Genomic DNA, 54334 nt, shown 5'->3' on the forward strand with positions numbered 1-54334 from the left:
CCGCCCGACCTGTCGAGCGGCCTTCGGCCCTGGATGCAACCGGCCGTGGACGCCGGGGACTACCACGGCGCCACCTGGGTCGGCTGGGCGGAGATCGCCCGCCTCGACCCCGCCGCCACCCCCGTCCACCACACCGGCCGCCTGACCTGGTCGTCGGCGTCCTCACCGCCGTCCCCGCACCGGCAGCGGCTCGTACCCGACCAGTGGCCTCCGGACGTCCTCGACGCCGTCGGCCCGCCGCCCGTCGACCTCGACCGTTCCGCCCACCCCACGGAGTGGACCAGCGGAGACCTCCGTTGCCGCTACGAACCCCTGACCGCCGCCCACCTCCTCGGCAGCACCTCCCACTGGCCGCACGTCTTCGCCGTGATGCAGGCCCTGGCCGGCCGCTTCGGCGAGGACGGGGTCCGGCTCGTCGCCGCCTTCGACTGACGCGCGCACAACTGCTCGTCGACACCGATCGGACGGCGCCGGGCGGCGCACCGCCGCAGCGGCGACGAGCTGTGTCACCGTCCGGTCCTGATCTTGCAACAGCGCTCGTACGGGCACGCACCGCTCTCGTACGCTCCTCCGCATGAGCCTGACAGTTGCTGACGTCGCCGCCGCCGGTGCGGCCTGGGTGTGGATGCCGGACGACGCCGAGGTCGTCGCGGACGCGGAGTACACGATCCTCCGGCTGCCCGACTACGTCGCCTTCGATCTCTCGGTGGTCTCCTTCACCCCGACTCGCCCCCTGTCCCAGGCTGTTGACGCGGTGGTGGCACGGGCCCGCGCCTTCGGGCCGCCCACGCTCGACTGGCAGGTCCTGCTCGGCGCCCCGGAGGGCCTGCCCGCCGAACTGGCCGCCCGCGGTGGGCAGGTGAAGCTCGTACTGGAGATCCTGGCCGCGGATCTCCGCGCCGGCGCGCCCGCTCTCCGACCGCCGGCGGTCGACGTCTCGCTGCGCTGGGCCACGGACACGGCGACCGCCCGGAACGGCCTGGCGATCGAAGCGGCGGGCTTCCGCGGCGAACTCCCGGCCGGGCACGGCGGCCTGCTCGTCGCCTACGTGGACGGCGAGCCCGTCGGCACCGGCGGCGTCGCGGTCGTCGACGGCGTGGCCCGGCTGTCGGGGGGCGTGGTGGCCCCGGCCTGGCGGCGGCGCGGGATCTACCGCTCGATACTGGCCGCCCGGTTGGCCTACGGCGTGACCCACGGCGCGACGATGGCCCTGGTCAAGGCGAACCCGACCACCTCCGGCCCGATCCTGCGCAGGTCCGGCTTCACCGGCTTCGGCCCGGAACCGGTCTACGCCGTCCCGCTCCACCAGAACCGACCCCGGTAGCGGCATCAGGGGCACGCCGGACCGGCTCCACCACCTGCGTCCACGAAGCCGGCCCGCGCCCGCCCCTCGCCCCGCACCCGGGGCCTGTCCGGCAGATCACCGATCAGGCCCCCGCAGTCCACCGTCATCTGACAGACCGTCGCAGGGCCCGCAGCACCCCCGTCCGCATCGGCAGGACGAACTCGCCCTCCGCCGTCTCCGACCGGCCCGCCAGGAAGGCCCGGACCGCGGCCAGCCGCGCCTGCCGTTCGGGCTCCGGCATGACCAGCATGCCCGCCTTGGTGCCCAGCGTCGCCACCAGCGACTCGGCGGTTCGGCGCTGCCCGTGCGGGAATTCGGCCTGTTCGGCCGCGCCGAACGGCGCGGGGCCGCCGGACGGGGGCAGGTGCAGGGCGGCCGTCACGGCGCGCCAGCCCGCGGGGACGTCGCGTGGGCCGACCGCCTCGCTCCCGCCGGCCGCGGCGAGCCCGGCCACCCATGGGACGCCGTCGTCGAACAGGTTCCACAGGCCGGCCAGCACGCCGGCCGGTGCGAGCACCCGGGCGATCTCGGGGGCGGCCGCGTCCATGTCGAACCAGTGCATCGCGTTGCCGGAGACCACCGCGTCGACGGACCCGTCCGGCAACGGAATCGACTCCGCACTGCCCGTCAGCGCCCGGACCTCCGGCAGCTCCCGGCGCAGTTCGGCCAGCATCGCCCGGTCGGGTTCCACCGCGACGACCTCGACGCCCGCCGCGAGCAGGCACCCGGTGAGCTTGCCCGTACCGGCGCCCAGATCGAGCACCCGCCGACCGGGCGCCGGGCCGAGTGCCCAGCGGACGGCGGCCGGCGCGTAGTCCGGGCGGTGCGCGGCGTACGCCCCGGCGGCGGCGCCGAACGACTGCCGGTGCCGCAGGTGTTGCTCGCTCTCCGCCATCCGCTTCCTCCCTGCCGGGACCGGGACGATCACCGAGGGCCGGCCCCGCCCCTCGGCGTCCGGCCCGACGCGCTGCGGCGATCGTCGCAGCCCCGCTCGGCCCCGTCCACGCCTTTTCGGGCCGCCGAACCCGGGCCGGACCCGAAGCTGAGTACGGATACTCTGGCGAACGGTGTATCGCATACGAAAGGATGCCTGTCGGGGGGTCGGACCGTCCGGGTCCGCCACTGTTCGCCTGGAGTTCTCGCCATGAAGCGCCCTGCCCTGCTCCTCGTCGCCGTCGCGCTCGCCACCGCCGGGGCGCTCACCGGCTGCGGCAGCACACACGTGACCGACTCCGGATCGGCCACCGGGACGCCGGACCCGCAGGTGTCGGCGAGCATCAGCACGGTGCAGCAGGAGGCGGAGGAGAACCGGAAGCGCGAACTCGCCGAGGCGGACCGGAGGTTCCCCGACATCGCGAAGCTCTGCCAGGGGAAGTCCACCGCCGCGCCCACCGCCGCGCCCCCGACGGCCGCAGCGGGCGGAACGGACCCGGAGAACTCCAAGTACGCCGAGAACCACGCCTACTTGCAGACCGTGAACCTGACGGACAGTCAGCGCTGCCGGGGCGAGGCCCACACGGCCCGGATCACGGCCGCCGCCGCGAAGCACACCCCCGCCGACGAGGCCCAGGCCCGCACCCTGCTGACCGGTCTCGACTACCCCGGAGCCACCCTCTCCGCCTCCGGCGACGGCGTCCACTTCGACCTGTCCGTCCCCGGCTCCGGCGGCTGCCTCAGCGGCGTCCTCTCCGGCGCAGGCCGGATCGAGGTCCACGGCGTCTACCTCGAAGGCGGCTGCGCCCGCCCGCACGGCGGCCACTGACCCGGCGTCGGCTCCTCCCCTTCACCACACGGCTCCTCGGAGCGCGCGGCGATCCACGCCAGCGCGGCAGCCGAGAGCCGAACGCCCTCGCCCCGTTCCTCCCGCACGGCCAGCCGACGCAGCAACTCCGGTTGCTGCGCCGGGAAGTGCCACAGCCGCCACCGCGCGCCGAGCCCGACGACCAGCCGCTTGTACGCGTCGCGCTCGGCGCGCGTTCCCAGCCCGTGGTCCAGCACCACCGACCGCCCGGCCCGAACGAGTTCCGCCAGCTCCGCCCGCACCTGCGCCACCACTTCCCCGAGCAGTGCCAGGTGCTCCGCCTCCGGGTAGTCCGTCCCGAGCCGTCCGTGCCGTGCCGTCATCCGCTCGTCGACGGACAGGCGGACCACCCCGTGCCGCTCCAACTCCTTGGCGTACGTGGTCTTTCCCGCTCCCGGCAGCCCGGACAGCAGGTGGACCACCGGCTTCGATCTCCGCATGGGTGCACAGGCTACGGCCCGATCGCCGCTCGCCCACCCGGGAATTCGAGGTGCGGAACGCCGGGGCGTCCGGGCAGGATGCGGGGGATGACGAACTCCACCTTGCTGCAAGCGGTTTGGCGTCGATGGGAGGGGCTTGCCGGGGTGCCCGCGCCCTTCCCGCCGGTCGGCGAAGCCACCGTCGTGGTCTCCCCGCACTCCGGCCTGTGCCCGCCCGGCTGGGTCGGCCTGATCACGCTGGGCGGCGCGGTGCTGGCGACCGCGCCGGACGAGCGGCGGGCGGCGCTGCTGCGGACGGCCCTGCGGGAACGCCCGGCGGCGGTCGCCGGGGACGCCGACCGGCTGGGGGAACTCCTGCCGCTGGGCCGGCTGTTGGGCCCGGCATCGCTCGCCAACCTCGACCCGGACGGCCTCCGGCCGCCGGTCACTCCTCTGCCGGTTCACCGACTCCCGGCACACGACGCCCGCTTGCGCGACCTGGAGCACCGTGCGGGCGCCGCGGACGCCGAGGAGGCCGGGCTCGACACCCTCACCTCCCCCGCCTTCGCGGTGCTCGCCGACGGCCGGGCGATCGCCGCCTGCGGCTACCGCGCCTGGCCGTTCGCCCTCGCCCACCTCGGCGTCCTCACCGACCCGGCCCACCGCAACCGGGGTCTCGCCCGCCGCACCGCCGCCGCGGCCACCCGGCACGCCCTCGCCGCCGGCCTCCTCCCGCAGTGGCGCGCCCGTGTCCCGGCCTCCCGCCGGGTCGCCGCCAGTCTCGGCTTCCGCGAACTCGGCACCCAGATCTCCGCCGAGGTGCGCTGAGCGGTGTCGGCCGTCACGCCCCGGCGACGCCGAGGTGCGTGCGGTGGTGGCGCGGGCTGTCGATCTCGTCGAGCAGGACGAGGGCGAGGTCGGCGGGGGTGACGCGGGCGGCGAAGTCGCCGGTCGCGGCGGTCCAGCGGCCGCCGGGTGTGCCGGTGTGATCGAAGTCGCCGGCGGGGCTGACCACCAGCCAGTCCACGGTGGTCGTGTCGGCGGCCCGGAGCACGGCGGTGCCGGCGGCGTGGGCGAGGGAGAACGCGCGGAACTCCGGCGGGAAGCCGGGGGCGTCCATCAGCGGCACGCCGGGCGCGAGTTCCAGGTTCGCGGCCAGGCCGACGGTGACCAGCCGCCGGACGCCTGCCCGCTCCAGCCCGTCGAGCAGGGCGCGTGCGGCGGCGGTGAAGAACGCCTCCGCCTGCGCACCCGGATCGTGGACGGCCGCGATCGCGGCGTCGTGCCCGGCGGCCCGCTCCGCGACCGCATCGGCGTCGGTGACGTCGCCGGCCACCACCCGGACGCCCTCACCGGCCAACTCCCGGTACGCGTCCGGGTTCCGCACCACCGCGGTGACGCGGTGCCCCCGGCGGACGGCCTCCGCCACGGCTGCCCGTCCCGTACGTCCGCCCGCGCCGAAGATGACGATCTCGCCCATGAGTACGGTGCCCTGCCTTCTCTCGAACTGTCCGTCGCGCACTCTGCGCTACGTGTCCGAAAGGTAGTCACCCCCGTGGTTACCGCCTGGATACCGCACTACGGTGGCACCGTGCGCAAACCCCTGGACCCCGACATGTTCGACCCGGTCTGCCCGTCCGAGCTGGTTCCGATCCGGGTCGGCGACAAGTGGGCCGGCCTGATCATTCAGTGTCTGGAGGGCGGCCCCCGCCGCTTCTCCGAGCTCCGCATCCCGCTGCGAACCGTCACCCCGAAGGTCCTCACCGCCTCGCTCCGCTCCCTGGAGCGCGACGGTTTCGTCCTTCGCACCGCCCTGCCCGGGCCCGTCCGCCACGTCGAGTACCGGCTGACCCCGCTCGGCCGCAGCCTCCTCCCCCTGCTGGCCACCGCCCGCGCCTGGGCGGAGACCCACCTCGACGAACTCCTGACCGCCCGGGAAGCAGCCGACCGCGCCCGCTGACCTCAGCGGCGGGCCGACACCAGCAGCGCGGCATGAGGAAGATCCAACTCTCCGTCACTGGACCGGAGTTCGGCGGCCAGCCGGTCGAACTCCCGCCGCACCCGCGCCCGGACGTCCGGCGGCTGGTGGCGCAGCAGCTCACCCAGGAACGCGACTCCGCTCGCCGGGCCGCTCCACCACGCCTCCGCACCAGTCCGGTGGTTCCAGCGCAGCCGGCGGCCGGAGACCTCGTTCAGGCCGGCGGCGGCGAGCAGGGCGCGGAAGTCGTCGAGGTCGGTGACGGCCGCGAGTGCGGTGGGCGGCGGGGGCAGGTCGGCGGGCCGGGTCGCTCCGGCGGCTTCGAAGGCGCGGGCGAGCAGGGACTGCCCGGGCGGGGCGGGCGCGGCCCAGGTGGTGAGGGCGAGTCGGCCGCCGGGGCGCAGGACGCGGCGCAGCTCGGCGAGTGCCGCGGCGGGTCGGCCGGTGTGGTTGAGGACGAAGTTGCCCACGACGGCATCGAACGAGCCGTCGGGGAAGGGCAGTTCGGGGAGGACCGCGACGCACACCTTCGCTTCGGGCGCGGCGCGCCGGGCCTCGGCGAGCATGCCGGGCTCCGCGGGCGCAGGCCGCCACGGCGGCGGTGCCCGTTCCGGTGCCGACGTCGAGCACCGTACTGCCGGACCGGACGTGGGCGGCGTCGAGCAGAGCGGGGACGGGGTGGGCGCAGAGTCGGGCGACGCTCGCGGCGTAGCCGGTGGCGCTCCGGGCCCAGATCCGGCGCTCCAGCGCCTCGAACGCGTCGACGTCCCCCTCGACCCGGCTCATTCCGCTCATCCCCGATCCCTTCAATTCCCCTCCGCACCTCGCACCTTGGCGAGGAAGCCTGCCAGATTGCCGCGCAGCCGGTCGATCCGCTGCTCCGGTGTCAGCGATTCGTGGATCCGGGTGCCGGTTTCGCGCAGGCCGCGGACGTACAGCGAACAGGCGAGGTCGCTGCACATGTAGGCGCCGACGGAGTTGCCCTGGCGGCCGGCGGGGCCGGCGAGCGGGGCGACCAGGAGGGAGACGCCGCCGGTGTGGGCGGTGACGCAGAGGGAGCAGATGCTGCGGCGGAGCTGCCAGCCGGCGGCGGACGAGCTGCGCAGGACGACGGCCTGCGGGCGGTCGTCCTGGACGGTGACCAGGTAGGCGCGGTCGGGGGCCTGCGGATCTCGCCAGCCGAGGAAGTCGAGGTCGACCCAGGGCAGCTCGGACAGCTCGCGGGGCAGGTTCAGCCGTTTCGCCTCGCCCTTGGAACAGTTCAGGAACGCGGCACGGATCTCGGAGTCGGTCAGCTCTCTCACAAAACACCACGCTAATTTGCCTAAATCGTTTAGGCAAATGGATAATCGTGGACGTACGGCACGATCGAACAGCAGGAGGCGGGTCCGGTGGCGCGTGCAGGTCTGTCGGCGGAGATCCTCACCAAGGCGGGCGCGGAGCTGGCCGACCAGGTGGGCTTCGACCAGGTCACGGTGACGGAGGTGGCCCGGCGCTTCGACGTGAAGGTGGCCAGCCTGTACTCGCACGTGAAGAGCTCGCAGGACCTGAAGGTGCGGATCGCCCTGCTGGCGCTGACCGAGCTCGCCGACCGGGCCTCCGACGCGATCGCCGGACGGGCGGGCCGCGACGCACTCGCCGCGTTCGCCGAGGCGTACCGCGGCTACGCCCGCGAGCACCCCGGGCGCTACCAGGCCACCCGGCTCCGGCTGGACCCGGAGACCGCCGCGGCCAGCGCGGCGCCCCGACACGCCCAGCTGACCAGGGCGATCCTGCGCGGCTACCACCTTCCGGAGCCGGACCAGACGCACGCGGTGCGCCTGCTCGGCGGGGCGTTCCACGGCTACATCGAACTGGAGGCCGCCGGGGGCTTCGCCCACACGCCGGTCGACCCCCAGGCGTCCTGGGACTGGATCGTCGACTCCCTGGACGCCCTGCTGCGCGCCCGCGCCGACCACTGACACGCACCCCGCAGAACCCGGCCACCCGCAGGGGCAACCGAGCACCCGACCCCGAGCCCCCGAGCCCCCGAGCCCCCGAGCCCCCGACCAGCGTGCAGCGGCCGCCGACCGGGTATCTCCGATCGGCGGCCGTCGTCGCTCGAACCCTGCCGGGCCGTCAGGAAGCGTCGCGCGCCGGCAGCTTCCACCCGGGCCGCGGGTAGTGGCAGGTGTAGCCGTTGGGGTAGTGCTGCAGGTAGTCCTGATGCTCGGGCTCGGCCTCCCAGAACTCGACCGCGGGCGTCACCTCGGTGACGACCTTTCCGGGCCACAGGCCGCTCGCGTCGACATCGGCGATGGTGTCGAGCGCGGTGGCGCGCTGCTGCTCGTCGGTGTAGAAGATCGCGGAGCGGTAGCTGCTGCCGATGTCGTTGCCCTGCCGGTCCACGGTGCTCGGGTCGTGGATCTGGAAGAAGTACTCCAGCAGCGTGCGGTAGCTGATCCGCTCCGGGTCGTAGACGATCTCCAGCGCCTCGGCGTGGCCCGGGTGGTTGCGGTAGGTGGCGTGCGCGTTCTCGCCACCGGTGTAGCCGGTGCGGGTCGACTGGACGCCGGGGAGTTTGCGGATCAGCTCCTGCATACCCCAGAAGCAGCCGCCGGCCAGGACAGCCCGGTCCGTGGTCATTTCGTTCTCACTCCTCGCGTGGGACGTCCGCACCCCTGGTGCGGTGCGTGGCCCGCCCGCCCGGGCGCCGCCCGGCGGGGACCATCCGGTCCAACCGCCGCCGCCCGCCCGGTGTTCCCACCGGGCGGGGGCCCGTCGTGCCGGACGTCGCGGGGGCAGGTGGAGGGGTTCGAGGACCGGCCCCGGGTCAGCCGGCCAGCCCGTCCAGCACCTGCGCGCCGGGCAGCGCGGCCAGTGCCGCGCCCGGCAGGATCAGCTTGCCGCGCCGCCGGCCGCTGCCGATCAGCACCCACGGAGTGGCGGCGACGGCGGCGTCGATCAGCAGCGGCCAGTGCGCGGGCAGGCCGACGGGGGTGATGCCGCCGTACTCCATGCCGCTCTCGCCGACGGCGGTGTCCATCGGCGCGAACGAGGCCTTGCGCGCGCCGAGGTGGCCGCGCACCGCCTTGTTGACGTCGAGCCGGGTGGTGGCCAGCACGATTCCGGCGGCCAGGGTGGTCTCCCCGCCGCGCTTGGCGGCGACCACCACGCAGTTCGCGGACGCTTCGGCGGGGACGTCGTACGCGGCGCAGAACACGGCGGTGTCGGCGAGTTCCGGGTCGGTGTCCACGTACCGCACGGAACGCGCGAGTTCGGCGTCCCACTGCTTCAACGCCTCGGCCACCGGCCCGGCCAGGTCGGCGTCCACCGCTCGCCGCACCTCGGGAAAGTTCCCGAACGGCACCGTCACCTGCTCGTCCAGCAAAGGCTGCTCGTCCACCGAAGGCTGCTCGTCCATGGCGTCCACCCTAGCGAACCCGCCCGGCTGGCCCGTTGGGGTGAGCGCCGCCGGTGTCGCGGCCGCCCCCGCCCGCCCGGCGGCCTAGCCTCGTCGGAGGCCCCGGCCCGGGGTGGTCGGGCCAGGCGTCAAGTGGGCGGAGTGGCATGGCAACCGGAATTCCCCCGCAGGTGCACGCCCCGCAGGCGCGTGCGGGGCAGGTGCTGCGCCGGTGGCGGCTGTGGCTGATCCCGGGGGTGCTGAGCGCGCTGGTGGCGCTGGTGCTGTCGCTGCTGTACATGGGCGGCATCCTGACCCCGTCGGACCACCTGCACCGGATGCCGATCGCGCTGGTGGACGCGGACGCCGGCCCACCGCTGCCGGGGCAGTCCGCGCCGCTGGGCGTACAGGTGACGGACGCGGTGGCGGCGGGGACGCCGCCGGGCCAGGTGCAGTGGCGGCGGGTGACCCGCGCGCAGGCCCAGGAGCAGCTGTCCTCGGGCCGGGTGTACGGGGCGCTGGTGGTCCCGGAGGACTTCTCCCGGACGGTCGCCGCGCTGACGACCGATCAGGCCTCGGCCCGTCCGGTGCTGTTGACGCTGACCAATCCGGGCACCGGTTCGCTGGCGTCCTCGCTGGCAAGTCAGATCACCCAGCAGGCGGCGCACCAGTCGTCGCTGGCGGTCGGCCGGCAGTTGACGGCGGCGGTGCCGAACGCCCCGGCGACGGCGCGGCTGCTGCTGGCCGACCCGGTGGACGTGCAGGTGCAGCCGGGGCATCCGATCGCCCGGCACACCGGGCTCGGCCTGAGCGCGTTCTACTACACGCTGCTGCTGGTGCTGGCCGGCTTCCTGAGCGCCAACCTGGTGCACAACGGGGTGGACACGGCGCTGGGTTACGCGGACAGCGAGATCGGGCCGTGGCATTCGCGACGGCCGACGGTGCCGATCAACCGGACACAGACGCTGGTGGTGAAGATGGGGATGACGGCGGGGCTGTCCGTCGTCACCACCACGATGATCATGCTGGCGACGATCGGGATCCTCGGCATGGACGCCCCGCACCTGCCGCTGCTGTGGGTGTTCTCGTTCGCCGCCTGTGTCACCGTGGGCCTGGGCGTGCAGGCGATCAACGCGGCGTTCGGCACCCTCGGCCAGCTGATCGCGATGTTCGTCTTCATCGCGCTCGCCCTGCCGTCCTCCGGCGCGACCATCCCGCTCCAGGCCACCCCGTCCTTCTACCGCTTCCTCGGCGCGTTCGAGCCGATGCGGCAGGTCGCGGGCGGGGTGCGGGCGATCCTGTACTTCGACGCGCAGGCCGACGCCGGGCTGACCAGGGCCTGGGTGATGATCGCGGTGGGCTTCGTGGCGGCGCTGGTCTTCGGCTTCGCGATGACCACCTACTACGACCGCAAGGGCCTGCACCGCATGGTCCCGACACCGTCCTGACGACCCGCCGGCCCCACACCCAGGCCGGCCATGCCCTGTCCCGGCCCTGCCCCTACCCTGTCTCGGCTCTCCGCCCCGGCAGTCAGTCGGAGACGGCCGCCTTCCACCCCCAGGACTCGCGCCGTGCCAGGCCCGGCAGTTCGCCGCGCCCGGTGCACCACAGCAGCACCCGCACCGGGTCGCCGGTCGGCGCGTCGGGGAACAGCCGGGCCAGTACGGCGGCGTACAGCTCGGGCGGCGGGGTCCGGTCGAGGCCGAGGCCGGTGGCGATGTCGTGGGTGTGCAGCAGGATTTCGGCGACGCCCATCGCGGCGAAGCCGCTGGGGTCCGCCGGGCCCCAGTGCCAGGCCCGCACGGCGGGGTCGGCGGCGGCCAGCGCCAGTGCGAGCAACTCGCCGCAGGCCAGCGCGATCTGCAGCGTGGTGGCGGGGTCGGCGCCCGGACGGACCGTCAGGTCGAACGGCAGGTAGCGGTCCGCAGGGCGGGCCGCCAACTGGCCGGCATAGGCGAGCAGGTCGTGGCCGATGTGCGCCAGGGTCTCCTGGCACGACCACTCCAGCCCGCCAGCCGGAACGCTCCAGTCGGCGTCCAGGTGCGGGACGAGGGTGAGGCGCAGCTCCGCGAGGGCCGCGCGCAGATCCTGATGGTCCATCGGCTCATCCTCGCACCCGCACCGCCGACCGCCTACCGGATTTCTACAGGTAGGGGCGGGTGATCAGTTCCAGGCCGTGGCCGGCCGGGTCGAGCAGGTAGACGCCGCGCCCGCCGTGCTCGGTGTTGGTCTCGTCGGGGCGCTTCATCTGCGGGTCGGCCCAGTGCGGGATCCCGCGCTCGCACAGCAGCGCGTAGGCACGGTCGAAGTGCTCGTCGTCGACCAGGAACGCGTAGTGGTGGCTCTGGATCTCCACCGGCGGCTCGGCGAACTGGAGCAGCACGCCGTCGGCCAGCGTCAGATTGGTGAACGGCCCCCAGGACGGGGCCTGTTCGGCCTCCAGCAGCTCGCGGTAGAAGTCTGCGGACGCGACGCGGTCGGTGGCGGGAATGATGGTGTGGTTGAAAGCAGCAGGCATGGCTCGGGTGGACCTCGTTCCGGTTTCGGGGGGGGTGGCGCAGGCCTGTCGGCCTGCTCGGTCTGGGGCTAACTGCTCCCAGGACCGGGCGGTCCCCGAACCCGCGGGCGCCCCGAGGGCACCCGGGGCGGCCTCAGCCGCCCACCGGGTCACCGATCCGTGCGTGGCCCATGGCCGTTCCGGTGTTCACCCGCACACCGTAGGCAACGTCCCGTCCCGACGGCAACGGGTTTTCCACCGAACCGCCGGCCGCCGGCCACCGTCCGACCGCGCCACCGAGCTGCCGAGCCACCAGACCACCGACCCACCGACCCACCGACCCACCGGGCAGAAAACCACGGGCGTCTGACGGCCCGTCGGCCGTACCCTGACCGCCATGGCTGACGAGTGCTTCACCGACCCCCGGCTGGCCGCGCTCTACGACCCGCTGGATCCGGACCGCTCCGATCTGCTCCCCTATCTCGCCCTGGTCGACGAACTCGGCGCGCGCAGCGTCCTCGATCTCGGCTGCGGCACCGGCGTGTTCGCCCTGCTCCTCGCCGAACGGGGCATCGAGGTGACGGGGGCCGACCCGGCGGCGGCGTCCGTCGCCGTGGCCCGGGCCAAGCCGGGCGGCGACCGCGTCCGCTGGATCTCCGGCGACGCGACCGCGCTGCCGCCGCTCCAGGTCGACCTGGTCACCATGACGGCCAACGTCGCCCAGGCGATCACCGACCCCACCGGTTGGCTCGACACCCTGCGCGCCGCCCACGCGGCACTCCGCCCCGGCGGCCACCTGGTGTTCGAAACCCGAGACCCGTCCCGCCGTGCCTGGGAGGAGTGGACCCGGGACGCCACCCACCAGGTCGCCGACCTGCCGGAGGTCGGCCGGGTGGAGGCCTGGCTCGACCTGGTGGACGTCACCGGCCCGCTGGTGACGTTCCGTTCGCACTACGTCTTCGCCTCGGACGGCCGACACCTCACCTCCGACTCCACGCTGCGCTTCCGCGAACGCGCCGAGCTGGCCGCCGACCTGCACGCGGCGGGCTTCGACGTCCGTGAGGTCCGCGACGCCCCCGACCGCCCGGGCCGCGAGTTCGTCTTCCTGGCCCGCCGCCCCTGACGGTCCGTCAACCGGTCCAGGGGTCCTCCAGCACCGGCACGCACGGCGACAGGTGGGCATCCGCGTGGACGCTCACCTGCCCCCGCACCATCCGGTGCACCACGAACCCGTCGGCGTGCGCCCGGTCCTCGTCGTCGTGGACGTACAGCAGACCGTAGGAGCCGGGCGCCCGGACGCCGACCTCGCGGAACAGCGCCGGCACCTGCGGATCACGGTGGTTCCGAAACCCGCCGAGGTGCAGGAACGCTTCGCCGTTGACGAATCGCACATCCACCAGCCCGGACGGCCCGCCGACCTCCCGGGCCCGCTCCTCGATGCCCTGCACCAGTCGCCGCAGCCGGGCCTGCTGCACCGCGAAGTCCGCGCCCTCGTCCTCCGCGTCGGCCCGCTCCCGGACGGTCACCCAGCCGTGGTACTCGAACATGTGCGGCAGGCTACCCGTCGCCCCAGGGCCGCAGCGGTGCGCCGAGCACCACCGGACCGATGTCGGGCGGGAGTTCGCGGACGGCGCACGCCACAGCCTCGCTCGCGGTGGCGAACCGGCCGAGGTTCGCGACGACGATGCCGGTGCCCACCCCGAACCCGCCGTCCCCCTCCGCCGACAGAACCGGCCCGACGGTGCACATCGCGGGGCCGGTGGTGGTGGAGAAGCGCAGCGCCCAGTGGCTGGTGAACGGGTACAGGGCGCGCAGCGCCGGCTCGGCATGCGCGGCCTCGATCAGCTGCCGGTGGGCCTCCGCCCAGGGCACCTCCAGCGCGGCCGCCTCCGCGCGCAGGCGCTGCCAGGCGTCATCCGTCAGCCGGGCGGCGCGGTTCTCGGCGGGGATCGGTGAGTCGGTCACGGCACGGATTGTTCCCGATCCGCGACGACCGCGAACGACGGGGCACCCCAACACCACCGCCGGGCCCGGCGCGCAGGTCACAGGCCCGGCGGCACGACAGCTCGACCGCACGGCAGCAGGGAAACAGGGCAGCAGGGCAGCCCGACCGCACGGCGGCTCGGTCAGCAGGCGGTGAACGCGGCGGCGTTCTCGGTCACCCACTGGCGGAAGCTGCGCTCGGGGGTGCCGAGCAGCGTTCGGGTGGTGTCGGCGATCGCCGCCGGGCCCGCGCACGCGTCGGCGTAGACGGCGAGCAGGGAGGCGGCCACCGGGGCGGGCATGAAGCGGGTCATCTGGCGCTCGGCCTCGGCGGCGTCGATCGCCTCGACGGTGATGTCGCGCTCCAGGACGTCGGACAGCACGTCGAGCTGCTCGCGGAAGGTGAGGGACTGGCCGCCGGTGAGGGTCACCGTGCGGCCCTTGAGAGCGGTGCCGCTCAGGGCCTCGACGGCGATGTCGGCGATGTCCTCGGGGTGGATCGGGGCGAGGTGCGCGTCGGGGTACGCGAGTTGGACGGGCAGCCCCTGACTGATCGGGTGGACCCAGCCGAACGCGTTGCTGTCGAAGGCGCCCGGGCGCAGGACGGTCGCGGTCAGGTCGGAGGCGGCCAGCGCGCGCTCGACGCGGAGGTGCTGCGCGGCGAGCGGGTTGGTCTCCGGGTCGGGCACCAGGACCGAGGACGAGGAGAGCAGGACGACGTGTTCGACACCGGCCGCCCGGGCGGCCTCGACGAAGTCGTCGATGCCCTCCGGGTTGGAGTAGAGGAAGACCTGGCGCGCCTCGGCGAGCGCCGGGGCGAAGGTCTCCGGCCGGTCGAGGGCGAGTTCGACGGTGGCGACCCCGGCCGGGACGGTCAGTTCGGTCGGCCTGGTGCTGGCGGCGCGGACCGGCAGGCCTGCGGCGTGCAGGCGGTCGATCACGGTCTTGCCGATCCGGCCGCGGGCGCCGGTGATGAGAACGGTCATGGGAAACCCCCCGGGTGTCGTGACGTTGACTGCCGACGGCCTCGAACATTGCCCGACCATCGGCATATGCATGCTTACATGCATGTAATTGAACGTCAACACATGCCTTCGTATGGTCACCGACCCTAGGATGGGCGCATGAGGACGAACGACACCCCCCAGGAGCCCCAGCAGCCCCCGGAGCTGCCGGAGCTGCCGGAACCGACGGCCGAGGACCTGCTGGACGCGGTCGGCCCGGCGTTCGGCAAGCTGCGCCGCACCGCCCTGCTGGACGTCGAGAACCCGATCTCGGCCAAGGACCTGAACCGCACCCTGGTGCTCAATCACGTCCTGGAGCACACCCGCGACTCCGACAAGGAGATCACCGTCGGCGCCCTCGCCGAGATCCTCGGCGTCGACCCCTCGGTGGCCAGCCGGATGGTCACCGACAACATCAAGGCCGGCTACCTGGTCCGCGCCGCCTCCCAGCACGACGGCCGGCGCACCGTCCTCCACCTCAGCCCCGCCGGGCTCGAATTGATGGCGCACTTCCGCCGCCACCAGCGCGCCGCGTTCGAGTACATCACCGCCGACTGGACCGAGGACGACCGTCTGGAGCTCGCCCGGCTGATGCTCAAGTACGTGGACTCACTGGGCCGGCTGAACGGACGCCGGCAGGCGAAGGGCTGAACCCGCACGGGCCGAACCCGCAGAGGCGGAACCCGCCGGGGCCGAGCCCGCGAGCCGGACCGGCTGGCGGGCGTCAGGGCAGCTCGGTGCCCGCCGCGCGCAGTTTCTGCTGGATCAGCGCGGTGAGCCTGGTCCAGCCGGGCCGCTCGTCCTCGCCGTGGTGGGTGAGCAGTTCGCGTCGGGCGGCGGCGTCGTCCTGCTCCTGAAGGCCCGTCAGGGTGGGCAGCAGGGACGGGTCGGCGAGGAAGTGCCGGGCCATCTCCTCGGCGAGTTCCTCGATCCGCGGATCGTCGGCGGCCCAGTTCCCGGCGCTCCAGGTGAGTTTCATCAGCGCGACGTGCCGGGGGTCGTCGAGGCCGTGCTCGATCTGGGCGAGGTAGTCGTCGAAGCCGTCCGGCATCAGCGCGCGGACCAGGATCAGCCCTTCCCGGGCGGTGGTCACGTCCTCGGCGGAGAAGCCCAGGTCGGGCATCCGGTCGAGGACCGCGCAGGCCCGGTCGGGCAGCAGCACCCGGTCTCCGGTGGCGAGGCGGCGCAGCGTGGCGCGGCGGGCGGTCAGTTCCTGGATCCGCCGGGTGAGGTTCTCCTCGACCCGGTCGAGCGCGGTCGAGAAGTCCTCGCCCTCGGCGTCCAGGATCGGGGCGATCTCCGCCAGCGGGACGCCCGCGCCGGCCAACGTGCGGACCTGGACCAGGCGCAGCAGTTCGGCGGTGCCGTAGCGCCGGTAGCCGGAGCTGTCGCGACGGGGTTCCTCGACCAGGCCGGTGCGGTGGTAGACCCGGACGGTCTTCACCGTGATCCCGGCGAACGCGGCGGCCCGGCCGATCGTGATGCCGTCTGTCATTCCGTCAGAAAAGCTCACTGTGCGGCGGGTTCGCAAGTCTCGCGGACGGCGGTGGCGACGGCCCGGAAGTCCTTGCGCACGATGGTGGTGTGCTTGCTCGGGACAGTGGCGCTGACCTGGACGTGCGGGTTGCGGGCGAGAATCGGGTCGAGGGTGGCGCGCATCGCGGTCAGGCCTTCCGCGGTGCCGCCGAGGCTGGCGCCGGTGGCGACCAGGAACCGCATCGGGAAGGTCACCAGGTCGAACACCGGGTCGCTGTCGGCGACGATCTCGTTCAGCTCGATGTTGACCTCGGCGTGCTGCCCGGCGGACATCCGGGCGGCCATGCCCAGCGGCCGGACCAGCGGCATGATCCACCCGAACCTCCGGAAGATGGTGCGGATCTGCTCCCGGCCGGCCTCCCGGCCGCCTTCGACGGTGGCCAGGTAGTCCCAGGGGTAGCCGCCGTCGACCATCACCGCGCCGGCCGTCCGATCCGGGTTGCGGGTGCCCCAGTGCAGGGCCAGCGCCGCGCCGTAGGACCAGCCGACCAGCAGCGGACGCCGGACCCCGGTGGCGTCCAGCACGGCGTCGATGTCACGCAGGCACGCCTCGAACGAGTAGTCGGCCGACTGCCTCGAGCGGCCGCGGGCCCGCTCGTCGAAGGTGATGTGCCGGTAGCCGTCGCCGAGTTCGGCGATGACGTGCCGCCAGTTCCGCTGCGTGGCGTAGGAGCCGTTGAGGTAGAGCACGGGCTGTCCGGGGCCGCCGGTGTCGGTGACGGCCAGCGCCGTGTCCTCCACCGGAACCAGTCCGGACCAGGCAGCCTTGCGGGACGTGGTGTTCGTGTTCTGCGTCATGCCTTCAGCCTGGGGCTTGACCTCGGGTCAAGGTCAAGCCCCGCTTCCGGTCACCATGCGGCGGCCGGCGGCGGCACGACGTCGAGCTGCTGCCAGGCCGCGTCGAGCCGGGCCAGCCGTCCCACCGCGGCGACACCGCACAGCCCGGCGATCCGGCCGTCGCGCAGTTCCAGCACCACGACGCCCCGCACCCGGCCGTCGACCACGGCGACCACCGCCGGCCCGCCGTTGACCTGCGCGATGTGCAGCGCGGGGGCGCCGCCGGCCAGCCGGATCTTGGCGGGGGTGGGCCGGAACCCGGCCCGCACGTTGGCGGCGATCTGTTCGCGACTGGTGAGCCGCAGCAGCCGCCTGGCCAGGCCCGCGCCGTCGGTGACCGCGGTGGCGTCGGCGGTGAGCATCGCCACCAGCTGGTCGACCCGCCCGGAGGTCGCGGCGCTCAGGAACTCCTCGACCACCCGCCGCGCGGCCGCCGGGTCGGTCTCCGCGCCGCCGCCGCGGTGCTCGGCGGCGACCCGGCGACGGGCCCGGTGGACGTGCTGCTGGCTCGCGGCCTCGCTGATGTCGAGCATCCCGGCGATCTCGGCGTGCGGGTAGGAGAACGCCTCGCGCAGCACGTACGCGGCCCGCTCGACCGGCGCGAGGCGCTGCATCACGGTCAGCACGGCCAGCGACACCGACTCGCGCTGCTCGAAGGTGTCGGCCGGGCCGAGCATCGGGTCGCCCTGCAGCAGCGGTTCGGGGAGCAGCTCGCCGACCGCCCGCTCGTGCCGGGCGCGGGCCGAACGCAGCTGGTCCAGGCAGAGGTTGGTGACCACCTTGGTCAGCCACGCCTCGGGCACCTCGATGCGGGCGCGATCGGCGGCCTGCCAGCGCAGGAACGCGTCCTGCACGGCGTCCTCGGCATCGGCGGCCGAGCCGAGCAGACGGTACGCGAGCGAGGCCAGCCGGCCCCGGCTGGCCTCGAATCGGTCGACGGCGACGCTGTCCATGCACAGCAACTTAGGCGGCGCTCCGCACCGGGCCCCGCGCGGGGGTCTGCACCGCGGTCTGCGCGGGGGGCTGTGCAGCGGTCTGCGCGGGGGTCTGTGCAGCGGCCTGCCCCTGGGCCTGTCCAAGGGTCTGCGCGGGGGCGGTCGTCAGGTGGCGCCGGCGATTGGGCAGACCGTTGGTCGGGTGCGCGACGGCCCACGCGGAGAACTTGAGGACGCTCGCCTTGAACCCGACGGCGGTCCGGCCGCCCAGGTACCAGGACTTGGAGCGGACGTCGGCGTCCACCATCTGCACGATCGCGTCGCGCTGCCCGAGGCTGATGTGGTTGCCGACGTACTTCATTGCGGCGAGCGGGACTTCACGGCCCGTCAGGCGCGCGACGATCGACGAGACGGCCTGGCCCGCGGTGAGGCCGGCCGAGGCGCAGGACATCGGCAGCGGGCGGCCGTTGGTGCCGATCGCGTGGGCGCAGTCGCCGACGACGTAGACGTCCGGGTGCGAGACGGAGCGCATGGTGCGGTCGACCAGGATCCGGCCGTCCGCGGCGACCTCCAGGCCGCTCGCCGCCGCCATCGGGTGGACGGCGAAACCGGCCGTCCAGACGGTGACGTCGGCGGGCAGGATGCTGCCGTCGGCGGCGATCGCCCGGCCGGGTTCGACGGCTTCGACCGCGGTGTGCTCGCAGACGGTGATGCCGAGCCGGGCGTAGGACCGGCGCAGGTGGCGGCGGGCCTTCGGGGAGAGCCAGGCGCCGAGCTCGCCGCGGGCGGCGAGGGCCACCTTCAGGTCGGGGCGGGCCTCGGCGATCTCGGCGGCGGTCTCGATGCCGGTCAGCCCCTCCCCCACCACCAGCACGGCGGCGCCCGCGCCCAGGCCGGCCAACCGTTCGCGCAGCCGCACCGCGGAGGGCAGCCCGGTGACGTCGTGTCCGAACTCCGCCACACCGGGGACGTCACGCCGGTCCACGGTGCTGCCCAGCGCGTACAGCAGGGTGTCGTAGCCGAGTTCGGCGTCGCCGTCCTCGTCGGTGACGGCGACGGTCCGGCGCTCGGGGTCGAGGCCGGTGACCCGGGCCACCCGCACCCGCACGCCGGTGTCCTCGAACAGATCGGCGAGCGACCGGAACCCGACCGGGTGGCCGCTGGCGAGCTGGTGCATCCGCATCCGCTCGACGAAGTCGGGGGAGGCGTTGACCACGGTGATCTCGATGTCGTCGGCGGACAGCCGACGGGCCAGGCGGCCGGCGGCGAGGACTCCGGCGTAGCCGGCGCCGAGGACGACGATGCGGTGCCTCATGAGGTGCTCCTGTCTGGTTCGCGTGCCCTCTGAACGGGACGGCGCACCGATTGCTGACAGTAGCCCGCTGTGACACCCGTCACCCTGACGGCGCGTCAACCTGCCGGCCCCGCCCGGCCGTCGCCGACCAGCTGGCGAGCAGGGTGAGCGCGTCGGCGGCGGCGCTGCCCGGCGCGGCGCTGTAGACGACCACGCTGAGCCCGTCCCCGCCCGTCCCGCCCGCTTCCCCCATCCCGCCCGTGCCGCCCGTGCCGCCCGTGCCGCTCGGGAGTCGCATGCTCTCGTGGTCGAGTTCCAGCTCGCCGACCACCGGATGCCGGAACCGCTTGACGCCCTGCCGGAAGACGTGCACGTCGCGGGCGCCCCACAGGCTGCGGAACTCCTCGCTGCGGGTGGACAGTTCGCCGATCAGCCGGACCAGCTCCGGATCGTACGGGTTCTTGCCGGCCGCGACCCGGAGCACGCCGACCGCGTTGCGCGTGACGCGGTCCCAGTCGGCGTAGAACCGGCGGGCGGCGGGGTCGAGGAAGGCGAACCGGGCGGTGTTCGGCGAAGCGGTGGGGTCGGCGAACATCGGGGCGAACAGGGCCCGGCCGAGCGGGTTGGCGGCCAGTGTGTCGAGCCGGTCGTTGGTCACGAAGGCCGGCAGGTCCGGCATGCCCTCGATGATCCGCCGTACGCTCGGCCGCACCACCGACGTACCGCCACCTCGCCCGGCCCGCACCCGGGTTGCCGGGCCACCGGCCGCGCGGGCCAGGTCGTACAGGTGCATGCGTTCGGTGTCGTCCAGGCGCAGCGCCCGGGCGACGGCGTCCAGGACGCTGTCGGAGACGCCCTTGAGGTTTCCGCGCTCCAGCCGGGTGTAGTACTCGACGCTGACCCCGGCGAGCATCGCGACCTCGCCGCGGCGCAGCCCCGCCACCCGCCGCAGGCCGTACACCGGCAGCCCCGCCTGCTCGGGGGTGATCCGGTCGCGGCGGGTGCGCAGGAACGCGGCGGCTTCTTCCCGGTTGTCCATGCCCACCAGCCTAGGCAGGCCCCGTCGCTGGTGGGGGTCCCTGCCAGTACCCCTCACGGCGCGGCCTCCCACCCCGCGGCCGCCCGGTGTTGTCTGGGCCCTACCACCGACCGAGGAGACCCGATGGAATTCACCACCCTGAACAACGGCGTGCAGCTGCCCAGCATCGGCCTGGGCGTCTTCCGGATGACGGACGAGGAGGTCGCCCGGACCGTCCCCGCCGCCCTCGACGCGGGCTACCGGATGATCGACACCGCGTCCCGCTACTACAACGAGAAGGCGGTGGGCGCGGCGCTACGGTCGCACGGCATCCCGCGCGAGGAGGTGTTCGTGACCACCAAGCTGTGGTTCAAGGACTACGGCTACCAGAAGACGAAGCGGGCGTTCCAGGTCTCGCTCGACAACCTGGGCCTGGACTACCTCGACCTGTACCTGATGCACCAGCCGTTCAACGACTACTACGGCGCCTGGCGGGCGATGGAGGAACTCCTCGACGAGGGCCGCGTACGGGCCATCGGCGTCTCCAACCTCTACTCCGACCGCTACCTCGACCTGATCACCCATCACCGCGTGGTGCCCGCCGTCAACCAGCGCGAGGCCCACCCGTTCCACCAGCAGGTCGAGGCCAAGGCGCTCCAGGACCGCCACGGCACCGTCCTGCAGGCCTGGGGCCCGCTCGCCCAGGGCAACCCCGACCTGTACTCCCACCCCGTCCTCCGGCACATCGCCGCCGCCCACGGCCGGTCGATCCCACAGATCGTGCTGCGCTGGCTGCTCCAGCGCGGCATCCCGCTGGTGGCCAAGAGCACCGACCCCGCACGGCTGCGCCAGAACCTCGCCGTGTTCGACTTCCACCTCACCGCCGACGACATGGCCGCCATCGCCCAACTCGACCGCCGCCAGCCCGGGTTGGGCTTCACCCACCAGGACCCGCAGATGCTGGAGCTCCTCCTGAAGTACGCGTAGCCGCCCTTTTGACACGGTGGCCGGTTTCCCTGCACTCCCCGCCGGGACCGAAGAGCGGAGCCCGACCGACGGACGGAGCCCTACCGAGGAACGGAGCCCGACCGATGGACGACCCGGACCGCGAGCACTGCGGCGGGCGCTGGGCGGACCGCACCTGGCGCAACGCCCCGGGCCCGTTCTACGGCGCGTGCTCGGCCCGGCGCATGCTCGGCCCGGCGCACGATCAGCGCGGCCAGTCCGGGGCGGGGTCCTCGTCGAGCAGCGGACGGATCGCGCCCAGGACCGCGCCGATGCAGACGTCGCGCAGCTCGGCGCGGGTGCAGTTCGGCTTGATCAGCCAGTCCACGCACAGGACTTGAACGAACACCAGCCAGCTCTTCAGCGCGCCCGACACGGCCTCCCTGGTCCGGCCGCCGGTGGGCGGCAGCGCACCGAGCAGCCGCTCCCGCAGGGCGTCGAGCTCCTCGTCCATGATCGTCCGGACCACCCGGTCGCCGGCCAGCACCCGGTTCGCCGCCAGCACCGTGTTGCGGTTCTCGGCGAAGTACTCGATGTGCGCGTCCAGCCCCTCGGCGAGCTGCTTGACCAGGGAATCGGCGGGATCGAACCGGGCCTTGGCGAGCAGCTGGTCGGCGACCTGCTGGTACAGGGCCGCGAACAGGTCGCGCTTGCTCGGGAAGTGCCGGTAGAGCAGCGCCCGGGAGACGCCCGCACGCTCGGCGACGTCCTCCATGAGCACCTCGTCGTACGCCTGCGCGGCAAAGAACTGGGCCGCGACGGCGAGAAGTTGGGCGCGGCGGTCGGCGGGGCTGAGACGTTGACGGGGAGGCACCCCGCCATGCTACTTGACACGCGTCTACTAGCGGCGCGTAGCCTGACTCCGCCGGTTGACACACGTCTACTTAGGCCCGCCGGCAGCTGCTTGACGCCTACTCATGCCCACTCATGCCTACTCATGCCTACTGACAGGGGGTGGCACCGTCATGACCAAGACCAAGGCACTGCGCTGGCTCATGCTGGCCATGGGCTGCGCCTGCGTGGCGATCGGACTGTTCCACGTATTGCTCGGCAACGCCGCGATCCCGGGCGAGAGTTCGGCCGACGCCACGATGGACAGCCTCGGCCGGTTCTTCGGCGCGATCTTCGCCGGCTACGGCTTCGCCTGGCTCCACGCGGCCCGACAGACGCCGATCCGCCCAACTGCCGTACGCGGACTGGCCGGCATCCTGCTGCTGGGCGCCCTCGGACGGCTCCTCTCGCTCGCCGTGCACGGCTGGCCGCACTGGTTCCAGGTGGCGCTGACCGTCAGCGAACTGGCCCTGCCGCCGCTCTTCCTCTGGCTGGCCCGCGGCGCCGAACAGCCGCCCCGGCCGGCGGAACGCGAGCCGAGTCCGCGGTGACTCCACCGCGTCCCGACCCGGCGAGACCCGCGCTCCACGGCGAGAGCCGCAGAAGGCGGGCCGCCGGCCGCTGACGCCGGACCGAACGTCCCGACGCCCCGACTGTCCGGCCCACTGAGCACCGAGGGCCGGACAGTCGGGGCGTCGGAGCAGGTCAGACCGGGTTGGACGGCTCTGCCGCGCGGGGCCGGCGGACGAGGTGAACCGTTCCCGCCACGGCAGCCGCACCGACGAGCGGGGCGAGGCACAGTCCTGCGAACCAGACCACCAGGTACTGCTTCTCGGAGCTGTCAGCCGCCGCGAACGCGACGTGCAGCAACCAGGGCAGGGTGGCGCACACGACTCCGACCGCCCGAAGCCCGTCCGGCCGTCGGCCGGACAGACGCAGCATCAGCACCACGGCCGTCACCGCGCACAGCCAGATCGGCAGCAGGCCGGCGGCCGACGTCTTCACCCCGACGACGGACAGCAGGTCGAACTGGCTCACCACGATCACCGGCAGCCCGACGCCCAGCGCGAGGCCCGCGATCTCCCACCGCCCCTTCCGCGTGACGTCCACCAGGCCGGACGGCGCGAGCAGGACCAGCACGCCGACCACCGCCAGGCCCACCAACTGGCCGACCTGCCACAGCGCGTACAGCGGGTCCCAGCACTGGACGCCGATGCCGATCAGCGCGGCGAGCGCGCCGGTGGCCCGGGCGAGCCGCCACCGGCCCGCGACGGCGAACGCGAGGGCGAGGATCCACGGCAGGTTCCCGGCCAGCAGCAGGGCCGCGGCCAGCAGGGCGGAGCCGAGGCCGAGGTTGGGGAACGGGTACCGGATCCGGTGGACCGTCTCGTGCAGCTGCGGCAGCAGGAAGTACAGGCAGCAGCCGGCGGCAATGGCGAGGGCGACCGGCGCCGCGCCCGCGAGTACCCGCCCGGCCGGGTCGGTGGGGCCGATGCGGAACCTCAGCCGCAGCGCGTGCGTGGCGAGGTCGAAACGCTCGCGGAGCATCGCGCGACGGCTCAGCCCCTCGATGGTCTCGCTGAACACGGTGGCTATGTCCTCGCCGTGAGCGGCCCGGTAGCGGGCCGGGTAGAGGCTCATCAGCAGGCGGCCGGTGCGCGGCACTTCGTGGGCGGTCATGCGGTGGCTCCGTTCGGACGCAGGCGCGCGATGGCGAGTCGACGGTCGGCCTCGGCGACGGCCAGGCGGAGCCGGTCGGTCTCCTCGGCCAGCAACTGCTGACCCTGCCCCGTGAGCGAGTAGGTGCGGCGCAGCCGTCCGCCGACCACCTCCTCGCTCTCGATCCCGACCAGACCTTGCTGGAGCAGCCGGTCGAGCGCCGTGTAGAGGGTCCCGGTGCTGAGCCGGGTGCGGCCGCCGGAGATGGCCAGCACTTCCTGGATGATCGCGTACCCGTGCTTGGGGGCATCGGCCAGCGCGGTGAGCACGAGCCTTGTCGGTTCGCGAAGTTGACGGTCAGTCATGCGCCGATGATAGGTCCACTGTCGCCATATGTCGACTACTTACCCATCGGCTCCACCAGGGCCTGGACGCCCGGCCGGCCTGCCGCCGCCCCTGCCGGCAGGGACCGCCCCCGCCTCCCGAGCGGAGCGTCGCGAACACTCGACCCGGACCCGGACCCGGACCCGGACCCGGCTCGGCATCTCGGCCGGCCCGACCCCGACCCCGAGGGCTGTGCGGCGGGCATGAAACAGGAGCACCGCCGCCCACTCCCGCAATCGGCGCGGCACCGGCCACCCGGAACCACGATGGACGAGACCGCCGACCTCGACCGTCGACCTCGACCGCCGCCCGCACCGCCCTCGCGTGCAATCCGGGCGCCTCCCGGTCGCACTCGGCAACGCCCCGACCGAACGAGAACCGGCCGCCGACCGGCACTCCCGCTTCCACGACTGCCACCCCAGCGCGCACGGGGACGACATCGAACACGCCCTGAACGCCCTTCAGAGCTCAGCGACCGTCGCCGCCCGCCAGGACGTCCGGACCGAGGCACACGCCTCGGCCTCGCCATCCACACCGGCGCGGCTCCACAGCAACGCGGCCGCCGGGAACCTGTTCACGACCGCCCGAACCGTTCCACCACCGGCCCGTCGCGGCACCCCTCACCGATCCCGTCACGCGATGACTTCCCGCTCCCCGGGACCTGCCGGACCGCGTCCCAGCCCGGCAGGCGGGCCAGGTGACGCCACTCCCCGACGAAGCTCCCGAGACACGCGAAATCATCACTCACAGTAGCGTTACAACCGCCCTTCGTGACCATAGTGTGCAGGTATGAGACGCCCACACCCCGCGGTTCGCGCAGCGTGCGCCGTCGCCCTGAGCTCCGGTCTGACCCTGGCCGTTCCGGCCGCCTCCACCGCCCGGCCCCTGCCGCTGACGGCGAATGCCGCCGGCGAAACGCTGGACCTCGTCTTCACGGGCAACCCCCAGTCCGTCACGGTGCCCGACGACGTGTGCCAGGTGGACGTGACCGCTTTCGGCGGGGCCGGCGGCGCAGCGGTCTACGGGTCACCCGGCGGCCTGGGCGCCGAGGTCCACGCGACGCTGGACGTCCACGGCGGCCAGCTGCTGACCGCGAACGTGGCCGGAGCCGGGAGCGGCGGCAGTCTCACCGACGGCAGCCCGCCGCACGGCGGGTACGGTGGCGGCGGCCAGGGCGGCGCCTACAACAACGACCCGATGCCCGGCAACGGCGCCACCGCGGCCGGCGGGGGCGGGGCAACAACCGTCGCCCTCGACGGCACCACGGTCATCGTCGCGGGCGGCGGAGGCGGCGGAGCCGGCAGCTTCTCCGACAACGGCACCGGCCGGGGCGGCGACGGCGGCCAGAGCGGCGAGCCCGGCCAGACACCCGCCACCCCGGGGGCCGGTCACGGTGGCGCAGCGGGCGGCGACGGCGGCAGCGGCGGTGACGGTGGGACCCCGACGATCCCCGGTGACCAGCCGGGCGTGGCAGGCGGCGCCGCGAACGGCATGATCGGCGGCGACGGCGCGCTCGACGTCGGCGATCCCCACATGGGCACCGGCGGCGGCGGTGGCGGCGGCGCCCACGGCGGCGGCGCGGGCGGATCCTCCACCGGCAGCACCCTCGACGGCGGGGGCGGCGGAGGCGGCTCCAGCCTCGGCCCCGCCGGATCCCGGTTCACCACGGGCGCACGCAGCGGCAACGGCGAAGTCCAGCTCCAGTGGCTGCCCTGCGGCCCCGGCCCGAGCCCGTCACCGAGCCCGAGTCCCACCGCCCCCGAGCCCGGCCCCACCGGCGAGACCCCCACCGCCACGGAACCGTCGGACCACCCGACAGCTCCCGCCCTCCCCGACACCGGCACCTCCACGACCGGCCCCCTGATCACCGTCGCCGCACTGGCCACCACCACCGGCACCGCACTGCTCCACCTCGCCCGGACCCGCCGCCGGCACTGACCCCCGGCGTGCGGCACCGCCGTCCGGCAACAGCGGCGGCCGTCGAAGTGTTGACCGTCCCCACCCCGACCAGGGTGGGTCCGGTCCGGCGGACGCGACGGTGGAACGCTGGTGCGATGTCGCCGGTCCCCGCCGAGCCGAACACGCCGCTCACCCAGTCCTGGCTGGACCCTGCCGTTCCTTCACCGGGCCGCAGTCCCTGCGGATGTGACGCCGCCGCTGCCGCCCGGGACCGCGCTGGACACGTACAACGGGCTCACCTACATCAGCCTCGTCGCGTTCCGGATGCACCGGACGGGCTTGTCCCGGACGCCGGGCCTCCCGCACCTCGGAACGTCCCCGGACACCACCGTGCGGCCCCACCCGGTGGACCGGCACGGCCGGTGCGGCGTGGCATCCCGCTCGCCGGAAGCCTCCCGACTGCTGCCGGCGGCCGCCGGCCTGCCCTCACCCACCGGCCCACCGGCCCACCGGCCCACCGGCCCACCGGCCCACCGGCCCACCGGCGAGTGTGCTGCACTCCCCCGCCGCCCTGGTCCAGTTCGACCGCCCATCCATCCCGAACGGGCCTGACCTGGTTCGGAGTTGCTGCACCCACCGCAGATCACGGCCCCCGCCACCGCCCTACTGACCGACCATCAGACCGCGTGCCCGAGGATCCAGAGATAGTTGTCGATGCATCCCGCCGCCGTAAGTCTCGGTGCCGGTGAGCACCTGAGCGATCCGGCAGGCCTCTTCGATCCGGGCGACCTCTCACAACGCCGCCCGGCCGATCGTCAACAATGATGCGATGCGCAGAGCAGCACAACGCAGGCCTTGTCGCTCGACTTCACATCGACCCTGTCCTGACCCACCCTGTCCTGCCCTACCCTGCTCTTCTCCCCTCCGCCCTTCCCCTCCCTCCCCTCTCCCTGCCGACCTCAGTGCCCGGCGTGGTGCACGAACACGTAGGTCTCCCGGTCCAACTCGCTCACCTCGACGCAGAACGCGGCCGGCACCCGAATGTGCGAGCGCAGCAGATCGGTGACCCGCACGGACAGCTCGGTGCGGGCCTCGACGCTGCGCCCCGCCAAGATCTTGATCTCGACGAGAACGACCGCCTCGCCCGACGAACCGTCACCGACCAGGTGCGCCACCGCCGGCCGCACCAGTGTCTTGCAGTCGGCGGTGGCCGTGTCGATCACCTCGGGGATCAGCTGGTGGACCTCCTTGGCGAACGCCGTCGCGTCGAAGTCGATGTCCGGCGAGTGGTCGATCAAAATCTGCGGCATGGCGGGATTCCTCCTGGACGTGCGGCGGCCCGGGGCTCTCCCGGGGACAGCAGCGACCGTGATCGAAAACATAGCCCCGCAATGTCGTCTGCGGCAGGCATACTGGCGCAATGTCCGACCATCGCCCGCCCGATGCCATCGAGCCGCCGGACCCCTTCGAAGGTCTGGTCCTGGACGAGGATTTCGTCCGCTCTGCCACCGTGAGCGAACCGTCCGCGCGGGCCCGGATGCTGGCCGAACGCTGGCGCCACGATCCGCCCGTCGACCCGGGCGGCCGCCGCTGGTCACCCGGATCGGTCCCGCCCCGCCGCAGCGGCCGGGCCCGCCGCCGGCTCCACCTCCCCCTCCGCCACCGCGTCCGGAGCACCGATCGGGACCAACTCCCTTACCGCACCGGCCGCTTGGGACACCTGCGCCGGTTTGGCGCGCTCAGCCGGGGCGAACAGTGGACGGCCGTCCTCGGCCTGCTGATCGTCCTGCTGGTGGTCGGCGGGATCCTGTTCGAACCGCAGCGCGCCCACACTCCGCAACTGACCCGCCCCGCAGGCGACCCCGGCAGCCCCTCACCTTCCACGGACCGTGCGCTGCCCGGCGGCGGCGTGTTCCCCGGCAGCCGATGCGGAACGCACGGCTACCACCGTTTCCCGACCGCACCCGCCTCGCTCAGCGTCGACGGCTCGTCAGGACCGGCACTGCTACTGGCCACTTACGGCTACCAGCGCCTCGGCACCGACCAGCCCGGCGAATTTGCCTTCGACCTCCGCCTCAGCTCGGGCTCCGAAACGCCGATGACACTGTCCGCACCACTCGGCACCGACGGCGTGGCCGTGGAAATCGAAGGCCCGGACGGCCTGGTGGCCGGCGCATACGGACTCCCCGCAACAGTCGAGGACGCATCGCGCGCCGCCGACGGCCAGAACTGGCTGATCTCCTCCTACGGCACAGTCGCCCATGTCGTACTCCCGATGGCAGCACTCTGCCCCGGCATCGACGCACAGACCCTCGCCGCCGGACTGATGCTCCGCACCGACGGCCGCAACACCATCACCGGCCCCGCGCCCTACACCCTCACCGTCTCGGTCTCCGACCCGAAGGTCGCCGAACTGCGACGCACCACCGGAACACAGCCACAGGGCGAGGTGCTGTCGGCCACCAACCAGATCCCAGTACACGCATCCAAGCCCGTCTGACCCGCCGCCCACGCCCAGGCCCAGGCCGCATGACCTGGGCCTGGACTCGACACTCGGCACTCGGTGCTCGCGCTGCAAAACCTGGCCCACGAGCCCTCGGGACAGCGGTTCACCAGTCGATGTCCGGTTCGGGGTGAGGTTGGAGCGGGACGCCGGTGGCGGGCATGCGGTTGGCTACTGCTCCGTGGTGAAGGTGCCGGTGTCGATCTCGGTGAGGATGTCGAGCTTGGGGAGGCGTTTCAGTTTGGCTCGGGTGCCTTCGATGTTCTTCGGCGGGGGTTCGTGGTCGAGGGCTTCGCGGACGTCGCGGGCCCGAAGGGGGTTGGTGGCGTCGTTGAGAACGGCGAGGATGCGCGGGTGGTCCGGGTGGTCCGGCAGGTTGGGCGGGGAGGGGTGGGTCGGGAGGCGGTCGGCGAGAGCGATGACGGTCTTGCGGGTGATCGCGAGGTGTTCGAGCAGAGTCTGCGTCTCCCGGAGTCGGCCGTGCAGTTCCTCGATCTGCACGCGGAGGTCGTCGGCCACGTAGTGGGCGGCCTTCTCCTGGAGGTCGAGTGCGTCGAGGAGTGGCTGGATGTTCACGCCGTCACCACTTTCGGGTCGCGCCGGGCGGATGTGTTCGCGCCGGTGAGACGGCGGGCCATGACCTGGGTCGTCGCCCGGTGGGCGCGGGAGGCGGCGGAGGCCGGGCGGTGCTCGCAGTCGCGGACCGGACGCCGGTGCGGTAGCAGGATCCCGCAGGTCTGGTCGGCCCTCCGGCGTTTCGGCTGCGGGACGAACCCCGCCCGGTGCGGGTTGCGTTCGACGTTCTCGACGTCGATGCCCACAAGGCCGCCGTGCGCGGCGACCTGCTCCTTGAAGCCTTGGCCGACCGGGGCCTTACGGACGCTGCCGCCGGTGTCCTCCACGACGTGGTCCAGCAGGGCGGCGTCCGCGGCACTGCCGTGCGTGTTCGCGGCCCGGACAATGACGGCGACGACCGGTCCGAGGACGTCCACGGCCAGGGCCCGCCTGCGGCCCGGCACTCGTTTCACCGGGCCCCGGCCGGCCGTGGAGGCGGGCACCCCGGCGGCCGCGTGGACACCCAGCGTGTCCGGCACCACCAGGGCCGGATCCTCTGATCGGCGGACCCGCTCACGGACCTGGCAGCACAGGAGTTCATGGACGACCCGGCCGGTCCCGTCGTCCCGCCGCACTGCGAACCAGTAGTACGTCGCACTCCTCGGCGACAGGCCGTGCGGGAGGCAGGCCCACCGGCAGCCGGTCCGGCCCCGGTGGAGGATCGCGTTCACGATCTCCCGCATCGAATAGACGCCCTGATGGCCGCTCACCGACCGGCGCCGGCCCCTCCACGCAGTCAGCACCGACTCGACAAACGACCACTGCACGTCCGTCAAGTCGCTCGGGCAGGGCTTGGATTCACTCACGCCACCACCTCAACAGAGCACCACCCCCGGACGGGCGGACTCCGCCCCTCCCCCACACCATCAGGTGACGGCAGAATCGGTCAAACTATCACGAATCACCCTCTCAAGCCTCTCCGCTCCACAAGGGGTTGACCACCGGCCGGCGGTAGGGATAACCCCACCCCGAACCCTCCAGTCCACTGTATGGCTGGTGACCTGCAGTTTTCCTAGCGTTGGCGATGCTCCGGAAGCGAGGACCACCGGGGCGTCACCTCCGAGGAAGGCTTCGCCATGTCGCCCCGCCTGCGCCGTTCCCAGTCCGGCAGGCCTGCCCAGTCCGCCTCCTCCGCCGCTGTCGCCGCGCCCGGGCCGTCCTGGCCGAGCTCCGCCGCGCCGGCCACTGGGACGATCGCTGGGCCGATCGTCGGGCTGCCCGCGTCCGGGATGTCCGCCTCCGGGGTGCCGCCGGACGGCCGGCCCGCCCTCGAAACACCGGCGGTCGAACTGCGTGGGGTGCGCCGGAGCTACGGTCGCGGGACGGGTGCGGTGCACGCCCTCGGCGGGGTCGACCTGGCACTCGCCGCGGGCACTTTCACTGCCGTGATGGGCCCGTCCGGATCCGGCAAGAGCACCTTCCTGCAGTGCGCCGCCGGCCTCGACCGGCCCGACGCGGGGCAGGTACTGCTGGCCGGGCAAGTGATCAGCTCGCTCGGGGAGGACGCGTTGACCAAGCTCCGGCGCAGCCGAATCGGCTTCGTCTTCCAGGCGTTCAACCTGCTTCCGTCGTTGACGGTCCTTCAGAACGTTCTGCTCCCGCAGCGTTTGGCCGGCGGCCGGCCGGACAAGGCCCGCGCCCACGAATTGCTCGCCCGAGTGGGCCTGGCCGAGCACGCCTCCCGTCGGCCCGGCCAGCTCTCCGGCGGACAGCAACAGCGGGTCGCGCTGGCCCGGGCGCTGATCACCCGGCCCGACGTGGTCTTCGCCGACGAGCCGACCGGCGCTCTCGACACTGGCAGTGCGCACGAAGTCCTCGGGATGCTGCGCGGTGCGGTGGACAACCTGGGCGCAACGGTGGTGATGGTCACGCACGACCCGGTGGCAGCGTCCTTCGCCGACCGGGCGGTCTTCCTGGCCGGCGGCCTCCTCGCGGGCGAACTCCACCACCCCGACCCGCACGCGGTCTCCGATCGGATGCTCGCGCTCGCCACCCTGCCCGCCCGCTCTCCCGTAGCTGCCTCCACCGCCCCTTCCCACGCTCGGAGTTGACCGCATGGCCGACGTCTCGACCCGCGCCTCCGCACCTTCCCGGCAGACTGCCACCCGCAGCCGTTCCCGCTCCCACCCCCGTTCCCCGAGGTCGACCGCATGACCAACGGACTGGCCCGCGCCGCCGTGCGCTTCCGGCCCGCATCGTTCGCAGGCACCTTCCTGGCGTTGCTGTTCGCCTCGGCGATCGTGACCGCGTGCGGCGTGCTGCTGCAGACCGGGCTGACCGCGACCGTCAAGCCCGACCGGTACGCGGATGCGCTGATCGTGATCTCCGCCGACCAGCAGGTGAAAGTGACGGTCGTTCACGGCAAGGAGCCGGACACGATCTCCCAGAATCTCCCCGAACGGGCCCGGCTGGACGCTTCGTTGACGGCTGTCGTGGCTGCCGTCCCGGGTGTCGGGCAGGTGCGACCCGACTCGGCGTTCCCGGTGTCGGCCGGCCGCTCCGGCCTGCCGACGCTCACCGGGCGTGGCTGGTCCGCGCTCGGTATCGCCCCGGGCGAGCGGCTCGTCGAAGGCCGTGCCCCGGCCGACAACGAGCTGGTGCTCGACACCACCAGCGCAGGCGCCGCCCACCTCGCCCCCGGCGCGGACCTCACCGTCGACACTCCCACCGGTACCGCCTCCTACCGGATCTCCGGCCTGGCCGAGGCCCAGCCGGGCCGGGCTACCGTCTGGTTCTCGGACGGCACCGCCGACCGGATCTCCGGCCGCCCGGGCCGGATCGATGCCCTCGCCGTCCAACCCTCGCCCGGCACCGAACCGAGCACACTGGCCGGCGCCCTGCGCCGGGCGCTGAATGAGAAGGAACCGGACCAGCAGGCGCAGGTGGCGACCGGCCAGCAGCGCGGCGCGGTGGAGCAGCCGGCGCTCCTCGGGGCAAAGGATGTCCTGGCCGGGATCGGCGGGTCGTTCGGCGGGACGGCCACGATGGTCGCGGTGTTCGTGCTGGCGAGCACCATCGCGCTGGCCACCGGTCAGCGGGCCCGCGAGTTCGCACTGCTGCGGACCATCGGGGCGACGCCCCGTCAGATCCGCCGTTCGATCGCCGCGGAGGCAGCGTTGATCGCTCCGGTTGCCGCTGCGATCGGCGTGCTGCCCGGGTTGGCGCTGGCCCATTGGTGGTTCGGCGAGCTGGTCACCCGTGGTGCGGTGCCTGCCGGGGTGTCGCTCGATGTCGGCCCGCTGCCGCTGCTCGTCCCGGTCGCCGCGTGCACGGTGACAGCGTTGGTGGCCGGTCTGGTCGCTGCCCGGCGCAGCGCCCGGCTGCGGCCGACCCAGGCGCTCGGCGAGGCTGCCGCTGGGCCCGGCATGCCGGGCGTGGTGCGAGCGGTGGTCGGTGTGCTGTTCGCCGCCGGCGCGATCGCACTGGCGGTGGCCGCGGCCAACCTGGCGGGTGCCACGGCCGCGAACCTGGCCCTGGGTGTGGTGATGTCCTTCCTGGTCGCAGTCGGGCTGCTCGGCCCGTGGCTGGTGCGCGGCGCGACCGCTCTGGTGGGTGTGCTGCTGCGCGCCGCCGGGGCGTCGGCCTCGCTGGCCGCCGACCATGCCCGGGCCGCCTCGCGCCGGCTGGCCTCGGCGACCGTCCCGATCGTGATGGTCACCGCGTTCTGCGGAACGCTGGTGTTCCTACAGGCCAGCCTCGAGCACGCTGCCTCCGTGCAGGTCCGCGAGGGCCTGAAGGCGGACCGGGTGGTCACCGCCGGGGCCGGGCCGGGACTGCCTGCGGACATCGTGCAACGCGCTGCCGGACTGCCGGGGGTGGACACCGCGATCGGTCTGCTGCCCACCGGCCTGGTGTACTCGTCGGCCGGCGCTCTCGGCACCGCCCCCGCAGAGGCGGTGGACGGCGATCCGGCCGCACTGGCGAAGGTGTTGGACCTGGGTGTGACGTCCGGTTCGCCGGCCGACCTGTCCCGTTCCGCCGACACGATCGCCCTGGATGGCCTGCTGGCCGAGAGCTTGCATGTGAAGGTCGGTCAGCGGGCGGCCTTGTGGCTCGGCGACGGCACCCGGGTCGAGCCGACGGTGGTCGCGATCTACCGCCGTGGGCTCGGCCTCGGGCAGGCCCTGCTGCCGAAGGCCGCTGTCGCCGCGCACACCGATTCGCCGTACCCGACCAGGCTGTTGGTCGCCGAGAACCCGGGCGCGGACAGGACCGCCACCGCGAAGGCTCTGTCGGCACTTTCCCCGGCGGGCCTGTCGGTGACAGGCCGTCAGGAGTACGCGGCACAGGCCGATCAGGATCGGAAGTTGAACGGCTGGGCGAACAACGTGATGGCGGGTGTGTTGGCCGGCTTCGCAGCGCTGACCGCCGTCAACACCCTGGTGATGACCGTGCTGGACCGGCGCCGCGAGATCGCCCTGCTGCGACTCGCCGGCACCACTCGCCGTCAGGTCCGATGGATGCTGCGCTGGGAGGCCCTGCTGATCGCCGCGATCGGCCTCGCGACCGGGACCGCGATCGCTTGGGCGACGCTCACCCCGATCACCCGCGCGCTCACTTCCGCCGCACCGCATGTCCCGCTCACCTCCGCCCTTCCGCTCGGTGCCACGGCCACCCTGCTCTGTCTGGCCGCGACCGCCCTCCCCGGGCGCGCGCTGCTGCGCACCCGTCCCACCACTGCACTCTGACCGCCACACCCGCGCGTTCCCGGTGGCCGCCCCTCTCCGGGGGCGGCCGCTGCCGCGTTTCCTGATGCCCATGCTCAGCCTTCCGTGATCGACCTCCGATGCGTCGACTGCCGTGCACCGCCTCGGACATCCGGACGTCGGACGTCCGGGTGCCGGGCGGCGGTCATGGTCGGCCGAGGAGTTGAGTGCCGGCCACGCCGCCGGTGCGGGCGGTGAAGAAATCGGTGAAGCCCCGGACGAATTCCTCCTCGGTGATCTGGCCGTCCCCGTCGGTGTCCAGCTGTCGGAAGCCGTGGGTGATTTCGGCCGGGTGGACGCGGGAGCCGCCGAACAGGGTGCGGTACTCGTCGACGCACAGCCGGCCGCTGCGGTCGACGTCGGCGGCGTGGAACATGGCGCGGACTGCGACGTGCAGGCCCTCCTCCAGGTAGCCGGGGTCGCGGTCGACTCCGGCCAGCATCGCGGTGACGAACTCCTCGCAGGAGATCTCGCCGTCGCCATTGGCGTCCATGGTGGACAGCAGGTGCCGCCACCAGGTGTCGAAGGCGCCGTAGACGACGGCCTCGGTCGCTTCGTCGCGCTCCAGCGGCCAGCAGATGTTGTGCGCCATGGCTTGGAAGTCCGCCGCCGTCAGGCGTCCGTCGCCGGTCTGGTCCATCACCTGGTGGTAGAAGGCGGCGATCCGGGCCGGCCGGTCGTCCCGCCGGGGCGTGCGCGGCGGCCGGGGTGGTTTGGCGTCGGCCGGCCGGGCCCGCTCGCCGCTGGGCAAGGTCCGGTAGCGGAGCCGGTCGGGCAGCCGCTCGACGATCAGGCGCGCACCACGGTGGACCGTCCAGGAGAGTACGGCAGCGCTGCGGCTGCGCGGCAGGCCGCACTTGGCCCGGAACTCCGCCGGCAGGTCGGCCAGGGTGAGCGCGGTGAGGAAGCGCGCCACGAGTCGGCGCAGCAGCGGCCAGGCGGGTCGGAGCCGGCCGAGGCGGCGCGGAGCGGGGGCGCGGGTGAGAACGGTGTACAGCATGTCCTGGGCGGCTTCGGTGAGTTCGAGGGTCTCCCGGATGGTGTCGCTGAGGTACCCGGGTACGTCGGCGGCGGTGGGTGGGAACAGCTCGTCGGGGAGCCGGAAGGCCGCACAGACCTCTCTGAACTCCCGGTAGAGCCTGTCCAGTTCGGCTGGGCTCAGCCGGTGCCCGGAGAGTGCCCGCAGGGCCGCCATGGCCTCGTACAGGGTGACCAGTACCCAGACCCGGACGGCGGGGTCGAGGGCCGTGAAGGAGCGGCCCCGGGTGTCGACTCCGGCGATCCGGCGGTGGCTGCGTTCGAGGCGTGCGATCTCGCGGTTGAGCGCCTCCTGGTCGGAGAAGAACAGTCGTCGTCCGCTGTCCATGGTGTGTTCGATCCGCCGCCAGGGGTGGCTGCGGTAGGTGGACAGTTGCTCGACTCCGGCGCCGACGGCGGGGTGCGCGTTCTGCAGGACGAGCAGCCGCCAGGCGACCAGGGCGATACGCCGCTCCCCAAGGGTGCGACGCAGCATCGAGTCCGCTTCCGCTCCTGCGGTGTGCGTCACAGGCCCTACCCCCTTTCGCTCCGGTGGCCCGACGGCCGCCCAGTGGCCGATCGGCTTCGGCCGTTTTTGGATGTCCCGAAGCCTATGGGCGGCCCCAAGCAGAACCTGCTGCTCCGGATCCCAAACCGCCCGGCAGGGTGAGTCGGTGGGCGATTCTTCGCCCGCAGGGGCGGTTCGGGAGCGATCGAAGTTGACGGCCCCTCATGCGCAAACGACGGCGAGCCCTACGGACAGGACCTTCCCTACTGACGGGTATTCAGCATGGAAAGCGGGAGGGCCGATTCGCAGACCTGCGGAAGTGGACGCGGAGGCCCTGACCTGATTACGGTCTGGCCTCAAACTCATTGTCGGATGATCACGCAAACGAACCCGTCCGACCGGAGCAGAAAGCAGGAGCCCCATGGCTTCCCATCGACGCCCGAGGCAACCGAGTCGCGCCCGCACTTACGTCCTGACCGGTGCCGCCGCCACCGCGGTCGCACTGTCGGCGCAGGTCAGCGCGCACGCCGCCCCCGCCAAGCCGAACAAGGACGAGGTGAAGGCGCAGGTCGACAAGCTGCTGGAGGAGCAGGAACAGGCGGCCGAGAAGTACAACGGCGCCAAGGAGCGGTCGGACCAGCTGCGCAAGCAGGCCGACCAGTTGCAGGACCAGATAGCGCGCGGCCAGGAGCAGTTGACCGAGCTGACCTCCGGGCTGGCCGCTGTGGCCGCCGACGAGTACCGGCAGGGCAGCCTCGATCCGTCCGTGCGCCTGATGCTCTCGTCCGATCCTGACAAGTACCTGGACCAGGCCTCGTCCTTCGACCAGGCCGCCAGCACCCAGGCCGACACCCTGAAGTCCATGGAGGACCAGCAGCGTCGACTGGAGCAGCAGAAGCGGGAGGCGGCGACGGTGCTGGCCGAGCTGGACGGCCAGACGCAGGCGCTGAACAACGCCAAGAGCACGGTCCAGTCCAAGCTCCAGGAGACGCAGCGCCTGCTGGCCACGCTGTCCGCGGCGGACCGGGCCGAGATCGTACGGGGCACCGACGGGTCGGCCTCGCGCAGTGCCACCCGGGTCGACCCGACCACCCTGCCGGCGGCCTCCGGCGCGGCCAAGGTCGCCGTGGACGCCGCGTTGCGCAAGCAGGGCGCGGACTACATCTGGGGCGCGAGCGGCCCGAACACCTTCGACTGCTCGGGCCTGATGGTGTGGGCCTACGCGCAGGCGGGCGTCTCGCTGCCGCGCACCTCGCAGGAACAGGCCACGGTCGGCACCAACGTCGGCACGGACTGGCACAACGCGCAGCCCGGCGACCTGGTGATCTACAAGGCCGACCGGGGCCACGTCGGCATGTACATCGGCAACGGCCTGGTGGTGCACGCGCCGAAGGCCAACGACGTGGTGAAGGTCATGAAGGTCGACGCGATCTCGATCAACATCATCCGTCGGGTCTGACCCACCGGGCCGAGGTCGCGGCACCTGATCGCCGATCAGCTCCTGGCGGGGGCGGGGCGGCGGTCGGGCCACTGTCCGGCGACGATCGAGGCCGGCGCGAGGGCGAAGCCCACCAGTTGGACCGGGCCGAGGGTCTGGTCGAGCACCACTACGCCGAGGACGGGCCACCAGCGGGGAGAGAAGCCCGAGCACCGCGACGTTGGTGACCGGAAGGCTGGTGACGCCCTGGCACCACAGGGCGTAGGTGAGCAGTCCGCCGATCAGGCCGAGCCACAGATGGCCGAGTGCGGCTCGCCCGTCGACGGCCGGCGGGGCGCCCTCGAACACAGGGAGGTCGGCGGGAGCAGGACCAGTCCGCCGGAGATGGGTTGCCATTCGGTGAGTGCGAGCGGGGAGACGCCTTCCGGGCGGCCCCGGCGCTTGGTGAGGGTGACGCCGAGCGCCATGGTGGCGGCCCTGCCGAGTCCGGCTGCCACGCAGACGGCGTCCAGGACGGCACTCGGGCCGATCACCACCAGTCCGACGCCGAGTACGCCGACCAGATCCCCACAGCAGCCTTCGGCCGGAGAGGCGTTGACGCAGCACGACCACGGCCAGCACCGCCACGATCACCGGCTGGGCGGCCGCGAGGTTCCGGCGACCCCGCCGGCAGGCGCTCGGCGGCGGTGAACAGCAGCGGCAGGAACAGCCCGATGTTCAGCCAAGCCGAGGACGGCGGCCCTCCCCCACCAACTGCCGGACGGCAGCGACCGGGTGACGGCCAGGGCGATCAGGCCGGCGGGCAGCGCGCGCAGCAGGGCGGCGAACATCGGATGGCCGGGCGGCAGCAGTTCGGTGGTGACCACGTAGGTGGTGCCCCACACCGCAGGGGCGAGCGCGGTCAGCGCGGTACGCGGACGGCTCGCGGTGGGCCGGATCCCCACCGTCACGGCCGTGGACATCCCGACCGGGCTGCGCGCTTTCCGCAGCCGCCACCCCCAAGTGCGGATCAGTCTGCGGGTCGGCGCTGGTAACAATCTGATCGAACAGGTCCGCCAGGGCGCGTTGGACGTGGCGCTCCTCGGTCTGCCCTGACCTTGCGCCCGCAGGAGGTGGCGTCCCGCGAGCCGGCGCGCGGCCGCCCGGTCGCGGTCGTGGCACCCGACCATCCGCTGGCCGCCCGAGGCCGGGTGAGCCTGCGTGCCCGGCCGCCGGGCCGTTCGTCGACCTGCCGGCGGGGACGGCCGGCCGGGCCCAGAGCGATCTGGCGTTCAGCGCGGCCGGCCTGGTCCGTGGCGTGGCGTTCGAGGCCACCGACGCCGCGTACCTGCCCCGGCCGGTCGGCCCGGGCCTGGCCGTGGCGATGCTGCCCGCAGGGTACGGCGACCGGTTGGCCGGCGTCGCCGCCGTCGAGGTCACGGATGCGCCGACCCGGATCGAGACGGTGGTGTGGAGTCGCTCGGGCCGGACGCCCGCCACCGAGGCCCTCCTCGATCTTCTGGGCATCCCGGCCGAGGCACCCACCGGCTGAATTCATCTGATCTGCTCGTCAGATGATGGACCGCCAGATCTCCGTCATGTGTCGCCACGTGTCCCCGCGTGTCCGCTCCGGCGATCCACTGGCGTGCCGTTTCCGCGCTGTGCTTACCTGACGCCGTAACCGTCCCGGCGACCTTCCTTCGCCGCCGCGCATCCTGACGGCTCGTCATCCCCGCCTCCCGCGGCGGCTTCGCCCTGCCCGCGCAAGCCGTCCCACCCTCCCGCACGCGTACAGGAGCAGCATGTCCGAGCAGAGCCCCGTCGCCACTCCCGGCTGGTCCTTCGAGACCAGGCAGATCCATGCGGGCGCACAGCCCGACCCCGCGACCGGGGCACGGGCGGTGCCGATCTACCAGACGACTTCGTTCGCGTTCCGGGACACCGCGCACGCCGCCGATCTGTTCGCCCTCGCCGAGCCGGGCAACATCTACACCCGGATCCACAACCCGACCACCGACGTGCTGGAGCAGCGCCTGGCCTCCCTGGAGGGCGGCGTGGCGGCGGTCGCGCTGGCCTCCGGGCAGGCCGCCGAGACGCTGGCGCTGCTGACCGTGGCCGGGGCGGGCGACCACCTGGTCTCCTCGGCCTCGTTGTACGGCGGCACCTACAACCTGCTGCGGCACACCCTGCCCCGTTTCGGCATCGAGGTGAGCTTCGTCGAAAACCCTGACGACGTGGACGCCTGGCGCGCGGCCATCCGTCCCAACACCAAGGCGCTGTTCGCGGAGTCGCTGGGCAACCCGCGCGGCAACGTGCTGGACGTGCGCGCCGTCGCCGACGTCGCGCACGCCGCCGGGGTGCCGCTGATCGTCGACAACACCGTGCCGACGCCGTTCCTGCTCCGGCCGATCGAGCACGGCGCGGACGTGGTCGTCCACTCGGCGACCAAGTTCCTGGGCGGGCACGGCACCACCATCGGGGGCGTGGTGGTGGACGGCGGCACCTTCGACTTCGGTGCCCACCCCGACCGTTTCCCCGGCTTCAACGAGCCCGACCCGAGCTACCACGGCCTGCGGTTCTGGGACGCCCTCGGGCCGGGCGCGTTCGCGGCCAAGCTGCGGGTGCAGCTGCTGCGCGACCTCGGTCCGGCGCTGTCCCCGCACTCGGCGTTCCTGCTGCTGCAGGGCATCGAGACGTTGTCGCTCCGGCTGGAGCGGCACACCGCCAATGCGCTGGAGCTGGCGCGCTGGCTCCAGGCGCGCGACGAGGTCGCCGCCGTGCACTACCCCGGCCTGCCGTCCAGCCGCTGGCACGCCGCGGCGCAGCACTACCTGCCGCGCGGGGCCGGCGCGGTGCTCTCCTTCGAGCTGCGCGACGGTGTCGAGGCCGGGCGGCGCTTCGTGGACGGGCTGGAGTTGTTCAGCCACCTCGCCAACATCGGCGACGTGCGCAGTCTGGTGATCCACCCGGCTTCCACCACGCACAGCCAGCTGGACGCCGAGCAGTTGGCGGCCACCGGCACCGCGCCCGGCCTGGTACGGCTGTCGGTCGGACTGGAGAGCGTCACCGACCTGAAGGCGGACCTGGAGGCGGGCTTCCGCTCGGCGAAGGGCGCGTCCTGAACGGCACCTTGGGTCTCGCCGTCCCGCCCGCCACCGGGGCCTGGCGGGACGGCGATCCGGTCGGCGGACGGCGCTGGTTCACGCTGCCGGGGCCGCTCGCCCTGGAGGCCGGCGGCACCCTGCCGGCCGGTCGGCTGACGTACGAGACCTGGGGGTCGCTCGCGCCGGACGGCTCCAATGCCGTGCTGGTGCTGCACGCGCTGACCGGCGACAGCCACCTCGCCGGGCCCGCCGCGGCCGGGCACCCGACGGCCGGGTGGTGGGACGAACTGGTCGGCCCCGGGCGCGCCTTGGACACCGACCGCTGGTTCGTGGTGGCACCGAACGTGCTGGGCGGCTGCCAGGGCTCGACCGGGCCGTCCTCGCCCGCGCCGGACGGGCGGACCTGGGGCGGGCGCTTCCCGTTCCTGACCCAGCGCGACCAGGTCGCCGCCGAGGCGTTGCTCGCCGACGCGCTCGGTGTGGCGAACTGGGCGCTGGTGGTCGGCGGGTCGATGGGCGGGATGCGGGCGCTGGAATGGGCGGTGACGCACCCTCGGCGGGTGGGTGCGCTGCTGGTGCTGGCGACCACGGCGGCGGCCTCCGCCGAACAGATCGCGCACGCTTCCACCCAGTTGCACGCGATCCGCACCGACCCCGGCTGGTACGGCGGCGACTACCACCACCTGCCGATCGGTGCCGGGCCGCACCGCGGCCTGGGCCTGGCCCGGCGGCTCGCCCAGATCACCTACCGCAGCGAGACCGAACTCGCCGTCCGCTTCGGCCGCGCCCCGCAGGCCGGCGAACACCCGTGGCGCGGTGGACGGTTCGCCGTCGAGTCCTACCTCGACCATCACGCGTCGAAGCTCGTGCACCGCTTCGACGCGGGCAGCTACGTGGTCCTCAACGAGGCGATGAACGCCCACGACCTCGGCCGCGGCCGCGGCGGGACGGCCGCTGCCCTGCGCCGGGTGACCGCGCCCGCGCTGGTCGCCGCCGTCGACTCGGACCGGCTCTACCCGCCCGCCCAGCAGGCCGAACTCGCCGCGCACCTGCCGCACGCCGACGCCCTGCGGGTGATCTCCTCGGCGTACGGCCACGACGGCTTCCTGCTGGAGACCGAGCAGGTCGCGGCGCTGCTCGCCGAACTCCTGCCGCGCGCCCGCCGTTGACGAGCCAACACCTCGGAGGCGGCTGCGCACCAGGTGGAGGCGGGCCCGCCGGCCGGAGGTGACCGGTCTTCGGGCCGACGGGGCGACGACGGTCGCCCCGTCGGCCCGGAGCCCGCCGAACTGACCAGCCATCAGTTCCCGACACAATGGTCCGACGATCGTCTCTTCCGCGTACGATGACCCGCCATGACGCCGCCACCACCTGACACTGCCGCCCCCGACCCCGACCGACCGGGACCGGGTGCCCGCCGCCGGTCGGGCTTCGTCACTCTGGGCATGGTCGGCACGCTCGCCCTCACCCTGTCCGGCTGTTCCTCCTCGAGCAATCCGCCCAGCCGCTGCGTCGACCCGACCACGCTGAAGGTGCTGGACAGTCATTCGTGCTCGGCGGGCGGCTCCGGTGCGGGCCGCTGGTACTACTGCGGGTACGGCACCGACACCGCCAGCGGTGGCACCTTCGACAAGGCCGCCACCAAACGCGGCGGCTTCGGCTGCCCCAAGGGCAGCACCAGCGGCTCGGGCGGCGGCTGACCCCTGATGCACCGTCACATCATCACCCCGCGCCCCGACTGGCTGGCCACCGTCGAATCCCAGGGCCTCGTGTACGCGATGTGCTCCGACCCCTGCAACCAGGGCGGCCCGCACCCCTACTGGGACGAGAGCGCCTACTACGAGTTCTCCCTGCCCGAGGTCGAAGCCCTGGAGGACGTCGTCGAGGAGCTCCACGAGCTCTCCCTCGCCGCCGCCGACCATGTGGTGCGCACCGGCCGCTTCGCCGATTTCGGCATCGCGGACCCTCGGCTCGCCGCGGTCGTCGCCGAGTCCTGGCACCGCCGGGACGAACAGCCCAGCGTGTACGGCCGGTTCGACCTCGCCTATGACGGCACCGGCCCCGCCAAGCTCTTCGAGTACAACGCCGACACCCCCACCTCGCTGATCGAGGCCGCGGGACCACAGTGGTTCTGGCTGGAGGACCGCTTCCCCGACGCCGACCAGTGGAACTCCCTGCACGAACGCCTGATCGCCTCCTGGCGCCGCCAGAAGCACCTGCTCCCGCCCGGCCCGGTGCACTTCGCCCACTCCCGCGGCGACACCGAGGGCGAGGACTGGCTGACCACCCTCTACCTCCAGGAGTGCGCCGAACAGGCCGGCCTGCAGACCGTCGGCATCGCCATGGAGGACATCGGCTGGGACGGCCTGGCGGGCCGCTTCGTCGACCTCGAGCACCGATTCATCCGCTCCGCGTTCAAGCTCTACCCCTGGGAGTGGCTGACCGACGACGAGTTCGCCGACCAGCTCCTCGACGTGGTCGACCTCGGCGGCGGCACCGGCTCCACCCTGTGGATCGAGCCCGCGTGGAAGATGCTGCTGTCCAACAAGGCGCTGCTGGCCGTCCTGTGGGAGCTCAACCCCGGCCACCCGAACCTGCTGCCCGCCTACCTCGACGGCCCGCGCGAACTCGCCGACCCAGACGGCCCCGGCTATGCCGCCAAGCCGCTGCTGGGCCGCGAGGGCGCAGGCATCCGCATCGTCGAACCGGACGGCACCCAGACCCGGCTCGCCGACTGGGCCGGCGATCCCGATCGCTACGGCGCCGAAGGCTACTGCTACCAGCAGTACCACCCGCTCCCCGACTTCGACGGCAACCGCCCCGTCCTCGGCACCTGGGTCGTTGACGGCGAGTCGGCCGGCCTCGGCATTCGCGAGACCGACGACAGCCCCATCACCCACCAGGGCGCCCGTTTCCTGCCGCACCTCATTCGCTGACCTCCCTCCGATCCGACGCGCCTCACGACTACGTACCCTTCGCCGTCCGGGATGGGTATCCCCTACGCATTGATCAGCTCGCCGGCGCACCGCAAAGCTGGTATCCGCTCTCCCCAACCCCCGTCAGGAGATCCGGATGACCCGCCGTGAACGCTTCCGCCTCTACGCCAGCGAGCACTTCACCGCCCTCACCGAGCACCCCACCCCGCGCTGTCCCCGGCGCGGCACCGTCGAACGCCAGACCCGCCGCGCCACCCTCTCCTACCTCGCCCGTCTCCCCCACCGCCCTCGTCCCTGAGCGCTGCCGCACCCCGGTCCGCCTCCGCACCGCCGGTGGCCGCCGACTCGCCGCCCACGCCTGTCGGCCCACAGCCCGGCACCTCACAACCCGTCACCTCCCGACCAACGCCTCCGCCACCTCCTTCCGCCCCACTCCGAGCTTGCGCAGCGCACTCGCCACGTGGTGCTCGACCGTCCGCGGCGACAGGAACAGCGCCTGCGCGATGTCCTGGTTGCTGATCCCCTGCCCGACCAGCTCAGCCACCTGCCGCTCACGTGGCGACAGTGCCTCGCCGTAACCGCGCCGCCCCGGCGACGCCGTCCGCCCGAGGCCGAGGTCACGCCGAACGTGCTGGCAGCGCGCAGCGTCGGACGCGGCCCCGAGCGTCGTGAACGTCGCCTCCGCGGCGGTCAGCCGCTCGGCCGCGTGCTGCGCATCGTGTTCGGCCAGCACCCGGGCCAGCCGCTCCTCCGCGCGGGCAGCCTCGTACGGGCGGCCGATCCCCCGCCACGCGTCCCGCGCACGCCGGAACGCCTCGGCAGCGCTGTCGTCCACCGCACTGCCGAGGCCTTCCAGCAGGTGGCCCCGGGCCAGTTCGAGGCCGGCGTGCGCGGCCGGCGCATCAATTCCCGCCAGTGCCTCCGCCGCCTCCTCCGTGAGGTGTCGGGCGGCATCGACGTCGCCGACCGCCCGCGCGGTCTCCACGGCCACCGGCAGCAGCTCCGCACTACGCGCCCACGCCCCGGCCTGTCGCATGATCGCCACCGCTGGCGCCACCACCGCGGCAGCCTCCGCCCCACCGTGCTCGGCCAGTTCGAGCGCACCGAGGCCGGCCGCCGCGCGCATCGCCGCAGTGACCTGTGACTCCCGCTCGCCGTACCGGGCCGCACTGGTGAACTCGGCCCTTGCCACCGCCAGCCGCCCCCGCGCGGCTGCCAGCCTGCCCAGCAGCATGGCCCGTTCGGCACCCGCCATCGCAACGTCCGGGAACTCCGTCCCCAGGGCGGCGAACCGTTCTTCGAGCCCCTGCCAGCGCCCGGCCAATCCGTCCAGGCGCAGCAGGGCGATCCGGCTGTAGCACTCCAGGTAGGCGATCGCAGCCTGTCGGGCCAGCGCCCGGCTCTCGGCGAGCAGCCGACCCGCCCGCCGGTCGTGCCCGGTGTCGAGGGCGATGTCGCCGACGTTGTACAGCGCGCGGGTGGTCTGCCGGACCACCTCGGGGTTGGTGGAGTCGCGCGGCAGCCGGTCCAGTTCGGGCCAGAGTTCGGGGTCGCCGTCGCGGGCCTGGAAGGTCAGCAGGGTGGCCCAGTAGGCGGCGGTCACCTCCTCGTCCGGCTCGACCGCCAACGCGGCGGCGGCACTCGCCATCCGTTCCCGGGCGGCGGCACCGGCTCCGTCGCGTTCGTTCATCGCCAGCGCAACCAGCGCCCGAGCCGCCCTTGCGGGCCGTTCGGCGAGCTCGTCGGCGGCCTGTTCGATCTGCGCGAACCCGGCCCGGTCGCCGCCCTGGACGGCCACCCGCAGGCCGAGTGTCAGCCGGATCTCGCCTCGATCGGCGACCGGCAGACGCGGGTCGGCGATGATTCCGGCCAGCGCCGCAGTGCTTGCCGTGTCGTCGGCGGCGTTCGCGGCGATCGCCGACAGTGCCCGGGCGGCCCGCACTCGCCGCTCCGGGACCAGCTCGGTCTCCGCGAGCAGTTCCCGCAGCAGCAGCCCGGCCAGCGCCGGGTCACCCTGCTCGGCTGCCTGCTCCGCCGCCGCTTCGGCCACCTGTTGCCAAGCCGCGCGGTCGCCGAGGGCCCGGGTGTGCGCGGCGATCCGGGCGAGCGGCTGCGGCTCGCGGCCGCCCAGCACCGCGATGGCCCGCCGGTGCAGCACCGACCGCAGCGGCCCCGGAATACGGCGGTACGCCACCTGTCGGGCAGGCTCTCTGCGAAACCCGTACCTGGCCGCAGCGGGCTCGGCCAGCACCGCCGCCCGTAGCGCTTCCACCAGGCCTGCCGTCACCCGTTCGGCCGATAGCTGCGCCACCGCGCCGATCAGTTCCTCCCCGACCGGCTCGTCCAGCACCGCGATCGTCTCCGCCACCGCGAGCGCGTCAGGCCCGAGGCCGGCCAGCTGCTCGGAGACCGTGTCCCACAGGCTCCGCGGCAACTCCGCGGCGGCCAGCGCCGACACCGGCTCCGTGTGCGGGCCGCTGACACGCAAGGCCGCCAGGTCCTCCACGGCGACCGCAGGCAGGCCGCCGGACCGCTCGGCCAGCACGGCTGCCAACTCCGGTGCCGCGTCGACACCCCATTCCCGGGCGACCAGCTCCCGCAGCTCGGCCTCCCTCAGCGGCCCCAGCTGAACCGTCCCACCGGCAACCCCCGGCGGGCAGCGGTACGCCGCACCCAGCACCGGCGCACCCGCGCCCGCCTCCGCCCGGTAGGTCACGACCAACGACAGCCCCGGCAGCGGATCCCGGGCCAGCAGCAACAACAAGTCCCGACTCGCCCGGTCCGCCCATTGCGCGTCCTCGATCAGCAGCACGACGTCACCCAGCGCACCGAGCAGCGCCCGCACGCCCTGCACCAGCCGGTACCGTTCGTCCCCACCCTCGACCTGCTCAGGCAGCCACGCTCCGAGATCGGGCAGCCACGGCCGGAGCGCCCCCGCGCTCGGTGGCAGTTCCGACGCCGCTGCCAGCAACGGACCACTGCCCCGCAGGGCATCGAGCACCGGCCCGTACGGCGTCGGGCCGGCAAGCGGGTGGCAGTACCCGGTCAGCACCCGCTCCGGCGCCGCCCCCGACTCCGCCAACGCCTGCCGCACCAGCGCGGACTTCCCGGCACCGGCCTCGCCTTCGACCAGCACCACCGAAGGTGCCGCCCGCAAGGCCGCAACCACCCAGGTCAGCTCACGCCGCCGCCCGACGAACCCCGACACCCCGCCGACCCGCACCACTGCACACCTCCTCCGTCCACCCGTTTCCGACCCCGCAGACCCCGCCGAGAGCACGCGGCTGCGGCACCACCATCACGCCTTGCCGCACCGCCGACCCGAACGACCCCGCTCGCAATATCCCAGCATGGTCAGCGCGCTCCGCCGGCCACTCGACTCCTCACCTCGCGAACCAGCTGCACTCTCCTGGTGGCGACCGCCTCCCTGCTCGACCGTACGGCCATACCTGCACCACCCCGCTGCTGGGCAGTCCCGCGCCGCTCCTTCATGCCCTCCCACCGCGCCGTGTTGCGAGGCGGGTGACTCCCTGGCGAGCATGAAGAAGCTGGGTGGGACCTCACCCCGAGTGACGAGGACAGGTGCTGTCATGACCGACTGGGACGCCCAGGACCCGGAACCTGCTGAGGACGACGGCGTTCTCGAACCGGCCGACTCCCTGCTCACGGACCGGCTCGACGACGATCCGCTGGACACGGGCGTCATCCCTTCCGACAGGTACCACGGCGCGACCGCGTACGGCACCACGCCCGGGGAGGCCGCACGCGGGGAGCCCCTGGAACAGTTGCTGTCCGAAGAGGAACCCGACGAGGAACCCGACGAGGTCGACGATCGCTGGACCGACGGACCTGCCCCACGAGCAGGACGCCTGGTCGAGGACGGGATCGACACCGAGGGCTCCGACGTGGGCCCCGACGGCGGTGCGGCCAGCGCCGAGGAGGCCGCCGTGCACCTGGTCCACCCGGACGAGGACGCCGAGGCCGAGTTCGACGACGCAGCGCCCGACGAGCCGCTGCGCGAGGCGGTCCGGTTCACCGTTCTCGACGACCTGGCCGATCGGGTACTCGACGACGACTACCGCTGAGACTCGACGTCCGCTGCCGGCCGTCCGTTTTCCCTCACTTGCTCACCTCCACCTCCAGATCGGCCACCAGCACCTGCGGACCGGTCTCATCCGCCTCCACCATCACAGCCCCGTCCGGAGCCCACGCAGCGCTACCGCCGCAGCCCGTCCACGGCCCGGCGACGCCGACGTGGTTGGCCAGCATCACGTGCATGCCGGTCGCCTTCGCGATCCCGGGATGGACCGTCCGTCGTTCTTCCCTCCCGCCTTCGGTGCCGTACAGCGAACTGGCGAGATGCACTTGGCACCCCAGCGCCGCGTTCCGCGCCGTCACCTCGGGAAAGTGGTTGTCGAAGCAGGTGGCGAGGGAGTAACCGACCCCGTCCAGCCAGAACCTGCCCCCGCCGCTGCCCGCGGTGAATACCTCCCGCTCGTTCTCGTACAGACACTCCTTCGCGTACATCGTCACCACAGCCCCGTCCGACCCGTAGACGGTGCTGACGATCTGTGGCCGGCCACCCGGCCCAGCGGCGACGCCATTGACCACCACGGCAATACCTGTGCCGCGCAACGGGTCGAGTCGCACGTCGTCCGGCTCAGTCCACAGCCGCCGATCCGAAGCGATCAGTTCGAGCTCGTACCCCGTGAGGCACAGCTCCGGCCCGAACACCACGGCCGCGTCTGCTTCCCGCGCCTGCCGCGCCAGCGCCGTCATCCGTGCGACGTTCGCCGCCACGTCCCCCGGCACACACTCGAACTGAGCCGCGGCCACCCGCACCTGCGCCATGCCGTTTCCCTTACCTGCCACTGCAGTACTCCCCGTCCTGACCAACCGTCACCACCTGCCCGCCCGCCCCTCCCGGCATCGGCCCCCGGAAACCGTCGGGTCGTCAGGGCCTGCCCGCGACCTCCGGCGCTACCGTCCCGCGGCTTCGCGCAGGCGCTCGAAGGCAGTCGATTCCGGCTGGTTCGGAAGAAACGCCTTGATCTGTTCTGCGCACTCACGCGGCGAGTGCGCTCCGCTGTCGCACTCGAAGTCGTAGTCTCCGTGACGGTGCACCAGATCGTGCTGCATAGCTGCCAGACCAGACGGGCGATCGCCCCGGGCGGTCTCACGCCGTATCAGCTCCTCCACGTCGCAGCGGACACCGACGAATACGACCCGGTAGGGGCTGAGGACGTCCAGACAGTCCGCAAGCCGCCATGGTTCGCTCAGGACATGGTCGACGACGACGCTGTTACCGGCTTCCGCCATCGCAGCGATTGACCGGTGGAACCCCTTCCTGGTCCGCTTCAGCGCTTCGTCGAGCTCTGCCTGCTCCATCTCGCGTTTGGTCCGCATGGCATTGAACATGTCGACGCCGACATGGAACCAGACCTCGTCGTCGAGGACGTCCAGCAACTCACGTGCGATGCTCGACTTCCCCGAACTGGACGTGCCATTGAGGAAGATGATGCGTCCTGCCGTCTCACCCATGTGACCCTCCATCTACGCGATCTCAGCGATCGGCCCACCGTAGCCCGTTGCTGCGCGCGCCCGTCAGCGCCCTCCACCCCGGCGTATCAGGAACCGCGCGCTGAACCAGAGGCTGATGAAGCAGAGTACGTTCCCGGCGGCGATCAACCTTGCCAAGTCACCGCTTGTCGCCTGCCCTGGTATCAGGAACGCCGCAGTCACCATCAGCGCGAAGTAGGTCGCGTTCAACGTGAACGCCACGCCGGCCCGGCCGATCTGTTCCAGATAGGTCAGCAGCGCCAGCGTCCCACCGAACAGCGCCAGGGTCGGCCCCGTCCAGGCGAAGTACTCGGCTGTCACCGCAGCCGTGGGCTGGTCGCTGGTCAGGGCCCCGGCTATTGCGTCCCGGAACAGGAAGACGCTTGCACCGATCACCAGGTACGGCGGGAGTGAGAGCCTCAGCGTTGCAGTCAGACCGGCAAGATTGGCACCCTGCCGATCGGCATCCGGCCTCAACGTCACGGCGATCGCGGCACCGGAACCGACCGCCAGAGCGATCACCATCACCAGCGAGGTCGCCATCTGCCCGAGACTGAACCCAGCAACCTCTGTCGGCCCGGCCGACTGAAGTACCGTCAGATATCCGAACGTGGCAGTGGAGAGCAGCATGAACGTGGCCGCTACTGGTGCACCGAGCCTCCACACCTCCCCGGCTGCCTGCCGGTCTCCTCGAAGCGTGGGCCACCCAAGTCCCTTCCGCTTCAGCACCATCGCGGTGGCTGCCCCCACAAGTGCTGTCGCCGGCAGGCCGCCGATCGGCACGGCCAGAACGCCGAGCCCGGTCGACCAGTGGACCACGGCCGTTCCCGCAATAGAGAGAGCGGTGAACGTGACGCCGAGCCAGGCAGCCGCCCCGGTGTGCCCGAGACCTCGCAGTACACCCGCGCCCAGGTAGGGGATCAGACCGACAGCACTGCTCACCGCTGTCGCAACGATGAAGACCACGACCGGCTGCTGCTCTCTCGGCGCCACCCCCAACGCCGCCAGCATAGGGCCGGGAACCACCGCGACAACTGCCGCCTGAAGCAGCAACAGGCCCCCACCTGCGGCAATGAAGGTCGGAACCGACCTGAGTGCCTCGCTGTGCCGGCCATCACGCGCCGCACGACCTGCCGACACCTGTGCCGCTACTACCAGCCCCTCCGTTACCGCCAGCGTGAGATACCCCACCGGCGTGTAGACCGAACGAATGTAGAGGGCTTCGCTGCCCAAACGCCCCAGAAACGCCACCGTCCAGGCCTGGAGCACCAGGCCTGCGGCAAGCCCGACCAGGATCGACCCTGCCATGCGTACCGCCGGCGCGGTCAGCGCATACGCTGCCGACCTGCGCGACTCCGGTTCCGTCGCAATTCCCACACCCACTGCCACCTCCTGATTCTCTCGAAACGACGCTGCCGACCATCAAGGGCATCGGCGCGGCCGACCGTAGCGAGGTTTTTCAAACAATTCAACATTTAAGTTCCTTTCAGAATTAGTACTGGCCCAAGATCAGCCACGCACCTGCACACCGCCCGGCGCGGACAGCACCCGACCTCCGGTGCCAAGGTGGCGAAGTGATGAGGTGCCCGGTTTCCTGGCCAGTGGCCGCCGCCCGCCAGGGCCGGCCCGCCGATCCACCCGCTCCCCGACCGGCACCTTCTCCCACGCCCGCCACCGCCACCGCCACCGCCATGGGATTTCTACCTTCGCCGCATCAACGCCAACCTCCGCCGCCGCAAATATTTCCGAATACACTCTTTCGAGTAATTCGCCGTAACCTGCCCTTCAGTTGGATACACCTGACCGCCGCAGCCTCCCTACTCCGCGATTTCCTGGCCCTGTCGAAGCCCGCGGAAGAAGCATCGAAAAATACTTTGCGGACCAGCGACCGATCTCTCTAGGCTCTGCATCGCTGGCGGTGGACGCGCTCCACCGACCGCCCGGTATTGGCTCAGCGGCAATCTGGCATTGCACTCACGCTGTCAGTTCGAGAGGAGGTCCCATGATGGTGCCGATACTCCGTCTCGCTCCTACGGCGCACCCGATCACGCGCACGACCAACTGATGCGCTGCCACTTGGGCGGTCATCACGTCCTGCAACGGTCGGGCTCGCCTCCCACACTTCCGTGTCCTGGAGGCACTGTGATCTGCCGTCCGATCGTTTCCCAAGAGCTCGAGGCTGTCCTCTCCTGCATCCGGCTCGACCCGTCCACCATGATCTCCACCAATGTCATCCGGGCTCGGCTTTCCGCCGGCGAGTACCGTCCGGAGTGGATCTGGATCGCAGAGGTGAGGCCCGGGCAAACGCCGTTGGTGATCGCCATCTGGTGGGGCATGCCCGGCGATTCCCACCCCCGAAGCCTGGATGCGCTGTTCCTCACCGACACTCCATCAGCACTCGCTGGTCTCGGTGGTCTCGGTGGTCTCGCTGCGCGAGAACCGTCGCCGTTCGAACTCTCCGGCGATCCGCACACTGCGGCCGCGGCCGCTCTCCTCCTCGCCGCCCACCAGCTCTTCGCCTCATGCGGTCTTGCCGTCCCACCGGACTATCACTTGTTCCTGCCGTCGGCCTGGCGCCGGCAACCCGAGGCTGCGGCAGGAGTGGAGTGGCGCCGCGAGGCGGCGACAGCAACCGGGCTCCGCCGCGCCACCGAACGTCTCCGCTTCGAGTGGACCTCGGAACGGCCGGTCCCCACTCTGTCGGAACGTCTGGTGTTCGCGCCGGAGCCCGACGACGAAGTATTCGTCGATCTCTTCCGGCGAGCCCTGCCCGGAAGCCTGGACGCGGCCACCACACGCGAGGCGTTGCTCCTCGGACCGGAGGAACAGGCCCGGACCGATGTCGCCTTCTACCACCACGACATGCTCGGTGAACGCTCCTGGTGGCGAATAGCTCGAACGTCCGCCGGGCAGGTCGTCGGCTTCGGGATACCCTCACGCAACTCCGCCGCCGCCGTGGTGGGCTATCTCGGGGTCCTTCCCGAATTCCGCGGACGGGGCTTCGTCGCCGAGATCCTCGCAGAGGTCACCAGGGTCCTCGCCGACGAAGCCGAGGAAACCGTCATCCGCGGCGACACGGACCTCACCAACCACCCCATGATCGCCGCTTTCGAACTGCTCGGTTACCGCGAAACAGCGTGCCGGCTCGTTCTCTCCGCAGGCTGATCAGCCGCCCACACCCGGTCCATCCGACCAACCATGTCTGCCGTCGGCTGAACGTTGCGCCCCACGCCACCCACCGATTTCCGGAGTTTCGTTCAGCCGACGCCCAACCCTCCTGCCGATGCCTGAGCCGCCGGCCCTGCCTCCACAGAAAGGAGTTCGCCATCAAGTACGACTTCCTGCACAGCAAGCCGCGAGAACCGCTGTCCACCTCAGCTCAACGAAAACGCCCCGGCCGGTGGGGGTGGCGAATCCTCGGCGGTCGCGTCCGTGACCGGTTCGGAAGCCTGCTGGGGCGATTCCGTCAGCCGGGCCGGGAAAGGATCGGAGGCGAGCAGCCGACTCAACTCCCCCGTGGGCAGCGGCTCGTCGGAGCCGATCAGCAGAACGTTCCCGTACCGTCGCCCCCGCAGCACGCTGGGCTCGGCCACCAGGCAGACATGGGTGAAGACGGCAGCCACGGTGGCCACCTGGGCCTTGGCGAATGCGAGTGGCGGACCGTCCGCGAGGTTCGCCGCGTAGCATCCGCCGGGCCGGAGGGTTGCGGCGGCCAGCCGAACGAACTCCACGCTGGTGAGGTGGGCCGGCGTCCGCGAGCCGCGGAAGACGTCAGCCACCACGACGTCGAAGCTTCCCGGTGGCACGGCTTCGAGTGCCGCTCGCGCGTCTCCGACCACCACGTCGATACCGGAGGGCCACGGGAGATGCTCCGCAACGAATTCGGTCAACGGCCCGTCGACCTCGACGACTTGCTGCCGCGAATCCGGCCGGGTTCGAGCCAGATAGCGGGGCAGCGTCAGTGCGCCACCGCCCAGGTGCAGGACGTCGAGCGGCTCCCCCTCATCGGCGACCACATCCAGCAGGTGGGCGATCCGCTGCACGTACTCGAACTCGAGGTGCGTGGGGTCCTGGAGGTCGACATACGACTGCGGCGTACCGTCGAGGGTGAGCAGCCACCCGCCCTCGTCGTCGATGTCAGGCATCAACTTGGCTGTCCCCAACGCCACCTCGCGTTCGACGGGGCGCGGCTCCGGCAGATCGGGAGTCGGCCCGGTCATCGGACAGACCCCCTGAGCATGGCCGGGCGGAGAACGAGCGACGAAGGGACAACCATGCGGGCAGCTTAGGCCCGACCAGGGCAGTCTTCCCAAACGAAGCGGTCTACCGACCGGTATGGTCGCGGAGGTGACACCACCTCGGGCGGCTCCGGGGCGGCGCAGCAGAGCAGGAAGTAGGTGTGGCTGGCATGGAGTTCCACGAAGACATCCTGGGTGCCCCGTACGAGGCGGCGGAGCTCCCGTTGACCCCGGACGAGGAGGGCCAGGTCAGTGCCACGCTGATCCGCAGGCTGATTCCGGGATCCCGTCAGGCGGTGCTGTATCTGCACGGCTACAACGACTACTTCTTCCAGACCCACCTCGCCGACCACTTCACTGCCGCGGGCTACTCCTTCTACGCCCTGGATCTGCGCAAGTACGGCCGATCGCTTCGGCCTTACCAGTCCCCCAACTTCGTCACGGACCTCACCGTGTACGACGAGGAACTGGACGAGGCGATCCGCGTGATCCGGGACCTCGACGGCCATACCCGGGTACTGGTGAACGGCCATTCCACCGGCGGGTTGGTGGCGGCACTGTGGGCATCGCGGCGTGATGGACGCGGGCTGGTCGACGGCCTGTTCCTCAACAGCCCGTTCCTGTCCATGCCTGCCCCGCCCGTGGTTCGCACCCTCGGGGCTCCGGCCCTTGATGCCCTCGGGCGGGCGGCGCCCACCCGGAAGTTGCCGACGCCGCTCAACCCGCACTACGTCCACAGCCTTCACCGAAAGCACCGCGGCAGCTGGGATTTCGACCTCACGTTGAAGCCGGCCGAAGGCGTTCCACTCTACGCCGGCTGGCTGTCGGCGATCCACCGCGGACACCGAACGGTCCGACGGGGGCTATCGGTCAGCTGTCCGATCCTGATGATGGCCTCCACGGCTTCCACTATCACCAGCCGGTGGGATCCCGCTCTCATGCACACCGACGGGGTGCTGCGTGCCGACGACATCGCCGCGCTCGCACCGTACCTCGGCCGGCATGTCACCCTCATCCGCATCGAAGGCGGGGTCCATGATCTGGTCCTCTCCTCCGACGCGGTCCGGGCCCAGGTGTTCGCCGAACTCGACCGCTGGCTCGCCGCCTACTTCCCCGCCCCCTGACCATCGGACCACCCCGACGACCACCCGTCCGGCGCCGACCGCCCACTCGATGCCGAACACCGGGCACTCACCCAGGAGGTCACAACTGATCAGCAATCAGCTTCGCAGCCGACCGGCGTACCCAACCGCTTCCGTACCCACCAGCTGCTGATCCGCGAACGGTTCAGTTCTCGGGGCTCTGCCTCTCCGAGCGGTGCCGCTTGCGACGGCTCGTGGGTGCCCCTGGCGTCTTCGCAGTGCCGCGCAGTACCGACACCACACCGAGGCCGGCCGCGCTGACCGGGACGGCGAGCAGGGCTCCGATGATTCCGGCGATCCCGGAGCCCGCCACCACGGCGATCATGATCGTCGCGGGGTGCAGTTCGACGGTGCGGCTCTGGATAACCGGCTGAAGGATGTTGCCCTCGATCGCCTGCACCGCCAGCACCACACCAAGAGCCCAGAGAGCGGTACCGAGGCCGCCGTTCGCCAGGGCCACGAGTACCGCCACAGTTCCTGAGAGAAAGGCCCCGACGAACGGGATGTAGGACCCCATGAAGACCAGAGCACCCAGTCCGGCCGCACCCGGGACACCGAGGAGCAGCAGTCCGATGGAGATGAACGTGGCGTCGATCAGCGCGATCAAGGTGGTGCCACGCATGAAGCCGGCCATGGCCGCGAAGGCCTGCTGACCGCAGGCGATCACCGTGTCGGAGTGCTTGCCCGGCATCACATCGTGGATGGCCGCGCCGAACCGGTGGCCGTCGCGCAGGAAGAAGAAGATCAGGGCGAGGGCCAGCACCCCTCCGGTCAGCAGTTGA

General features: G+C 72.4%; 55 protein-coding genes and 2 pseudogenes (2 of these 57 running past the window's edge). 26 read left to right on the top strand and 31 right to left on the bottom strand.

The features are described 5' to 3' along the window. Both ACIQF6_RS17665 and ACIQF6_RS17670 read left to right on the top strand, forming a co-directional pair. Positions 1-432, top strand: partial view of a hypothetical protein gene (locus ACIQF6_RS17665; protein ID WP_400895708.1) — the 3' portion only. It extends 195 nt beyond the left edge of the window; the window shows 432 of its 627 coding nt (coding positions 196-627); the start codon falls outside the window, past its left edge; the stop codon is at positions 430-432. A gap of 142 nt (positions 433-574) precedes the next feature. Further along, positions 575-1324 (top strand): GNAT family N-acetyltransferase, encoded by a 750-nt coding sequence (locus tag ACIQF6_RS17670; protein ID WP_400895710.1) that lies wholly within the window; start codon positions 575-577, stop codon positions 1322-1324. Positions 1325-1448: 124 nt separating this feature from the next. On the opposite strand, the gene ACIQF6_RS17675 is transcribed toward ACIQF6_RS17670, so the two are convergent. Beyond that, complete coding sequence (locus ACIQF6_RS17675) at positions 1449-2240, bottom strand: class I SAM-dependent methyltransferase (RefSeq protein WP_400895713.1); 792 nt, start codon at positions 2238-2240, stop codon at positions 1449-1451. Positions 2241-2489: 249 nt separating this feature from the next. Here ACIQF6_RS17675 and ACIQF6_RS17680 point away from each other — a divergent pair, with 249 nt between their 5' ends. Further along, positions 2490-3107 (top strand): hypothetical protein, encoded by a 618-nt coding sequence (locus ACIQF6_RS17680; protein WP_400895715.1) that lies wholly within the window; start codon positions 2490-2492, stop codon positions 3105-3107. Here the strand turns inward: ACIQF6_RS17680 and ACIQF6_RS17685 are convergent. Beyond that, entirely contained in the window at positions 3065-3586 is a 522-nt protein-coding gene (locus ACIQF6_RS17685) for an AAA family ATPase (protein ID WP_400895717.1), read from the bottom strand. The genes ACIQF6_RS17680 and ACIQF6_RS17685 overlap by 43 nt on opposite strands. Positions 3587-3673: 87 nt before the next feature. Between ACIQF6_RS17685 and ACIQF6_RS17690 the strand changes: the two genes are divergently transcribed. Next, entirely contained in the window at positions 3674-4393 is a 720-nt protein-coding gene (locus ACIQF6_RS17690; RefSeq protein WP_400895720.1) for a GNAT family N-acetyltransferase, read from the top strand. Positions 4394-4406: 13 nt separating this feature from the next. Here the strand turns inward: ACIQF6_RS17690 and ACIQF6_RS17695 are convergent, their stop codons facing one another. Continuing rightward, positions 4407-5045, bottom strand: coding sequence for an NAD(P)-dependent oxidoreductase (locus ACIQF6_RS17695; protein ID WP_400895723.1), 639 nt, complete (start codon positions 5043-5045; stop codon positions 4407-4409). Between the two features lie 111 nt (positions 5046-5156). Between ACIQF6_RS17695 and ACIQF6_RS17700 the strand changes: the two genes are divergently transcribed. Continuing rightward, complete coding sequence (locus tag ACIQF6_RS17700; RefSeq protein WP_400895726.1) at positions 5157-5525, top strand: winged helix-turn-helix transcriptional regulator; 369 nt, start codon at positions 5157-5159, stop codon at positions 5523-5525. A gap of 2 nt (positions 5526-5527) precedes the next feature. Here the strand turns inward: ACIQF6_RS17700 and ACIQF6_RS17705 are convergent, their stop codons facing one another. Together ACIQF6_RS17705 and ACIQF6_RS17710 are read right to left on the bottom strand one after the other, a co-directional pair. Next, complete coding sequence (locus ACIQF6_RS17705) at positions 5528-6109, bottom strand: class I SAM-dependent methyltransferase (RefSeq protein ID WP_400895728.1); 582 nt, start codon at positions 6107-6109, stop codon at positions 5528-5530. 240 nt (positions 6110-6349) lie between these two features. After that, positions 6350-6847, bottom strand: a complete 498-nt coding sequence (locus tag ACIQF6_RS17710; RefSeq protein WP_400895730.1) for an FBP domain-containing protein — start codon at positions 6845-6847, stop codon at positions 6350-6352. Between the two features lie 87 nt (positions 6848-6934). Here ACIQF6_RS17710 and ACIQF6_RS17715 point away from each other — a divergent pair, with 87 nt between their 5' ends. After that, complete coding sequence (locus ACIQF6_RS17715) at positions 6935-7504, top strand: TetR/AcrR family transcriptional regulator (RefSeq protein WP_400895732.1); 570 nt, start codon at positions 6935-6937, stop codon at positions 7502-7504. A 157-nt stretch (positions 7505-7661) separates the two neighbouring features. Here ACIQF6_RS17715 and msrA read toward each other — a convergent pair whose 3' ends face one another. Together msrA and ACIQF6_RS17725 are read right to left on the bottom strand one after the other, a co-directional pair. Then, positions 7662-8168, bottom strand: coding sequence for a peptide-methionine (S)-S-oxide reductase MsrA (gene msrA / locus ACIQF6_RS17720; RefSeq protein WP_400895734.1), 507 nt, complete (start codon positions 8166-8168; stop codon positions 7662-7664). 187 nt (positions 8169-8355) lie between these two features. After that, positions 8356-8946, bottom strand: a complete 591-nt coding sequence (locus ACIQF6_RS17725; RefSeq protein WP_400895736.1) for a YbaK/EbsC family protein — start codon at positions 8944-8946, stop codon at positions 8356-8358. Between the two features lie 146 nt (positions 8947-9092). Here ACIQF6_RS17725 and ACIQF6_RS17730 point away from each other — a divergent pair, with 146 nt between their 5' ends. Continuing rightward, the gene (locus ACIQF6_RS17730; RefSeq protein WP_400895739.1) at positions 9093-10373 is read left to right on the top strand and encodes a YhgE/Pip domain-containing protein; all 1281 of its coding nucleotides are present in this window, start codon (positions 9093-9095) and stop codon (positions 10371-10373) included. An 82-nt stretch (positions 10374-10455) separates the two neighbouring features. Here the strand turns inward: ACIQF6_RS17730 and ACIQF6_RS17735 are convergent, their stop codons facing one another. Both ACIQF6_RS17735 and ACIQF6_RS17740 read right to left on the bottom strand, forming a co-directional pair. Beyond that, positions 10456-11025, bottom strand: coding sequence for a maleylpyruvate isomerase N-terminal domain-containing protein (locus tag ACIQF6_RS17735; protein WP_400895741.1), 570 nt, complete (start codon positions 11023-11025; stop codon positions 10456-10458). A gap of 43 nt (positions 11026-11068) precedes the next feature. Then, positions 11069-11443 carry a VOC family protein gene (locus tag ACIQF6_RS17740; RefSeq protein ID WP_400895744.1) on the bottom strand — a complete coding sequence of 125 codons (375 nt, stop codon included), beginning with the start codon at positions 11441-11443 and terminating at the stop codon, positions 11069-11071. A gap of 376 nt (positions 11444-11819) precedes the next feature. On the opposite strand from ACIQF6_RS17740, the gene ACIQF6_RS17745 reads away from it, so the two are divergent. Beyond that, a complete protein-coding gene (locus ACIQF6_RS17745) occupies positions 11820-12545 on the top strand; it encodes a class I SAM-dependent methyltransferase (RefSeq protein WP_400895746.1) in 726 nt (241 codons plus the stop codon). 7 nt (positions 12546-12552) lie between these two features. Here ACIQF6_RS17745 and ACIQF6_RS17750 read toward each other — a convergent pair whose 3' ends face one another. The 3 genes from ACIQF6_RS17750 to ACIQF6_RS17760 all read right to left on the bottom strand — a co-directional run bounded on the left by ACIQF6_RS17750 (position 12553) and on the right by ACIQF6_RS17760 (position 14391). Next, positions 12553-12969, bottom strand: coding sequence for an Imm7 family immunity protein (locus ACIQF6_RS17750; RefSeq protein ID WP_400895748.1), 417 nt, complete (start codon positions 12967-12969; stop codon positions 12553-12555). 10 nt (positions 12970-12979) lie between these two features. Then, the gene (locus ACIQF6_RS17755) at positions 12980-13387 is read right to left on the bottom strand and encodes a DUF6193 family natural product biosynthesis protein (protein ID WP_400895751.1); all 408 of its coding nucleotides are present in this window, start codon (positions 13385-13387) and stop codon (positions 12980-12982) included. A 161-nt stretch (positions 13388-13548) separates the two neighbouring features. Continuing rightward, on the bottom strand, positions 13549-14391 hold the full coding sequence (locus ACIQF6_RS17760) for an SDR family oxidoreductase (protein WP_400895752.1): 843 nt from the start codon (positions 14389-14391) through the stop codon (positions 13549-13551). Positions 14392-14529: 138 nt separating this feature from the next. Here ACIQF6_RS17760 and ACIQF6_RS17765 point away from each other — a divergent pair, with 138 nt between their 5' ends. Then, the gene (locus tag ACIQF6_RS17765; protein ID WP_400895755.1) at positions 14530-15060 is read left to right on the top strand and encodes a MarR family winged helix-turn-helix transcriptional regulator; all 531 of its coding nucleotides are present in this window, start codon (positions 14530-14532) and stop codon (positions 15058-15060) included. Between the two features lie 73 nt (positions 15061-15133). Here ACIQF6_RS17765 and ACIQF6_RS17770 read toward each other — a convergent pair whose 3' ends face one another. From ACIQF6_RS17770 to ACIQF6_RS17790, 5 genes are all read right to left on the bottom strand, one after another. Further along, a complete protein-coding gene (locus ACIQF6_RS17770) occupies positions 15134-15904 on the bottom strand; it encodes a MerR family transcriptional regulator (protein WP_400895757.1) in 771 nt (256 codons plus the stop codon). A 14-nt stretch (positions 15905-15918) separates the two neighbouring features. Further along, complete coding sequence (locus tag ACIQF6_RS17775; protein ID WP_400895759.1) at positions 15919-16743, bottom strand: alpha/beta fold hydrolase; 825 nt, start codon at positions 16741-16743, stop codon at positions 15919-15921. Between the two features lie 50 nt (positions 16744-16793). Next, entirely contained in the window at positions 16794-17735 is a 942-nt protein-coding gene (locus ACIQF6_RS17780; protein WP_400895762.1) for a sigma-70 family RNA polymerase sigma factor, read from the bottom strand. 10 nt (positions 17736-17745) lie between these two features. Next, complete coding sequence (locus tag ACIQF6_RS17785; protein ID WP_400895764.1) at positions 17746-19032, bottom strand: NAD(P)/FAD-dependent oxidoreductase; 1287 nt, start codon at positions 19030-19032, stop codon at positions 17746-17748. Positions 19033-19111: 79 nt separating this feature from the next. Continuing rightward, positions 19112-20050 carry a helix-turn-helix transcriptional regulator gene (locus ACIQF6_RS17790; protein WP_400895766.1) on the bottom strand — a complete coding sequence of 313 codons (939 nt, stop codon included), beginning with the start codon at positions 20048-20050 and terminating at the stop codon, positions 19112-19114. A gap of 123 nt (positions 20051-20173) precedes the next feature. On the opposite strand from ACIQF6_RS17790, the gene ACIQF6_RS17795 reads away from it, so the two are divergent. Then, complete coding sequence (locus ACIQF6_RS17795; protein ID WP_400895770.1) at positions 20174-21016, top strand: aldo/keto reductase; 843 nt, start codon at positions 20174-20176, stop codon at positions 21014-21016. Positions 21017-21239: 223 nt separating this feature from the next. Here ACIQF6_RS17795 and ACIQF6_RS17800 read toward each other — a convergent pair whose 3' ends face one another. Next, complete coding sequence (locus tag ACIQF6_RS17800; protein ID WP_400895773.1) at positions 21240-21848, bottom strand: TetR/AcrR family transcriptional regulator; 609 nt, start codon at positions 21846-21848, stop codon at positions 21240-21242. 151 nt (positions 21849-21999) lie between these two features. Here ACIQF6_RS17800 and ACIQF6_RS17805 point away from each other — a divergent pair, with 151 nt between their 5' ends. Continuing rightward, positions 22000-22416 (top strand): DUF4345 domain-containing protein, encoded by a 417-nt coding sequence (locus tag ACIQF6_RS17805; RefSeq protein WP_400895776.1) that lies wholly within the window; start codon positions 22000-22002, stop codon positions 22414-22416. Positions 22417-22570: 154 nt separating this feature from the next. Here ACIQF6_RS17805 and ACIQF6_RS17810 read toward each other — a convergent pair whose 3' ends face one another. Both ACIQF6_RS17810 and ACIQF6_RS17815 read right to left on the bottom strand, forming a co-directional pair. Then, positions 22571-23545 carry a hypothetical protein gene (locus ACIQF6_RS17810; protein ID WP_400895779.1) on the bottom strand — a complete coding sequence of 325 codons (975 nt, stop codon included), beginning with the start codon at positions 23543-23545 and terminating at the stop codon, positions 22571-22573. Beyond that, positions 23542-23889, bottom strand: coding sequence for a PadR family transcriptional regulator (locus ACIQF6_RS17815; protein ID WP_400895782.1), 348 nt, complete (start codon positions 23887-23889; stop codon positions 23542-23544). Before ACIQF6_RS17815 ends, ACIQF6_RS17810 begins: the two co-directional genes overlap by 4 nt. A gap of 808 nt (positions 23890-24697) precedes the next feature. On the opposite strand from ACIQF6_RS17815, the gene ACIQF6_RS17820 reads away from it, so the two are divergent. After that, on the top strand, positions 24698-25846 hold the full coding sequence (locus ACIQF6_RS17820; protein WP_400895785.1) for a hypothetical protein: 1149 nt from the start codon (positions 24698-24700) through the stop codon (positions 25844-25846). 111 nt (positions 25847-25957) lie between these two features. Further along, the gene (locus ACIQF6_RS17825) at positions 25958-26419 is read left to right on the top strand and encodes a DUF2071 domain-containing protein (RefSeq protein WP_400895787.1); all 462 of its coding nucleotides are present in this window, start codon (positions 25958-25960) and stop codon (positions 26417-26419) included. A gap of 347 nt (positions 26420-26766) precedes the next feature. Here the strand turns inward: ACIQF6_RS17825 and ACIQF6_RS17830 are convergent, their stop codons facing one another. Beyond that, complete coding sequence (locus tag ACIQF6_RS17830; RefSeq protein WP_400895790.1) at positions 26767-27117, bottom strand: 5-carboxymethyl-2-hydroxymuconate Delta-isomerase; 351 nt, start codon at positions 27115-27117, stop codon at positions 26767-26769. A gap of 110 nt (positions 27118-27227) precedes the next feature. Between ACIQF6_RS17830 and ACIQF6_RS17835 the strand changes: the two genes are divergently transcribed. Further along, a complete protein-coding gene (locus tag ACIQF6_RS17835) occupies positions 27228-28307 on the top strand; it encodes a hypothetical protein (RefSeq protein WP_400895793.1) in 1080 nt (359 codons plus the stop codon). Between the two features lie 174 nt (positions 28308-28481). On the opposite strand, the gene ACIQF6_RS17840 is transcribed toward ACIQF6_RS17835, so the two are convergent. Next, positions 28482-28886 carry a hypothetical protein gene (locus ACIQF6_RS17840; protein WP_400895796.1) on the bottom strand — a complete coding sequence of 135 codons (405 nt, stop codon included), beginning with the start codon at positions 28884-28886 and terminating at the stop codon, positions 28482-28484. Further along, positions 28883-29731 (bottom strand): transposase, encoded by an 849-nt coding sequence (locus tag ACIQF6_RS17845; protein ID WP_400895799.1) that lies wholly within the window; start codon positions 29729-29731, stop codon positions 28883-28885. The genes ACIQF6_RS17840 and ACIQF6_RS17845 overlap by 4 nt, the downstream gene beginning before the upstream one ends. A 423-nt stretch (positions 29732-30154) precedes the next feature. On the opposite strand from ACIQF6_RS17845, the gene ACIQF6_RS17850 reads away from it, so the two are divergent. Together ACIQF6_RS17850 and ACIQF6_RS17855 are read left to right on the top strand one after the other, a co-directional pair. Next, positions 30155-30976: an ABC transporter ATP-binding protein gene (locus tag ACIQF6_RS17850; RefSeq protein WP_400896401.1), complete on the top strand. Its 822-nt coding sequence runs from the start codon at positions 30155-30157 to the stop codon at positions 30974-30976. Between the two features lie 99 nt (positions 30977-31075). Then, entirely contained in the window at positions 31076-33613 is a 2538-nt protein-coding gene (locus tag ACIQF6_RS17855; protein WP_400895801.1) for an FtsX-like permease family protein, read from the top strand. Between the two features lie 163 nt (positions 33614-33776). Here ACIQF6_RS17855 and ACIQF6_RS17860 read toward each other — a convergent pair whose 3' ends face one another. Beyond that, positions 33777-35177 carry an oxygenase MpaB family protein gene (locus ACIQF6_RS17860; protein WP_400895804.1) on the bottom strand — a complete coding sequence of 467 codons (1401 nt, stop codon included), beginning with the start codon at positions 35175-35177 and terminating at the stop codon, positions 33777-33779. A gap of 400 nt (positions 35178-35577) precedes the next feature. On the opposite strand from ACIQF6_RS17860, the gene ACIQF6_RS17865 reads away from it, so the two are divergent. After that, a complete protein-coding gene (locus ACIQF6_RS17865) occupies positions 35578-36615 on the top strand; it encodes an NlpC/P60 family protein (RefSeq protein WP_400895807.1) in 1038 nt (345 codons plus the stop codon). 35 nt (positions 36616-36650) lie between these two features. On the opposite strand, the pseudogene ACIQF6_RS17870 reads toward ACIQF6_RS17865, so the two are convergent. Then, positions 36651-37556, bottom strand: a pseudogene (locus ACIQF6_RS17870) (EamA family transporter). Here ACIQF6_RS17870 and ACIQF6_RS17875 point away from each other — a divergent pair. From ACIQF6_RS17875 to ACIQF6_RS17900, 6 genes and pseudogenes are all read left to right on the top strand, one after another. After that, positions 37486-38125, top strand: a pseudogene (locus ACIQF6_RS17875) (LysR substrate-binding domain-containing protein); the annotation flags it as partial. The pseudogenes ACIQF6_RS17870 and ACIQF6_RS17875 overlap by 71 nt on opposite strands. A 250-nt stretch (positions 38126-38375) precedes the next feature. Continuing rightward, positions 38376-39695, top strand: a complete 1320-nt coding sequence (locus ACIQF6_RS17880; protein ID WP_400895810.1) for a bifunctional o-acetylhomoserine/o-acetylserine sulfhydrylase — start codon at positions 38376-38378, stop codon at positions 39693-39695. Positions 39696-39703: 8 nt separating this feature from the next. After that, the gene (locus ACIQF6_RS17885) at positions 39704-40846 is read left to right on the top strand and encodes a homoserine O-acetyltransferase (RefSeq protein WP_400895813.1); all 1143 of its coding nucleotides are present in this window, start codon (positions 39704-39706) and stop codon (positions 40844-40846) included. A 186-nt stretch (positions 40847-41032) separates the two neighbouring features. Further along, complete coding sequence (locus ACIQF6_RS17890) at positions 41033-41377, top strand: hypothetical protein (protein ID WP_400895817.1); 345 nt, start codon at positions 41033-41035, stop codon at positions 41375-41377. A 6-nt stretch (positions 41378-41383) separates the two neighbouring features. Then, a complete protein-coding gene (locus tag ACIQF6_RS17895) occupies positions 41384-42613 on the top strand; it encodes a glutathionylspermidine synthase family protein (protein WP_400895819.1) in 1230 nt (409 codons plus the stop codon). A gap of 136 nt (positions 42614-42749) precedes the next feature. Further along, entirely contained in the window at positions 42750-42911 is a 162-nt protein-coding gene (locus tag ACIQF6_RS17900; RefSeq protein WP_400895822.1) for a hypothetical protein, read from the top strand. Positions 42912-43004: 93 nt separating this feature from the next. Here the strand turns inward: ACIQF6_RS17900 and ACIQF6_RS17905 are convergent, their stop codons facing one another. Continuing rightward, a complete protein-coding gene (locus ACIQF6_RS17905; protein WP_400895825.1) occupies positions 43005-45839 on the bottom strand; it encodes an AAA family ATPase in 2835 nt (944 codons plus the stop codon). 364 nt (positions 45840-46203) lie between these two features. Here ACIQF6_RS17905 and ACIQF6_RS17910 point away from each other — a divergent pair, with 364 nt between their 5' ends. After that, positions 46204-46698 carry a DUF5709 domain-containing protein gene (locus ACIQF6_RS17910; RefSeq protein ID WP_400895827.1) on the top strand — a complete coding sequence of 165 codons (495 nt, stop codon included), beginning with the start codon at positions 46204-46206 and terminating at the stop codon, positions 46696-46698. A 34-nt stretch (positions 46699-46732) separates the two neighbouring features. On the opposite strand, the gene ACIQF6_RS17915 is transcribed toward ACIQF6_RS17910, so the two are convergent. The 3 genes from ACIQF6_RS17915 to ACIQF6_RS17925 form a co-directional block, all read right to left on the bottom strand. Continuing rightward, entirely contained in the window at positions 46733-47464 is a 732-nt protein-coding gene (locus ACIQF6_RS17915; RefSeq protein ID WP_400895829.1) for a carbon-nitrogen hydrolase family protein, read from the bottom strand. A gap of 129 nt (positions 47465-47593) precedes the next feature. After that, entirely contained in the window at positions 47594-48154 is a 561-nt protein-coding gene (locus ACIQF6_RS17920; protein WP_400895831.1) for a chloramphenicol phosphotransferase CPT family protein, read from the bottom strand. Positions 48155-48217: 63 nt separating this feature from the next. Continuing rightward, complete coding sequence (locus ACIQF6_RS17925; RefSeq protein WP_400895833.1) at positions 48218-49561, bottom strand: MATE family efflux transporter; 1344 nt, start codon at positions 49559-49561, stop codon at positions 48218-48220. A gap of 753 nt (positions 49562-50314) precedes the next feature. Between ACIQF6_RS17925 and ACIQF6_RS17930 the strand changes: the two genes are divergently transcribed. Continuing rightward, positions 50315-51337: a GNAT family N-acetyltransferase gene (locus ACIQF6_RS17930; protein WP_400895836.1), complete on the top strand. Its 1023-nt coding sequence runs from the start codon at positions 50315-50317 to the stop codon at positions 51335-51337. 209 nt (positions 51338-51546) lie between these two features. Here ACIQF6_RS17930 and ACIQF6_RS17935 read toward each other — a convergent pair whose 3' ends face one another. Further along, positions 51547-52392, bottom strand: a complete 846-nt coding sequence (locus tag ACIQF6_RS17935; RefSeq protein ID WP_400895839.1) for a spermidine synthase — start codon at positions 52390-52392, stop codon at positions 51547-51549. Positions 52393-52580: 188 nt separating this feature from the next. Here ACIQF6_RS17935 and ACIQF6_RS17940 point away from each other — a divergent pair, with 188 nt between their 5' ends. Continuing rightward, complete coding sequence (locus ACIQF6_RS17940; RefSeq protein ID WP_400895842.1) at positions 52581-53534, top strand: alpha/beta hydrolase; 954 nt, start codon at positions 52581-52583, stop codon at positions 53532-53534. Between the two features lie 163 nt (positions 53535-53697). On the opposite strand, the gene ACIQF6_RS17945 is transcribed toward ACIQF6_RS17940, so the two are convergent. Beyond that, positions 53698-54334, bottom strand: partial view of an AI-2E family transporter gene (locus ACIQF6_RS17945; protein ID WP_400895845.1) — the final stretch only. The gene runs 902 nt beyond the window's last position; only the last 637 of its 1539 coding nucleotides appear in the window; its start codon lies beyond the right edge, outside the window; the stop codon is at positions 53698-53700.

Source organism: Kitasatospora sp. NPDC092948 (genome assembly GCF_044754805.1).
Lineage (GTDB): Bacteria > Actinomycetota > Actinomycetes > Streptomycetales > Streptomycetaceae > Kitasatospora.

Bases quoted from the DNA above. Each gene is read 5' to 3' on its own strand.
- ACIQF6_RS17685 (WP_400895717.1), bottom strand. From the start codon at position 3,586: ATGCGGAGATCGAAGCCGGTGGTCCACCTGCTGTCCGGGCTGCCGGGA.
- ACIQF6_RS17880 (WP_400895810.1), top strand. From the start codon at position 38,376: ATGTCCGAGCAGAGCCCCGTCGCCACTCCCGGCTGGTCCTTCGAGACC.
- ACIQF6_RS17920 (WP_400895831.1), bottom strand. From the start codon at position 48,154: ATGGGTGAGACGGCAGGACGCATCATCTTCCTCAATGGCACGTCCAGT.
- ACIQF6_RS17730 (WP_400895739.1), top strand. From the start codon at position 9,093: ATGGCAACCGGAATTCCCCCGCAGGTGCACGCCCCGCAGGCGCGTGCG.
- ACIQF6_RS17790 (WP_400895766.1), bottom strand. From the start codon at position 20,050: ATGGACAACCGGGAAGAAGCCGCCGCGTTCCTGCGCACCCGCCGCGAC.
- ACIQF6_RS17690 (WP_400895720.1), top strand. From the start codon at position 3,674: ATGACGAACTCCACCTTGCTGCAAGCGGTTTGGCGTCGATGGGAGGGG.
- ACIQF6_RS17835 (WP_400895793.1), top strand. From the start codon at position 27,228: ATGTCCGACCATCGCCCGCCCGATGCCATCGAGCCGCCGGACCCCTTC.
- ACIQF6_RS17935 (WP_400895839.1), bottom strand. From the start codon at position 52,392: ATGACCGGGCCGACTCCCGATCTGCCGGAGCCGCGCCCCGTCGAACGC.
- ACIQF6_RS17750 (WP_400895748.1), bottom strand. From the start codon at position 12,969: ATGTTCGAGTACCACGGCTGGGTGACCGTCCGGGAGCGGGCCGACGCG.
- ACIQF6_RS17680 (WP_400895715.1), top strand. From the start codon at position 2,490: ATGAAGCGCCCTGCCCTGCTCCTCGTCGCCGTCGCGCTCGCCACCGCC.
- ACIQF6_RS17940 (WP_400895842.1), top strand. From the start codon at position 52,581: ATGGAGTTCCACGAAGACATCCTGGGTGCCCCGTACGAGGCGGCGGAG.
- ACIQF6_RS17745 (WP_400895746.1), top strand. From the start codon at position 11,820: ATGGCTGACGAGTGCTTCACCGACCCCCGGCTGGCCGCGCTCTACGAC.
- ACIQF6_RS17695 (WP_400895723.1), bottom strand. From the start codon at position 5,045: ATGGGCGAGATCGTCATCTTCGGCGCGGGCGGACGTACGGGACGGGCA.
- ACIQF6_RS17900 (WP_400895822.1), top strand. From the start codon at position 42,750: ATGACCCGCCGTGAACGCTTCCGCCTCTACGCCAGCGAGCACTTCACC.
- ACIQF6_RS17740 (WP_400895744.1), bottom strand. From the start codon at position 11,443: ATGCCTGCTGCTTTCAACCACACCATCATTCCCGCCACCGACCGCGTC.
- ACIQF6_RS17820 (WP_400895785.1), top strand. From the start codon at position 24,698: ATGAGACGCCCACACCCCGCGGTTCGCGCAGCGTGCGCCGTCGCCCTG.
- ACIQF6_RS17850 (WP_400896401.1), top strand. From the start codon at position 30,155: ATGTCCGCCTCCGGGGTGCCGCCGGACGGCCGGCCCGCCCTCGAAACA.
- ACIQF6_RS17780 (WP_400895762.1), bottom strand. From the start codon at position 17,735: ATGGACAGCGTCGCCGTCGACCGATTCGAGGCCAGCCGGGGCCGGCTG.
- ACIQF6_RS17675 (WP_400895713.1), bottom strand. From the start codon at position 2,240: ATGGCGGAGAGCGAGCAACACCTGCGGCACCGGCAGTCGTTCGGCGCC.
- ACIQF6_RS17705 (WP_400895728.1), bottom strand. From the start codon at position 6,109: ATGCTCGCCGAGGCCCGGCGCGCCGCGCCCGAAGCGAAGGTGTGCGTC.
- ACIQF6_RS17770 (WP_400895757.1), bottom strand. From the start codon at position 15,904: ATGACAGACGGCATCACGATCGGCCGGGCCGCCGCGTTCGCCGGGATC.
- msrA (WP_400895734.1), bottom strand. From the start codon at position 8,168: ATGACCACGGACCGGGCTGTCCTGGCCGGCGGCTGCTTCTGGGGTATG.
- ACIQF6_RS17910 (WP_400895827.1), top strand. From the start codon at position 46,204: ATGACCGACTGGGACGCCCAGGACCCGGAACCTGCTGAGGACGACGGC.
- ACIQF6_RS17855 (WP_400895801.1), top strand. From the start codon at position 31,076: ATGACCAACGGACTGGCCCGCGCCGCCGTGCGCTTCCGGCCCGCATCG.
- ACIQF6_RS17895 (WP_400895819.1), top strand. From the start codon at position 41,384: ATGCACCGTCACATCATCACCCCGCGCCCCGACTGGCTGGCCACCGTC.
- ACIQF6_RS17810 (WP_400895779.1), bottom strand. From the start codon at position 23,545: ATGACCGCCCACGAAGTGCCGCGCACCGGCCGCCTGCTGATGAGCCTC.
- ACIQF6_RS17815 (WP_400895782.1), bottom strand. From the start codon at position 23,889: ATGACTGACCGTCAACTTCGCGAACCGACAAGGCTCGTGCTCACCGCG.
- ACIQF6_RS17805 (WP_400895776.1), top strand. From the start codon at position 22,000: ATGACCAAGACCAAGGCACTGCGCTGGCTCATGCTGGCCATGGGCTGC.
- ACIQF6_RS17735 (WP_400895741.1), bottom strand. From the start codon at position 11,025: ATGGACCATCAGGATCTGCGCGCGGCCCTCGCGGAGCTGCGCCTCACC.
- ACIQF6_RS17765 (WP_400895755.1), top strand. From the start codon at position 14,530: ATGAGGACGAACGACACCCCCCAGGAGCCCCAGCAGCCCCCGGAGCTG.
- ACIQF6_RS17670 (WP_400895710.1), top strand. From the start codon at position 575: ATGAGCCTGACAGTTGCTGACGTCGCCGCCGCCGGTGCGGCCTGGGTG.
- ACIQF6_RS17830 (WP_400895790.1), bottom strand. From the start codon at position 27,117: ATGCCGCAGATTTTGATCGACCACTCGCCGGACATCGACTTCGACGCG.
- ACIQF6_RS17775 (WP_400895759.1), bottom strand. From the start codon at position 16,743: ATGACGCAGAACACGAACACCACGTCCCGCAAGGCTGCCTGGTCCGGA.
- ACIQF6_RS17795 (WP_400895770.1), top strand. From the start codon at position 20,174: ATGGAATTCACCACCCTGAACAACGGCGTGCAGCTGCCCAGCATCGGC.
- ACIQF6_RS17725 (WP_400895736.1), bottom strand. From the start codon at position 8,946: ATGGACGAGCAGCCTTCGGTGGACGAGCAGCCTTTGCTGGACGAGCAG.
- ACIQF6_RS17760 (WP_400895752.1), bottom strand. From the start codon at position 14,391: ATGACCGTTCTCATCACCGGCGCCCGCGGCCGGATCGGCAAGACCGTG.
- ACIQF6_RS17865 (WP_400895807.1), top strand. From the start codon at position 35,578: ATGGCTTCCCATCGACGCCCGAGGCAACCGAGTCGCGCCCGCACTTAC.
- ACIQF6_RS17915 (WP_400895829.1), bottom strand. From the start codon at position 47,464: ATGGCGCAGGTGCGGGTGGCCGCGGCTCAGTTCGAGTGTGTGCCGGGG.
- ACIQF6_RS17890 (WP_400895817.1), top strand. From the start codon at position 41,033: ATGACGCCGCCACCACCTGACACTGCCGCCCCCGACCCCGACCGACCG.
- ACIQF6_RS17785 (WP_400895764.1), bottom strand. From the start codon at position 19,032: ATGAGGCACCGCATCGTCGTCCTCGGCGCCGGCTACGCCGGAGTCCTC.